Origin of the sequence: Hymenobacter lutimineralis (genome assembly GCF_008271285.1) — a bacterium.
GTDB classification, from domain to species: Bacteria; Bacteroidota; Bacteroidia; order Cytophagales; family Hymenobacteraceae; genus Hymenobacter; species Hymenobacter lutimineralis.
In genome coordinates this window covers 115,344-173,014 of record NZ_VTHL01000009.1, presented here as the reverse complement: position 1 = coordinate 173,014, position 57,671 = coordinate 115,344, and the positions used below count along the sequence as shown (strand labels likewise).

50 protein-coding genes (1 of these 50 only partly in view) are annotated in these 57,671 nt (G+C 59.3%); 26 read left to right on the top strand and 24 right to left on the bottom strand.

Translation table 11 applies throughout. The annotated features are described in order from the left end of the window. Positions 1-177 precede the first annotated feature (177 nt). Positions 178-1,686: a Do family serine endopeptidase gene (locus FY528_RS10590; RefSeq protein ID WP_232066426.1), complete on the top strand. Its 1,509-nt coding sequence runs from the start codon at positions 178-180 to the stop codon at positions 1,684-1,686. Between the two features lie 148 nt (positions 1,687-1,834). Beyond that, positions 1,835-3,433: an L-piperidine-6-carboxylate dehydrogenase gene (amaB, locus tag FY528_RS10585; RefSeq protein WP_149070972.1), complete on the top strand. Its 1,599-nt coding sequence runs from the start codon at positions 1,835-1,837 to the stop codon at positions 3,431-3,433. Between the two features lie 122 nt (positions 3,434-3,555). On the opposite strand, the gene FY528_RS10580 is transcribed toward amaB, so the two are convergent. Continuing rightward, positions 3,556-5,004 carry a S41 family peptidase gene (locus FY528_RS10580; protein ID WP_149070971.1) on the bottom strand — a complete coding sequence of 483 codons (1,449 nt, stop codon included), beginning with the start codon at positions 5,002-5,004 and terminating at the stop codon, positions 3,556-3,558. A gap of 39 nt (positions 5,005-5,043) precedes the next feature. Beyond that, on the bottom strand, positions 5,044-5,562 hold the full coding sequence (locus tag FY528_RS10575; protein WP_149070970.1) for a hypothetical protein: 519 nt from the start codon (positions 5,560-5,562) through the stop codon (positions 5,044-5,046). Between the two features lie 200 nt (positions 5,563-5,762). Here FY528_RS10575 and FY528_RS10570 point away from each other — a divergent pair, with 200 nt between their 5' ends. The 9 genes from FY528_RS10570 to FY528_RS10530 all read left to right on the top strand — a co-directional run bounded on the left by FY528_RS10570 (position 5,763) and on the right by FY528_RS10530 (position 18,274). Further along, on the top strand, positions 5,763-6,326 hold the full coding sequence (locus FY528_RS10570) for an RNA polymerase sigma factor (protein ID WP_149070969.1): 564 nt from the start codon (positions 5,763-5,765) through the stop codon (positions 6,324-6,326). 76 nt (positions 6,327-6,402) lie between these two features. After that, positions 6,403-7,152 carry a hypothetical protein gene (locus FY528_RS10565; protein ID WP_149070968.1) on the top strand — a complete coding sequence of 250 codons (750 nt, stop codon included), beginning with the start codon at positions 6,403-6,405 and terminating at the stop codon, positions 7,150-7,152. Next, positions 7,149-8,372 carry a DUF4097 family beta strand repeat-containing protein gene (locus tag FY528_RS10560; RefSeq protein WP_149070967.1) on the top strand — a complete coding sequence of 408 codons (1,224 nt, stop codon included), beginning with the start codon at positions 7,149-7,151 and terminating at the stop codon, positions 8,370-8,372. The genes FY528_RS10565 and FY528_RS10560 overlap by 4 nt, the downstream gene beginning before the upstream one ends. 92 nt (positions 8,373-8,464) lie before the next feature. Continuing rightward, positions 8,465-9,013: a PPC domain-containing DNA-binding protein gene (locus FY528_RS10555; protein WP_149070966.1), complete on the top strand. Its 549-nt coding sequence runs from the start codon at positions 8,465-8,467 to the stop codon at positions 9,011-9,013. Positions 9,014-9,119: 106 nt separating this feature from the next. Then, positions 9,120-12,440 carry a toxin-antitoxin system YwqK family antitoxin gene (locus FY528_RS10550; protein WP_149070965.1) on the top strand — a complete coding sequence of 1,107 codons (3,321 nt, stop codon included), beginning with the start codon at positions 9,120-9,122 and terminating at the stop codon, positions 12,438-12,440. After that, entirely contained in the window at positions 12,421-14,382 is a 1,962-nt protein-coding gene (locus FY528_RS10545; protein ID WP_149070964.1) for a DUF3857 domain-containing protein, read from the top strand. The genes FY528_RS10550 and FY528_RS10545 overlap by 20 nt, the downstream gene beginning before the upstream one ends. 57 nt (positions 14,383-14,439) lie before the next feature. Further along, positions 14,440-16,431 (top strand): DUF3857 domain-containing protein, encoded by a 1,992-nt coding sequence (locus tag FY528_RS10540; protein ID WP_149070963.1) that lies wholly within the window; start codon positions 14,440-14,442, stop codon positions 16,429-16,431. A gap of 105 nt (positions 16,432-16,536) precedes the next feature. Then, entirely contained in the window at positions 16,537-17,022 is a 486-nt protein-coding gene (locus FY528_RS10535; RefSeq protein WP_262383969.1) for a PaaI family thioesterase, read from the top strand. Between the two features lie 166 nt (positions 17,023-17,188). Then, a complete protein-coding gene (locus FY528_RS10530; protein ID WP_149070962.1) occupies positions 17,189-18,274 on the top strand; it encodes a 3-oxoacyl-ACP synthase III family protein in 1,086 nt (361 codons plus the stop codon). Between the two features lie 21 nt (positions 18,275-18,295). On the opposite strand, the gene FY528_RS10525 is transcribed toward FY528_RS10530, so the two are convergent. Both FY528_RS10525 and FY528_RS10520 read right to left on the bottom strand, forming a co-directional pair. After that, positions 18,296-19,852, bottom strand: a complete 1,557-nt coding sequence (locus tag FY528_RS10525; RefSeq protein WP_149070961.1) for a DNA integrity scanning protein DisA nucleotide-binding domain protein — start codon at positions 19,850-19,852, stop codon at positions 18,296-18,298. 24 nt (positions 19,853-19,876) lie between these two features. After that, positions 19,877-20,698 (bottom strand): energy transducer TonB, encoded by an 822-nt coding sequence (locus FY528_RS10520; protein ID WP_149070960.1) that lies wholly within the window; start codon positions 20,696-20,698, stop codon positions 19,877-19,879. Positions 20,699-20,812: 114 nt separating this feature from the next. On the opposite strand from FY528_RS10520, the gene FY528_RS10515 reads away from it, so the two are divergent. From FY528_RS10515 to FY528_RS10495, 5 genes are all read left to right on the top strand, one after another. Further along, positions 20,813-21,247, top strand: coding sequence for a RidA family protein (locus FY528_RS10515; protein WP_149070959.1), 435 nt, complete (start codon positions 20,813-20,815; stop codon positions 21,245-21,247). 78 nt (positions 21,248-21,325) lie between these two features. Next, on the top strand, positions 21,326-23,155 hold the full coding sequence (locus FY528_RS10510; RefSeq protein ID WP_262383968.1) for a MutS-related protein: 1,830 nt from the start codon (positions 21,326-21,328) through the stop codon (positions 23,153-23,155). Positions 23,156-23,249: 94 nt separating this feature from the next. Beyond that, positions 23,250-24,218 (top strand): bestrophin family protein, encoded by a 969-nt coding sequence (locus FY528_RS10505; RefSeq protein WP_149070958.1) that lies wholly within the window; start codon positions 23,250-23,252, stop codon positions 24,216-24,218. Between the two features lie 309 nt (positions 24,219-24,527). Continuing rightward, positions 24,528-24,893, top strand: coding sequence for a hypothetical protein (locus FY528_RS10500; protein ID WP_149070957.1), 366 nt, complete (start codon positions 24,528-24,530; stop codon positions 24,891-24,893). 86 nt (positions 24,894-24,979) lie between these two features. Beyond that, positions 24,980-27,112, top strand: a complete 2,133-nt coding sequence (locus tag FY528_RS10495) for an FUSC family membrane protein (RefSeq protein WP_149070956.1) — start codon at positions 24,980-24,982, stop codon at positions 27,110-27,112. A gap of 79 nt (positions 27,113-27,191) precedes the next feature. On the opposite strand, the gene FY528_RS10490 is transcribed toward FY528_RS10495, so the two are convergent. The 3 genes from FY528_RS10490 to FY528_RS10480 all read right to left on the bottom strand — a co-directional run bounded on the left by FY528_RS10490 (position 27,192) and on the right by FY528_RS10480 (position 32,713). Further along, the gene (locus tag FY528_RS10490) at positions 27,192-29,747 is read right to left on the bottom strand and encodes an alpha-amylase family glycosyl hydrolase (RefSeq protein WP_149070955.1); all 2,556 of its coding nucleotides are present in this window, start codon (positions 29,745-29,747) and stop codon (positions 27,192-27,194) included. A gap of 167 nt (positions 29,748-29,914) precedes the next feature. Then, the gene (locus FY528_RS10485; RefSeq protein ID WP_149070954.1) at positions 29,915-30,469 is read right to left on the bottom strand and encodes a DUF3575 domain-containing protein; all 555 of its coding nucleotides are present in this window, start codon (positions 30,467-30,469) and stop codon (positions 29,915-29,917) included. A 189-nt stretch (positions 30,470-30,658) separates the two neighbouring features. Then, positions 30,659-32,713: a S9 family peptidase gene (locus FY528_RS10480; protein WP_149070953.1), complete on the bottom strand. Its 2,055-nt coding sequence runs from the start codon at positions 32,711-32,713 to the stop codon at positions 30,659-30,661. 109 nt (positions 32,714-32,822) lie between these two features. Between FY528_RS10480 and FY528_RS10475 the strand changes: the two genes are divergently transcribed. Both FY528_RS10475 and FY528_RS10470 read left to right on the top strand, forming a co-directional pair. Beyond that, positions 32,823-33,737 carry a LysR substrate-binding domain-containing protein gene (locus FY528_RS10475; RefSeq protein ID WP_149070952.1) on the top strand — a complete coding sequence of 305 codons (915 nt, stop codon included), beginning with the start codon at positions 32,823-32,825 and terminating at the stop codon, positions 33,735-33,737. A gap of 93 nt (positions 33,738-33,830) precedes the next feature. Next, positions 33,831-34,853: a YeiH family protein gene (locus tag FY528_RS10470; RefSeq protein ID WP_262383967.1), complete on the top strand. Its 1,023-nt coding sequence runs from the start codon at positions 33,831-33,833 to the stop codon at positions 34,851-34,853. A gap of 84 nt (positions 34,854-34,937) precedes the next feature. On the opposite strand, the gene FY528_RS21240 is transcribed toward FY528_RS10470, so the two are convergent. After that, positions 34,938-35,114 (bottom strand): hypothetical protein, encoded by a 177-nt coding sequence (locus tag FY528_RS21240; protein ID WP_168681432.1) that lies wholly within the window; start codon positions 35,112-35,114, stop codon positions 34,938-34,940. Between the two features lie 142 nt (positions 35,115-35,256). Here FY528_RS21240 and FY528_RS10465 point away from each other — a divergent pair, with 142 nt between their 5' ends. The 5 genes from FY528_RS10465 to FY528_RS10445 are packed head-to-tail and all read left to right on the top strand — an operon-like array spanning position 35,257 to position 38,702. Continuing rightward, complete coding sequence (locus FY528_RS10465; protein WP_149070951.1) at positions 35,257-35,502, top strand: hypothetical protein; 246 nt, start codon at positions 35,257-35,259, stop codon at positions 35,500-35,502. 52 nt (positions 35,503-35,554) lie between these two features. Next, positions 35,555-36,280, top strand: coding sequence for a hypothetical protein (locus tag FY528_RS10460; RefSeq protein ID WP_149070950.1), 726 nt, complete (start codon positions 35,555-35,557; stop codon positions 36,278-36,280). A 14-nt stretch (positions 36,281-36,294) separates the two neighbouring features. After that, the gene (locus FY528_RS10455; RefSeq protein WP_149070949.1) at positions 36,295-37,404 is read left to right on the top strand and encodes an SHOCT domain-containing protein; all 1,110 of its coding nucleotides are present in this window, start codon (positions 36,295-36,297) and stop codon (positions 37,402-37,404) included. Beyond that, positions 37,397-38,434 (top strand): DUF3089 domain-containing protein, encoded by a 1,038-nt coding sequence (locus FY528_RS10450; protein WP_222931809.1) that lies wholly within the window; start codon positions 37,397-37,399, stop codon positions 38,432-38,434. Before FY528_RS10455 ends, FY528_RS10450 begins: the two co-directional genes overlap by 8 nt. A 7-nt stretch (positions 38,435-38,441) precedes the next feature. Then, a complete protein-coding gene (locus FY528_RS10445) occupies positions 38,442-38,702 on the top strand; it encodes a hypothetical protein (protein WP_149070947.1) in 261 nt (86 codons plus the stop codon). A 56-nt stretch (positions 38,703-38,758) separates the two neighbouring features. Here FY528_RS10445 and FY528_RS10440 read toward each other — a convergent pair whose 3' ends face one another. The 5 genes from FY528_RS10440 to rplM all read right to left on the bottom strand — a co-directional run bounded on the left by FY528_RS10440 (position 38,759) and on the right by rplM (position 41,796). Continuing rightward, entirely contained in the window at positions 38,759-39,070 is a 312-nt protein-coding gene (locus tag FY528_RS10440) for a hypothetical protein (RefSeq protein WP_149070946.1), read from the bottom strand. Between the two features lie 69 nt (positions 39,071-39,139). Further along, on the bottom strand, positions 39,140-39,976 hold the full coding sequence (gene tsf / locus FY528_RS10435) for a translation elongation factor Ts (protein ID WP_149070945.1): 837 nt from the start codon (positions 39,974-39,976) through the stop codon (positions 39,140-39,142). A gap of 158 nt (positions 39,977-40,134) precedes the next feature. Continuing rightward, on the bottom strand, positions 40,135-40,902 hold the full coding sequence (rpsB, locus tag FY528_RS10430; protein ID WP_149070944.1) for a 30S ribosomal protein S2: 768 nt from the start codon (positions 40,900-40,902) through the stop codon (positions 40,135-40,137). A 21-nt stretch (positions 40,903-40,923) separates the two neighbouring features. Then, on the bottom strand, positions 40,924-41,310 hold the full coding sequence (gene rpsI / locus FY528_RS10425) for a 30S ribosomal protein S9 (RefSeq protein ID WP_149070943.1): 387 nt from the start codon (positions 41,308-41,310) through the stop codon (positions 40,924-40,926). A gap of 33 nt (positions 41,311-41,343) precedes the next feature. Further along, positions 41,344-41,796: a 50S ribosomal protein L13 gene (gene rplM, locus FY528_RS10420; protein ID WP_149070942.1), complete on the bottom strand. Its 453-nt coding sequence runs from the start codon at positions 41,794-41,796 to the stop codon at positions 41,344-41,346. 196 nt (positions 41,797-41,992) lie between these two features. Between rplM and FY528_RS10415 the strand changes: the two genes are divergently transcribed. Next, entirely contained in the window at positions 41,993-43,435 is a 1,443-nt protein-coding gene (locus FY528_RS10415; protein WP_149070941.1) for a hypothetical protein, read from the top strand. Between the two features lie 11 nt (positions 43,436-43,446). Here FY528_RS10415 and FY528_RS10410 read toward each other — a convergent pair whose 3' ends face one another. The 5 genes from FY528_RS10410 to recA form a co-directional block, all read right to left on the bottom strand. Beyond that, positions 43,447-44,160, bottom strand: coding sequence for an RluA family pseudouridine synthase (locus FY528_RS10410; protein ID WP_149070940.1), 714 nt, complete (start codon positions 44,158-44,160; stop codon positions 43,447-43,449). Between the two features lie 37 nt (positions 44,161-44,197). Continuing rightward, positions 44,198-45,292: a sensor histidine kinase gene (locus FY528_RS10405; RefSeq protein ID WP_149070939.1), complete on the bottom strand. Its 1,095-nt coding sequence runs from the start codon at positions 45,290-45,292 to the stop codon at positions 44,198-44,200. A 99-nt stretch (positions 45,293-45,391) separates the two neighbouring features. Further along, a complete protein-coding gene (locus FY528_RS10400) occupies positions 45,392-46,093 on the bottom strand; it encodes a response regulator transcription factor (protein WP_149070938.1) in 702 nt (233 codons plus the stop codon). A gap of 139 nt (positions 46,094-46,232) precedes the next feature. Beyond that, complete coding sequence (locus FY528_RS10395) at positions 46,233-47,057, bottom strand: DUF3108 domain-containing protein (RefSeq protein ID WP_149070937.1); 825 nt, start codon at positions 47,055-47,057, stop codon at positions 46,233-46,235. A gap of 273 nt (positions 47,058-47,330) precedes the next feature. Continuing rightward, a complete protein-coding gene (gene recA / locus FY528_RS10390; protein ID WP_149070936.1) occupies positions 47,331-48,422 on the bottom strand; it encodes a recombinase RecA in 1,092 nt (363 codons plus the stop codon). A gap of 279 nt (positions 48,423-48,701) precedes the next feature. On the opposite strand from recA, the gene FY528_RS10385 reads away from it, so the two are divergent. Then, positions 48,702-49,802, top strand: coding sequence for a lipid A deacylase (locus FY528_RS10385; RefSeq protein ID WP_222931808.1), 1,101 nt, complete (start codon positions 48,702-48,704; stop codon positions 49,800-49,802). On the opposite strand, the gene FY528_RS10380 is transcribed toward FY528_RS10385, so the two are convergent. Then, on the bottom strand, positions 49,799-50,395 hold the full coding sequence (locus tag FY528_RS10380) for a GNAT family N-acetyltransferase (RefSeq protein WP_149070934.1): 597 nt from the start codon (positions 50,393-50,395) through the stop codon (positions 49,799-49,801). The two genes, FY528_RS10385 and FY528_RS10380, sit on opposite strands and share 4 nt — an antisense overlap. A gap of 168 nt (positions 50,396-50,563) precedes the next feature. Here FY528_RS10380 and FY528_RS10375 point away from each other — a divergent pair, with 168 nt between their 5' ends. Next, on the top strand, positions 50,564-51,457 hold the full coding sequence (locus tag FY528_RS10375; RefSeq protein ID WP_149070933.1) for an SDR family NAD(P)-dependent oxidoreductase: 894 nt from the start codon (positions 50,564-50,566) through the stop codon (positions 51,455-51,457). 95 nt (positions 51,458-51,552) lie between these two features. Here the strand turns inward: FY528_RS10375 and FY528_RS10370 are convergent, their stop codons facing one another. From FY528_RS10370 to FY528_RS10350, 5 genes are all read right to left on the bottom strand, one after another. Further along, a complete protein-coding gene (locus FY528_RS10370) occupies positions 51,553-51,993 on the bottom strand; it encodes a hypothetical protein (protein WP_149070932.1) in 441 nt (146 codons plus the stop codon). A 65-nt stretch (positions 51,994-52,058) separates the two neighbouring features. Continuing rightward, a complete protein-coding gene (locus tag FY528_RS10365) occupies positions 52,059-53,024 on the bottom strand; it encodes an AAA family ATPase (protein ID WP_149070931.1) in 966 nt (321 codons plus the stop codon). 120 nt (positions 53,025-53,144) lie between these two features. Beyond that, a complete protein-coding gene (locus FY528_RS10360; RefSeq protein ID WP_149070930.1) occupies positions 53,145-54,533 on the bottom strand; it encodes a peptidylprolyl isomerase in 1,389 nt (462 codons plus the stop codon). Positions 54,534-54,826: 293 nt separating this feature from the next. Then, complete coding sequence (locus tag FY528_RS10355) at positions 54,827-57,118, bottom strand: peptidylprolyl isomerase (protein ID WP_149070929.1); 2,292 nt, start codon at positions 57,116-57,118, stop codon at positions 54,827-54,829. Positions 57,119-57,277: 159 nt separating this feature from the next. Next, a protein-coding gene (locus tag FY528_RS10350; protein ID WP_149070928.1) for an ATP-binding protein crosses the window boundary here: on the bottom strand, positions 57,278-57,671 show its 3' portion. Its footprint extends 17 nt past the window's final position; only the last 394 of its 411 coding nucleotides appear in the window; the start codon falls outside the window, past its right edge — the gene reads right to left on this strand; the stop codon is at positions 57,278-57,280.

Below are 57,671 nucleotides of genomic sequence, written 5' to 3'. Positions count from 1 at the left end.
AAAGGCACTACTGGTTGGTGCCTTTTTTGCTAAATACGGGTTATAGGTAGGCAACCTTATACCAGGTAGCCGGCCTCTTACGTTACAAAGCCGCGGCAGCTGTTCATGTAGCATTCATGCGGGAATGTGTATCTTAGACCTCCTTTTCTTCCATAAAACAAACTCAGTTTTCAACCCATGCAAGCCAAACAAATGATGCTCGGCCTCATGGCTTCCGCCGTTCTGGGCGGGTCGGTGGCCGTGGGCGGGTATAAGCTCCTGGAGCCCGAACGGACGAACTCCCCCCAGGCCCTGGCAGCCGATCCGAACGTGCGCTACACCAGCGAGCTGCGCAGCTCCGAGTACGTGGTACCCGAGGGGCTGAACTTTGTGGCGGCGGCTACCAGCGTAACCCCCGCCGTGGTGCACGTGATGACGGAATACGCCCCCAAAGTGAGCCAGAACGACCAGATCCGCATGGACCCGTTCCTGCGGCAGTTCTTCGGCGACGACCTGGACCAGTACCAGGGGCGCGGCCGTTCCCAGGGCCCGCAGATGGGCTCTGGCTCCGGGGTTATCATCGCCGCCAATGGCTATATCGTCACGAATAATCACGTGATTGATAAGGCCGACAAGATTGAGGTAGTGCTGGACGACAAGCGCAAGTACCAGGCGGAGCTGGTAGGTGCCGACCCAACCACCGACCTTGCCTTGCTCAAAGTGAAGGCCGATAACCTGCCTTTCGTGCGCTATGGCAACTCCGACGACGTGAAAGTAGGGGAGTGGGTACTGGCCGTGGGCAACCCGTTCAACCTAAACTCAACCGTTACGGCGGGCATCATCTCCGCTAAGGGCCGCAACATTAACATCCTGCAGCGTGAGGACCGTATGGGCGTGGAGTCGTTCCTGCAGACCGATGCCGTCGTAAACCCCGGCAACTCGGGTGGGGCCCTGGTCAACCTGAAAGGTGACCTGATTGGTATCAACTCCGCCATTGCTTCGCGGTCTGGCTCGTTTGAAGGGTATTCGTTTGCCGTGCCAAGCTCCATTGTGAGCAAGGTGGTAGACGACCTACTGAAGTACAAAGTAGTACAGCGGGCCCTGTTGGGGGTAAACATCCGTGAGGTAGATGCTACGCTGGCTTCGGAGAAAAAGCTCAGCACCCTGAATGGGGTATACATTATGGGCCTGAACAAAAGCAGCGCCGCTGCCGATGCTGGCCTGAAAGAAGGCGACATCATCACTGAAATCAACGGCGTGAAGGTGAACACGTCTTCCCAACTGCAGGAGCAAGTGGCTCGTTTCCGCCCCGGCGACAAAATCAAAGTGACTTACCTGCGGGATGAGAAAGAGCGTACGGCTTCCGCCACCCTGCGCAACGCTACCGGCACCACCGATGTGGTGCGGGAAGAAACCTCTGCTTCCATCGAGTACGAAGGGGCCAAGTTTATGCCTCTTAGCCGCCAGGAAATGAACAAGCTTGACTTGGAAGGCGGCGCTAAAATCTCGGGAGTGCGCGGCTCTAACTTCCGCGAAACCGGTATTGGCGACGGGTTCATCATCACCCGCATCGACAAGAACAAGGTAAGCAAGCCCCAGGATGTGAAACGCTACCTCGAAGAGGCCAAAAACAACCAGGGTGCTTTGGTAGAAGGCATCTACCCCGACGGGCGGAAAGCCTATTATCCCATCGGCCAGGCCGAGTAATCGGGCGCAAGATGATTTTCAAAGCCTCCGCCTGTCCGGCGGGGGCTTTTTTGTAGCTTTGCCCACCTAAGCCCGGCTGCACAATCACCCGATTTCTTTGTAATCCCCGCTCAGCCGGCCTGCAACACTCCTATCTCTTTCCCACCCCATGAAACAAGCCCTCGAAGAAGCTGCCGCCACCGGCACCGACGTGCAGGACCACGACCACCACGGCATTCGGCAGGTACTGCGCGAGCTGGGCATTGAAGCCCACAACGCTGCCTGGAGCACCGGCCTGAGCTGGGGCGGCGCCGCAAACGGCCGCACCCGCACCATCACCTCCACCGCCGATGGCCGCACCATCGGGACCGTAGCCCTGGCCACAACCGACGACTACGAGCAGGTAGTGCTAAAAGCCCAGGAAGCCTTTAAAACCTGGCGGCTGGTGCCGGCTCCCAAGCGCGGCGAAATTGTGCGCCAGATTGGCAACAAGCTGCGCGAGTACAAAGACTCGCTGGGCAAGCTGGTGAGCTACGAAATGGGCAAAATCCTGCAGGAAGGCCTCGGCGAAGTGCAGGAAATGATTGACATCTGCGACTTCGCGGTGGGCCTCTCGCGCCAGCTCCACGGCTTTACTATGCACTCCGAGCGGCCTGCGCACCGCATGTACGAGCAGTACCACCCGCTGGGCGTAGTAGGCATCATCTCGGCCTTTAACTTCCCGGTGGCTGTGTGGAGCTGGAACGCCATGCTGGCCGCCGTGTGCGGCGACACCTGCATCTGGAAGCCCTCCGAAAAAACGCCGCTTACGGCCGTAGCCGTGCAGCACATCCTGCGCGACGTACTCCGTGAAAACGAGCTGCCGGAAGGCATCTTCAACCTCATCATCGGCGACGCCGAAATCGGGGCCAAAATGGCGGCTGACACGCGCGTGCCGCTGGTATCGGCCACGGGCAGCACCCGCATGGGCAAGAAGGTAGGCGAAGTGGTGGGTGCCCGTCTGGGTCGCGCGCTGCTGGAGCTGGGTGGCAACAACGCCATCATCCTCACCGAGCACGCCGATCTGGGCATTGCCATTCCGGGCATCGTGTTTGGGGCCGTGGGCACGGCCGGGCAACGCTGCACCACCACCCGCCGTCTCATCATTCACGAGTCGATTTTTGAGGACGTGAAGGCTCGTCTGCTCAAAATATACCCCAACCTGCCCATCGGCCACCCGCTGCAGGAAGGTACGCTGGTAGGGCCGCTCATCGACCAGGACGCCGTACAGAGCTTCCGGAAAGCACTGGAAGAAGTGCAGGCCGAAGGCGGCCAGCTGCTCATCGGCGGCGAAGTGCTGACGGGCCCCGGCTACGAAACCGGTACCTATGTGAAGCCCGCTATTGTGGAAGCCCGCAACGAATACCACACCGTGCAGGAAGAAACCTTCGCCCCCATTCTGTACCTGATTAAGTACAGCGGCGGAGTAGAAAACGCCATCGACACGCAGAATGGTGTGCGCCAGGGCCTGTCGTCGAGCATTTTCACGGTGAATATGCGCGAAGCCGAGGCCTTCCTCAGCCACGCCGGCTCCGACTGCGGCATTGCTAACGTGAACATCGGCACCAGCGGGGCTGAAATCGGCGGAGCCTTTGGTGGTGAGAAGGAAACCGGCGGCGGCCGCGAATCCGGCTCCGATGCCTGGCGCGTGTACATGCGCCGCCAGACCAACACCATCAACTACAGCACCCAGCTGCCGCTGGCCCAGGGTATTAAATTCGACGTGTAGCCGGGGCCATGTAGGGCGCCATTGTTGGTCGGAGTACATGAAAAGCGCCGTTTGGGTGGCGCACAAAAAAGCCCGCGGCCAGCCGCGGGCTTTTTTGTGCGCCACCCAAACGGCGCTTTGGCTCAGCGTTTAGGAGCCCGTGGGCGCGCGCCCGGCATGTTGTGACAGTACCGGCGCACGAAGCCCTGCCAGTCCCGCTCCGTGGCGGGAATGCGCACGTCGGGGGCTATGCCCGCGCCGTCGTAGCGCACCGAATCAAGATAGTTACTGCGCCTAACGGGAATGGATACTTCCAGTCCGTCGCAGGACAGGGCGTGGCGGGTGCCGTCGCCATAGTCCACCACGCCACCCGAATTTTCCCCGAACAAGGTCACTTTCCGGCTTTGGCGGGCATCGAGCAGCAGAATTTCGGCCGAGCTGAACGTTTGCCGGTTGGCGAGGATGGCCACGCGCCTGGGATTGGGCTGAACCGTGGCAAACCGGAGCGTGTCACCGGGCTCTTCGGCCCAGGTATCGGGCTGGGCCTTTCCCTGGGCAACCATGCGGGCGAAGAACGCCTTGACGGGTGGGGGCAGGGGTAGGGCAAGCAGGCCTTCGTAGTTGCGCACGTTGTCGGGGGAGAGACGGTAGCGGCTGCCGCTGCGCACGATGGGGCCCGTGGCCAGGTAAGGGAGTAGCCCCGCGTATGTGCTGGTGCCCCCACCGGCGTTGTGGCGCACGTCAATAATCCAGTTGGGCCGCGCCCGCAGGGCTGCCTGGTGGTGGGTGAGCAGGCTATCCACAAGGGTTTTGTTGGCAACGTCGAAGCTCTGCAGCATTAGCACTGCCGTACTGTCATCGGGAAACCGGAATTCCACGGCTGATTGGGGGAAGGGCGACACGTAGCGGACAGCAGCAGATGGGGGCGGGGCCGTCGGGTAGGTTTTCTGCAGCTGCCCGACGCGGAAAACGTCGAGCACGTTGGCCTGTAGCACAGCCTGGGTAGAGTCGGTGCTAAAGTCGCCGGCCGTGTAGCGCAGGTCGTAGTAGCCACCCCCCGCGGGGCGGAGTGTCAGCTTCACCATGCCGGGTTTCCAGGCCGGGTTCTTTGCCTCCATCACCACGCCCACAAACGTGTTGCGCGGTTTAGTCGGGCGGCGCACAATGGCCAGCTGGTAGGCATCATCGATGGTCCAGAAGCCTTCCACGGGATGGAGTCTGGTTTGGTTGGCTTCAAAATAGGCTTGAGCTCGGGGCTTGTCGAGCGGATAAACGGCCGGCGGCGCGGCACCGGGCGCGGCCGCCGCGCCCGTGAGGTAGAGGTGGTCGTCGGCCCAGAAGCGCAGGTACTTTTTCAGCACCGCTACGCAGGCCGCTTCCCCGGTTGCCCGGGCGGCCTGGGCCTGCAGCTGTTCGAAGAGCTGCTGGTGTGCGGCTGCGGTGCGGGGCGTGAGCTTGTCGGCGTAGCCGGCATAGTTGCGCTTGAGCAGCTCGCTCAGGCGCGTCAGGCTCTGGGGACAGGCGCAGGACTGGCCCCGGACCGCCGGGGCTGCCAGTAGGAGACAAAGCAGGAACCAGCAAGCGTGCTTCATACGGGTAAGAGAGAAGTTGGGGCTAGGAAAAGCGGCGTGTTACATACCAATTTGAATGTCCCCGTGGCCTTTATAATAAAGCGCGGAGCCGTTGCGGAACACATAGTAGAGGCGGTAGCGCTGGCCTTGCCGGAACGCGCTGCCGCTGATATCCAACTGAGTGGAAAGACTGCAGCTGGGCGTTGTAAAATCCTGGCGCGGTGCTACCACGGCGTACTTTTCATCTACCACCACAAAGCTGCAGGTAACGGCCACTGGCGTGCCGTAATGAAAGGTAGTCTGCGTAGTAGCAGGGTTGGGGTAAGCACTCATATAGGGGACGGTGCCGGTAGCGGTAGCGTTCAGGTCAATGCCCAGATCGTGGAAAAGGCTGCGCTCCTGCGCATTCCACCGGCCGTCCAGCGTCCAGTCGGTGGGGTCTGGGGTCGACATGGAAGAATTATTCACGTCGCGCATGGAGATGCCGCCATACGGGCCGAAGTCAATGGTCGGAGATGAATCGTTGGACTTGCAGGCCGAAAGGACCAAAGCACAAAGGCAAAACAGTCGAAACTTCATGGCGCCGAAAATACTTAAGGAATCGGGGATGAAGGCAGCCCAACAAAGCTAGCAAGGCCCCGCCAAGCTGTACTAGCACGGTGCAACCCTAGGGCTAGTGCCTTGTCTTTGCCCTGCTTGCCTGCCCGCGCTGGGAGCTTCGCCCGAAAAGTCGGATATTTACCTTTTACCCGTTTCCACTTCCGCCAACCCGATACCGCATGGAAGCAGTAGCCTATACCGACATCAACGCGCCGCTCGTGGAGCGGTGCCGGCTGGGTGACCGGCGCGCGCAGGCCGAAATATACAAGCGCTATTCCCGCGCCATGTTTAATGCCTCCCTGCGCATTACCGGCGACTATGCCGAGGCCGAAGATGTGCTGCAGGAGGCCTTTCTGAGCGCCTTCCGGGAGTTGCACACGTACAAGGGCGACTCGTCCTTCGGCTCCTGGCTGAAGCGCATTGTCATCAACAAAAGCATCAACTGCCTGCGCAACCGGCGCCTGCAGCTGGTGCCCCTGGCCGAGCAGCACGATGGCATCGGCACGGAAGAAGCCACCATAGGTTTGGATGCCGACACCACCGGCTGGCGGGCCGACATCGTCCGGCGTTGCGTGCAGGAGCTGCCCGACGGCTACCGGGTAGTGCTGACCCTATACCTGCTGGAAGGCTACGACCACGCCGAAATTGCTGGTATTCTCAATATCACCGAGTCTACCTCGAAATCGCAGTACAGCCGGGCACGTAAGAAGCTGCTGGAGCTGGCCCGGCAACACGGAATGTAATTCACCGGGCGTTGTGCGGCCTGCCCCGGCCGGCCGTATAACGGCCCCAAGTTGGAATGTGCGAATAACCACCTGTATGCAAAAGAAACCAACCGGACTCGAAGACTTTGTTGACCGCCACCGGGGCGAGTTCGACGCCTTTGAGCCTAGCTCCGACCTCTGGGCCAGCATTGAGCAAAAGCTAGCTGGCCCGGCAGTTACGGAGGACGAAGAACCTGTTTTGCGCCTGCTGCCCGAACTGGAGGTGCCCCAACTGGCCGTAGCCCCCGGGCGTCAGTTGCCCGTGGCCCGCTACGGCATGGCGGCGGCGGTGGCCCTGCTGTTGTTGTTGGGCCTGGGGTATTTGTGGCCCGCCGCTACGCCCTCGGCGCCCGCCTGGAAGAAGGCCACGCTGGCTCCCTGGGCCGTGCAAACTGAAACGACAACGCCCAACGATGCGCTGAGCTTTTATACCGGCGGGCAGCCTACAGCCATAGCCACGGCCGCCGTCGACTCCCCCCGCCTGGAAATTGCCCGCGCCGTGCAGCGGATGGAAGCTTACTATGCCGCCCAGATCCTGGAGCGCCAGGCCGAGCTGCACCAGTTGGAGCAGGAAGCCAGCGTAGCCAACAGCCCCGCCGACTGGAGCCGGGAGCTGGCCAGCCTCGACTCAACCTACCACGAGCTCAAAGGCGAACTGGCCCGGAACCCCGACCCCAACATGGTGCTGGATGCCATGAACCGGAATCTGCAGATTCGCCTGGATATCCTCAATCAGCAGCTGCGCACCCGCGAACGGATAAACGACTCGCAGGAAACCCCCACCCTCTACGCCGATAACCGATGAACCTCGCCGCTATCTGGCTGCACCGCGGGCCGCTGGCACTGGCACTGGCTGGGCTGCTGGGCTTTAGTGCCCCGGGCTATGCTCAAGGTCAGGGAACCATCGGCTCGGTGCTGCCCGCCCCGGCTGCCGACTTCTACCGGCAGCCCCCTACGGAGCAGGAGCCTACCCAAACCACCACCCAGGGCCCGCAGGCGGAGCCCGGCGCACCGACCATTGAAAAAAGCCGCAAGCTGAGCCGCTCCTTTCGGGCCCCGCTCACGCACCCCTATCTGCTGAACACCCGCTACGGCCGGGTGCAGGTGAACGTGTGGACGCGCAAAGAAATCCGCACGGATGTAGACATCATCACGCGGGCCGACAGCGAAGAAAAAGCGCAGCAGCTCCAGGAAATGATTCAGGTGACGCTCCTGGAAAACGACCCGGCCACGAACGGCGGCATCAGCGTGCGGTCGAAGTTTGGGGCTATACCCGGCGGTTGCGCCAGCCGGCAGCGGCTGTTTGAGGTGAACTACACCGTGTGGGTGCCCAAAAACCAGGCGCTGGCCATTGCCAATACCTTCGGCGACGTAAGCATCACCGGCGACCTGACCGCCCCCGTGGACCTGAGCATGGAATACGGGACGCTGCGGGCCGGCCGCCTGGAGGGTAGCAGCACTGCCGTGCACGTCAAGAATGGCTCGGCCACGCTGGAATACGTGCGCCGCGCCATCCTCGATGCCAGCTACGCCAAGCTACGCCTCGACGCCGGCGACGTGGTGGAGCTGCGCAACAACTACTCGGATATTGATATTGGCACGGTGCAGGACCTCACGGTACACAGCAAGTACGGCGACGTGGCCCTGGGCACCGTGCGCAACCTGAGTGGCACTTCTGGCTTTGGGCGCTTTAGCGTAGACAAGGTGAGTGAGCGGCTGGATATGAAGGTGCAGCACTGCCCGGCCTTTGAGGTGCGTAATACTAGCCCCAACTTCCGGCAGATTAACCTGGATGGAGGCTACAGCACTATCCTGCTCAATTTCCCCGATGGCACCGGCTTCAACTTCGATGTAAATACTCAGTTTGGGAAGCTGCTGGTAGACAAGCGCTTAGTAACGGTGCGGTCTGAGGAGTCCAGCTCAGCATCTAGTGATTTGCAAGGCCAGTACGGCCGGACTACGCCCCGGCAGGCGGGCAGCGTCAATATCAAAGCCCGCTACACCAACGTGAGCTTCAACAAGTAGCCTGTATCTTTCTTTTGACTATGAAAGCCGGCCTGCAAAGCCGGCTTTTTGTTGGTAGCTTATGCCCCAGCCCCGCCGTTATCTTTGTGCATATGCCTCATTATTTTCGCAAGCCAGCAGCCTGGCTGCTGAGTGGGCTACTGCTGGGTAGCACCGGGGTACTTGCCCAAACGCCTGCCCCAGTAGCTATGCCTGCTCCCGCTTCCTCCCTGCGCACCTATGCCCTGCGCCTGCACCCCGGCGACGATTTACGCCTTGCGCTTCAGCGTTTTGTGGAGCAGCACCAGCTGCGGGCCGCGGCGGTGCTGACCTGCGTAGGCAGCCTGACCACCGTAAGCCTGCGCCTCGCTAACCAAACGGGGGCCAGTACCCGGCAGGGCCATTTTGAAATCGTTTCACTGGTGGGCACGCTGGCGGTAAGCGGTAGCCACCTGCACCTGGCCGTAGCCGACTCTACGGGGCAGATGACCGGGGGGCATCTGCTGGAAGGAAACAAAGTGTATACCACGGTAGAGCTGGTTATCGGGGAGCTGCCGGAGTTGGAGTTCCGCCGCGAAACCGACCCCGTATCTACCTACCAGGAGCTCACCATTTATCCGCGGCGGGCACCAAAAACCGGCAAACGGAAAAATACCGAGTAGCCGCTCCAAAGCGGCGCGGGCCTTTGCGGGCAAGTTGGTACTATTGTAAAGCTGCCCGGCCGCTGGTTTGGCGGGCTATTATTCGTTTTTTGCTACCCCTACTATCATGCGTCGGATTACTGTTGGTGGAGTGCTGCTCGGGGCATTGCTGAGCACCAGTCATGTTGGGTTAGGCCAGGCCACCGGGCCGGCCCCGCTGGTCAGCTCCACCCAAGCCCTGAAACAGGGTGTTGCTCTGCATGATGAAGGCAAGTATGCCACCGCCATCAGTAGCTACCTGGCCGTGCCATCCAGCGACACGAGCTACGCCCTGGTGCAGGCCGAGCTGGCGCTTTCTTACTACGCCAACAAGCAGTACAAGGAAGCCATTGCCGCCAGTGAACGGGCCATCCTGCTGGGGCATCAGGAACCCCAGACTTTCAACACCCTAGCTTCGGCGCAGGAGGAGGAGCTGGGCCGTGATGTTGCCTTGAAAACCTACCAGCGCGGTTTGCAGCAGTACCCGTTCAGCCAGCTGCTGTGGTACAATCAGGCCATTACGCAAAACGCCGCCAACCAGCCCGAAGCGGCCTTCGCCAGCCTGCAGCGCAGCCTCACGCTCCGGCCCATGCACGCGGGCAGCCACCTGCTGCTGGGGCAGCTGGCCGCCCGCCAGCAGCAAACGGCCCACGCTATGCTTAGCCTGGCTACCTACCTGGCCATTGAGCCGGGTGGGGCCCAGAGCAACCAGGTGCTGGTGCTGCTGGAGCAGTTGGCTTCCCATACTACGCAATACGAAGAAAAGGAAAAGCTGCCGGCTACCTTCCCCAACGCCGACTTTGAGGAGCTGGATCAGCTGCTGGACGCTAAAATTGCCCTGCGTAAGGACTATACCACGCCCGTCAAGTTTGATGCTAACGTGGTAAAGCAGCTACAGCTGCTGGTGGAAAAGTACCCGGCGGCTTCCGCCACGCCCGCTGACTTTTGGTTGCGCATGTATTCCCCCATGGTGGAGACCTTGCGCAACCCCGAAACGCGCACGGCTTTCACTTATCTGATTCTGTCATCGGCCGGCGACGCGGGCGGGCGCAAGTGGGTGAAGTCCAACAAAAGTAAGGTGGACAAGATGATTGCAGCGGTGCAGCCGGCCTTGCTTAAGCTCCGGGAGCAGCAGCCGGTGAGCCGCCAGGGTTACCCGGCGCAAATGCCCGGTTGGTTCACCAACGAGGGCGTGCTATTCGGTCTGGGACCCGGTAGCGTGGTCGACCGAGCCATGAAGCCCACCGGCGCCTGGCTGCTGGTGGGCGAGAGGGGCGCCGTTTCCGCAGAAGGAAGCTTTAATGCCAGCCACGAGAAAAACGGCCCCTGGCGCTTTTATTACGCCGATGGGACGCTCGAAAAAGCCGTTAACTACGATGCCCAGGGCCTGTTCACGGGCGAATACCGCGACTACCACGAGAATGGAGCCCTATCGGTGAGTGGGTCTTACTTGGCTGGTAAACCCGAAGGTCCGGCCAAGGTGCACTACTACTGCGGAGCCGTGCGGGAAGCCCGCCTCTACAAGGATGGTCAGCTGAATGGCCCCCTGGAGTCGTTTTACCCCGACGGCAAAGTGGAGTCCCGCAGCAGCTTCCGCAACGACCAGAAGCACGGGGTGGAAACCGGCTATTACCCCGATGGTACGACGGAATACGAATATACCTTCGTCGATGGTCGCCGGCAGGGGCCGTTTACCGTGTATTACGCCGATAAGAAGCCAGAGAAAAAGGGCAGCTACGACTTCAACGAGCTCCACGGCGAATACACCGAGTACCACGACAACGGCAAGGTAGCGCAAACCGGAACCTACGAGCACGGCAAGCAGACCGGCACCTGGAAAATCTATTTCCGCAACGGCCAGCTGAGCGAAGTAGAAAACTACGACGCCGAAGGCCAGCTACACGGCCAGTACCAGGATTACGAAGACGATGGCAAGCTGGCCGCCGAATTTCAGTACGACCACGGCCAGGTGACTAGCCTAACGTACTTCGACAAAGCCGGCAAGGAGCTAAGCCGGACCGTGCTCCGGAAAGGCGCCGGCACCGTACGCGGCCTCTACCCCAACGGGAGCGTGGCTTATACTGGCACCTACCTGAACGGCAAGCGCAGCGGCGAGTGGCGCTGGCTGCGCCGCGACGGCAGCGTCCGGCTGGTTCGGCAGTATCAGGAGGGCAAAGCGCACGGCCGCTCCGAGGGGTTCTACCGCAATGGCCAGCTGGAGTCGAGTCAGGAATACGTTGAAGGCACTCTGGAGGGCCCATCCAAGGAGTTCTACCTCGACGGCGTGACCAAGAGCACCGGCTACTACCGCAACGGCCAGCAGGAAGGCCAGTGGCAGGATTTCTACGCCGATGGCACACTCAGCGAGGAATACAATCTGCACGAGGGTACCTCCCAGGGGTTCGACCATAGCTATTCACCCACGGGCAAGCTCACGGAAGAGCGTCATAACCTGAATGGCCGACTGCAGTCGATGGTGGCTTTCGACTCTACCGGCCAGGTGCTGGACCGCATTGCCCTGCGCCCCGATTCCAAGGGCTACGCGTTACATTACCCAGGGGGCAAAACCCGCCTGAACGTACAGCTCACCTGCTACGAGCGGCAGGGCACCAACACCTGGTTCAGCCCCGATGGCAAGACCTCCGCCACCACCGGCTACCAGCGCAACAGCCCCGCGGGTATTTCCCGCACCTATCATCCCAACGGCAAAGTGGCCAGCGAGGGGCGCTTTGTAAACGGGCGCCGCGAGGGCGAATGGGTGGCTTATTACGCCACCGGGCAACTCCGCTTCAAGGGCACCTACCACCAGGGCGACGAAGAAGGGGAGTGGGCCTACTATGCCGATAACGGCCAACCTGATGTGCTGTACACCTACCAGGGCGGCGAGCTGCATGGCTCCGTCCGTCAGTATAACCTGCTAGGTGAGCTGGTGCTGGAACGCGTATATGAGCACGGGGAACTAGTGCAGTTTCGAGCCCAGGTAGGGGGAGAAGGTAAGCCCGAGGGTGCTGTGCAGCCCGTGCCCGCCGGGCCGGAGTTTGCCTTGCGCAGTCAGTTCGCCAACGGCCGCCCGGCCGCCGAGGAAGTGTACCGCGCCGGCATGCTGGATGGAACGCGCACCCTATACTACAGCTCCGGGCAGGTGTATCGGCGCTCTTTCACGCGCCAGGGCAGCCTTGCCGGCCTGCTGACTACGTACTACCCCGATGGCAAAAAGCTGGAGGAAGAGTACTACCTCCACAACGAACTGCACGGCCGCTGCAAATATTATCGGCCCAATGGCACGCTGGAGCGGGAAGAGACCTACCGCGCTGGCGAAAAAGCCGGACCTACTGTATATTATGATGTCAATGGGAAACCATTGAAGACCGAATTCTATTGGAACACCTATGTATACGGCACGAAATAACCGCCCGTGGGTAGCTTGCCTGCTCGGCTTATTTACCCTGGCGCTGGCTTTGCCGGCGTCGGCCCAGCAGGCGGCTCAGCAGCTTGCCCAGGCCCAGCAGCAGTACCCCGGTGAAAAAGCCGTGTACCTCGACTACCGCCAGGACCTGACGGTGGAAATTGTGGGCGACTCGGTGCAGGTGCTGGCCCGCCACCACTACGATATGCTGCACCTGCAGCCCCAGTCGGCTATGTACGCCGATGACCGAGTGTACAGCTCCCACTTCAACCGCCTGCAAAAGGTGGAAGCCCGCACCCTCGTGCCCAATGGCCGCGACTACAAAGCGGTGAAAGTGACGGACTTCAAATCGAAGTTTGAAGTTCAGTCCGGCATTTTCTACGATGACAGCCGCGTTACTACGTTCAGCTTCCCGCAGGTGGCGCCCGGCGTGCGTACCGTGTCGGACTACACCGTGCGCCACCCCGACTCGCGTTTTCTGCAGCCCTTCTTCTTCGGCTCCTACGTGCCCGTGCGCCACGCCGAGCTGACGATAACGGCACCCAAGGGCGTGAAGATTGATGCCAAGCCCTTCCATACCGAGCAGGCCAACGTGCAGTTCACGAAGCAGGAAAAGGGCGGCACGGTGGTGTACCGCTGGGTAGCCGAAAACCTGCCCACGCCCCCCCGCGACGATGATGCGCCCGAAGGCGGCTACTACCGCCCTCACCTGATGTACTATATCGAAGAAGCCCCCGTGGCCGGGCAGCCGCGCAAGCTGCTCTCGGGCGTGCCGGAGCTGTTTTCCCTGTACTCCAGCTTTGTGAGTCGCATGGATAAGCTCGAAACCCCGGCCCTGAAAAAAACGGTGGACTCGCTGGTGGTGGGAGCCAAAACCGAGGAGGAGCGGGTGCGCCGGGTGTTCTACTGGGTGCAGGACAATGTGCGCTACATTGCCTTCGAGAACGGCCTGCGCGGGTTTGTGCCCCACGCCGCCGGGCTGGTGTACGGCCGCCGCTACGGCGACTGTAAAGACATGGCCAACCTCACCCACGAGATGCTGAAGCTGGCTGGGGTGAAGTCCTACCTCACTTGGATTGGCACCCGCGACCTGCCCTACCGCTACTCCGAGGTAGCCACGCCCGGCGTCGACAACCACATGATTGCCACCTACGAGGCCAAGCTAGGCCAGTACATTTTTCTGGACGCCACCGGGCAGCACACGCCGTTTGGCCTGCCTTCGTCCATGATTCAGGGCAAAGAAGCCCTGCTGGCCCTGGATGGCAAGAACTACAAAGTGGTGAACGTGCCCGTCATCGAAAAAGAGCTGAACCACGTGGCCGACGTATCGACGGTGACATTGGACGGCACCGGGCTGCGCGGCAAAGGCCAGCTTTCCATGGCGGGCTACCCCAAAATCCGGCAGTCGTATGCCCTGGATGGCCTCGACCAAACCACCGAGCCCAAGTACCTGAAACGGCTGCTGGAGCGCGGCAACAACAAGTTCTTCGTGGATAAGTACGCCGTGCACAACCGTGAGGAGCGCGACCAGCCTCTTACCATCGACTACGAGTACCACGTGCAGGACTACGTGCAGAAGCTCGACGACGAAATCTACGTGAACCTGAACCTGGAGCAGCCCTACGCCAACGACCGGATAGACCCCGCCAAGCGCCGTTTGCCCCGCTACAACGAATACAACCACACCGACCACACCCGCACCGAATTCGAAATTCCGGCCGGCTACGACGTGGAGTACTTGCCTGCCAATGCCGAGAGCAAAGACCCGGTCCTGGGCTTCAACATCCGGTACGAACGGCAGGGCAACAAAATCGTGCAGAGCAAGGACGTGTACGTGAACTACCTGTTGCTCCAGCCCAACCAGTTTGGGCAGTGGAATGCCGTGGTGGAAAAGCTCACGGCTGCCTACCGCGACGTGGTTATTCTAAAGCGCAAAAAGGCGTAAGGGCTTCTGCTCTTCTCTTGTGCATTACTTGCTTTCTTCTTTACCTACCTATTGCAAATGAAGTCGATTTTTGTGGCGCGGCATTTGGCTGCGTTGGCTATCTGCCTGCTCCTGGCTCCTGCGGTCCTGGCGCAAAACACCCCCGCTAACTTGCGCCACGCGGCTTATTCCTGGCAGGCCAAGCGGGCCCGCCTGCCCATTTCCGCCGCCGATGCCCAACTGCCCGCCGTGGTGGTGCGCGATTTTACGGCCCACGAGTACCTGTTTGATGAGGGCGAGAAGAACCTGCAGGTGTACAGCACCGAGCACCGCATTGTGCGGGTAAACTCCGCCGATGCCATTGAGCGGTTCAACAAAATCTACATTCCCGTGCAGGATGGCGGGCAGCTGCTCTCGATTAAGGCCCGCACCATCAGCCCCAGCGGCGAGATTGTGGAAGTCAACCAAAGCAACATTAAGGAGCTAAAGGACGACGACGGGGACCGGCGCTACAAGATTTTTGCGGTGGAAGGCGTGGAGAAAGGCAGCGAAATCGAATACCTCTATACCCGCTCCCGCCCCCTGCGTCTCTACGGCCGCGACTACCTGCAGAGTGAAACGCCCGCGCGGGATGTAACCTTCGAGCTGATCAGCCCTGAGGCCCTGCGCTTCGACGTGCGCATCTACCACGGCCCCAAAGCCGACCGCGACACCGTGGTGCAGGGCAAGCGCATTACGCGGCTGCACCTGGCGCAGGTGGCCCCCGCCCGCGAAGAAGCCTTTGCCAACGTTACGGCCGAGCAGATGCGCGTGGAGTATAAGCTGGCCTACAACCAGGCCCGGGGCAACACCCGCCTCTTCACCTGGACGGATGCCAGCCAGTACCTGCACCAGAACATTTACACGCTGTCGAAGGACGAGAATAAGGCCGTAGATAAGCTGCTGAAGCAAATCAATGTGTCCGCGGGCGCCACGCCCGAAGCCAAGGTGCAGGCGGCGGAGCACTACGTGAAAAGCAACTTCAACCTCGACCCGGGCGCCGACACCAACCTGACGCAGGCTATTTCCACCCGCAATGCCTCCGAAAGTGTCTTCACCAAGCTGTTTGCGGCCTTATTCAACCGGCTGGGCGTAGAGCACGAGCTGGGCTTTACCACCGGCCGCGACCAGGCCGTGTTTGATGAAACCTTCGACACCTGGAACTACCTCGACAACGCGGTTTTCTACTTTCCCGCCACCAAGCAGTGGCTGGCACCCGGCCGCCCCGACTACCGCTACGGCATGATTCCGGCCGAGTGGACGGCCAACCAGGGACTGTTTATCCGCACCGTGAAGCTAGGCAGTACCGAGTCAGCGGTGGGCAAGGTGCGGCCCATTCCCACGCTTACCGCCGCGCAAACCAGCAACGACCTGGACGTGAAAGTGCAGTTTTCGCCGGCTCTGGACAAAACCACGGTAGATATTCGGCAGGTGTTTGGCGGGTACAATGCCCAGGCCATTCAGCCCTATTACTCCTTTATTCCCGAGGACAAGCGTACCGAGGCCATGCAGGAGCTGGTGAAGGCCAACGTGAAGGATGCCACCTTTAAGGCGCTGAAAGTAACCAACGGTGAAGCCGGGCTGAGCCCCCTCACCAAGCCGTTTATCGTGGATGCCACCGTCGAGTCGGGGGCGCTGCTGAACCGGGCAGGTCCGCGCTACCTGTTCCATATCGGGGAGCTGATCGGGCCGCAGTCGGAGCTTTACCAAACCGAGGAGCGGCAATTTGACGTGGAAAACGAGTTTAACCGCAGCTACCACCGCGTGATCAGCTTTGAGCTGCCGGCGGGCTACCAGGTGCGCAACCTGCAGGATCTGACTGCCAACGTGCAGGCTGGCCCCGATGCCAAAGCGCCCGTGTATTACTTCCGCTCCGGCTACCAGCAGCAGGGCCAGAAGATAACCGTCACCATCGACGAAGTGTACGACCAGATCCGCTGGCCCAAGAAGGACTTTGAAGCCTACCGCAGCGTCATCAACGCGGCCGCCAACTTCAACAAAGTGGTGTTGGTACTGGAGAAAAAAAGCTAAAACCTCGTTTTAAGACAACAAAAGCGCGCCCTGGGTTACCCTGGGGCGCGTTGTCTTTCGGGAGAATATACTCGGCATGCCGAACTTTTTGTACTTTGCTGCTCTATGGATAAAGCCGCTGCCTTCCGCCAGAACATTCTGAACCCCACCAAGCTGCGCCTCTTCATGCTGCGCAGTCTGCCCATGGCCTATTTGGCCGGCCTGCGCGTAACCAGCCTCACGGCCGAAGAAGCCACGGTGACCGTCCCATTTAAATACCTCACCAAAAATCCATTTCGCAGCATTTATTTTGCTTGCCTGAGCATGGCGGCCGAAATGGCCAGCGGCGTGCTGGCCATGCAGCACATTCAGGCCGCTGCCGGGCCGGTATCGATGCTGGTGGTGGGGTTGGAGGCCGGGTTCAGCAAGAAAGCAGTGGGCCTTATTTCGTTTCGCAGCCCCGATGGCGCCCGCATTGCCGAGGCCATTGCCGAGAGCCGCGAAACGGGGGAAGGGCGCACGGTGGTATGCACCAGCACGGGCACCGACGAAGCCGGGGATGTGGTAGCCACCTTTCGCATCACGTGGTCGTTCCGGGCAAAAAAAGCCTGAGGCCCCAAATTCTTGTTGAGCTAGTGGTTTATTTCACGACCTTGCGCCGCTACGGTAGCAGCCCCATGCAGCAGGCGGGGCTAACTGAACCCGGATTATTAGCCCAAATAGAATAGCGGCTCCTGAGTTTGCTACCTCTGAAGAACCACGTCACAGCGCACGCGCAATGAGCACGAAACTGTATTCCGTTATCACGGCCACGGGGAGTTATCTGCCCACCCGCATCGTTAGCAACGCGCACTTTGTCGCTACCGAATTCTTTGATGCCAGCGGGAGCCGCTTAAATAAGCCAGGCCCGGAAATCACCGAGAAGTTTGAGCAGATAACCGAGATACGGGAGCGGCGGTACGTAACGGCCGATCAAACCGCCTCGGATATTGGGTTCCTGGCCGCGCAGGCCACCCTGGCCAATTCCGGTATTGATGGGGAAACGCTCGATTACATCATCGTGGCGCACAACTTTGGGGACGTCGCCGAGGGTAACAAGCGCACGGATATGGTGCCTACCCTGGCCGCCCGCATCAAGGCCAAACTGGGTATTAAAAACCCGTATACTGTGGCCTACGACCTGCCTTTCGGGTGCCCGGGCTGGCTGCAGGGCGTCATTCAGGCCGATTACTACCTGCGCTCCGGCGACGCCCGCCGGATTATGGTTATCGGCACCGAAACCCTGTCGCGGGTGTGCGACCCCCACGACCGGGACAGCATGCTCTACGCCGATGGGGCCGGGGCCATCATCCTGGAAGCGCGTGAAAGCGCCGAGCCCGTCGGTATTCTGGCGCACGGCACCCGCTCCGATACCGACCAGTTTGCACACCTGCTGCGCATGGGTAGCTCCTGCAATCCCGACTACCCCGCCGCCGACCTGTTCCTGAAAATGGATGGCCGCAAGCTCTACGAGTACGCGCTGAAGACGGTGCCACAGGCTATTAAAGCGTGTCTGGAAAAAGCCGGCGTGCCCCTCACCGAGGTGAGCAAGGTGCTCATCCATCAGGCCAATGGCAAGATGGACGACGCCATCCTGAAGCGTTTGTATAGCCTCTACAATCTAAGCGAAATTCCGGCTGGCGTGATGCCCATGACCATTTCCTGGCTGGGCAACTCTTCGGTAGCCACGCTGCCCACGCTGATGGACCTGCTGCTGCGTGGCGAGCTTCCCGAGCAGACGATTACGCCCGGCTCGCTCATCGTCTTTGCCTCCGTGGGAGCGGGCATGAACATCAATGCCGTGGTGTACCGGGTGGAGCAGTAGACCACGCCGCCCGGTTAGTTCCTAATCCCCGAGACTCTCCTTGGTAATGACATCTACCAGGCCATCTTCGCTGACCACTACGGCCAGGCAAGGGTAAGGGGAGCTTTCTACGTAGCGAATGGCGGAGTTGTAGCGGGCCCCACGAGTGCTGGTCCCGCGACCAGTGGCTTTACCATCGAGAATGACGCCGATAGAGTAGCAGTAGCCGTCGGGGTCGAGGAGTACGGCCCCGTCGATGGCGGTGATGAGGCGGGTGATGAGGGGCGTAAGCGGCACGGGCTCAATCAGTGTGCACTGCAGCTTGAGGCGGTCGGCTTCGGCCAGGGCTTCGGTGGTAATGACGAGTAGGGTACCATGCTTCTGGCGGCTGGCTTCCAGCACCACATCCCAGAGGCGCTCTACTTTGGTGCTGTCGGTGAGGTTAAAGGTGCGGCGCAGGTCGCGGCGGAAGTGGGTGCGGTTCAGGCGGGTGCGCGGCAGGCTGGGCTGGCCATAGTTGGCGCGCATAAGCACCTGCCCGTCGTGCTGAAACTCCCAGATGTAGTGCTTCACGAAGTTGATGATAAACAAGTCTTCGCGGGCGGCATCGTAATGGCCCACGATGCGGCCCAGGGCATACACATTCTCCCCGTCGGCCAGCAGGCTCACGTCGGGCGTGGTCATTTCCAGGAGCTTGCGCACGGCACGGTAGTCGGTGAGCGGGGTAGGGCAGGTGAGGGCAAATACCTCTTCCAGGTTGGGATGGTGGCGGCGGGCCAACAGCAGCTTGCCTACGCCCTCGGCGCCTTCGTAGCGCAGGGAGGAAATGGTGGTGCAGGTGGCAAACAGCTTGGCGTCGGTCGGGTCAAGACCCAGGTCCTGAGCGGGCGTATCCATAAACAGCCGCCCGGCCGCCCGGATAACCTCCTCCGTGTCGCGCGGCCGCATGAAGAGGCTCAGACCCGGCTCCGTTTCGTTCAGGGCCTTCCAGCATTCCTCGTGAAAGCGCATCACCACTGACTGCAGCAGCGAGGTAGCCAAGGGGCGGCCATCGGTGTAAAAGCGCAGGGGCTCCAGGGAAGCGTAGCGACGCAGTACCTTGGTGTTGAGCTGTAGCACTGTGAGCACGAAGTGGTTGTGCACCAGCACCGGCAGGCCCACGAAGCTTACCCGCTTGGCCGCGGAGGTATCGGCGTCGAATACCTCCTGCACGGCCCGGCGCAGGGCCACGGCCTCCTGCCGCCACTGCTCAAACCACTCGGATACCACCTCGTAGCCCTGAAAAGGCCAGGGCTCCTGTTGCTGCAAGGCCCGGCCCCGCTCGCGCACGGCCATAAACCGCTCACTGTGCAGCAGGGCCCCGTCGGGCTCCAGGCGAATGAGGGGGCCACCTGCGCCCTCGGGCGTGGCCGGAATGCCCAGCAGCAACACCGTGGGGTTGAGCTCATCGTCGAGGGCATCGAAAATGCTTTGCGCGCTTTGCTGGGCTGCCTGCCGGAAGCGGGCCTGGTGGGGCCACATGGCCAGGGGGCCTACCGCCGGCTCGGGCAAAAGGGGTTGAACGGGCGGGGCACTAAGTAAGGGGAGAGGAGCCAGCATGCAGCAGGAAACGAGGCAGAGAAACTACAATTGAAATACAACCGGCAGCACCATCTTTTGCTTTATCGGTTGTCCCTGATAAGTGGCCGGCAGCCATTTCGGGGCCGACTGAATCAGACGTACGGCTTCTTCGTCGCAGCCGGAACCCAGGCGCTTCACCGGCTTGATATCGGTCAGGGAGCCGTCTTTTTGAATGATGAACTCCACAATAACCCGACCTTCTACCTTTCGCTGCTTGGCCTGGGCCGGATATTTCAGGTTTTGCTGAATCCAGGCAAAAAAAGCGTCGGTGCCCCCTGCCGGGCGGGCGGGCTGGTCGGGCTTGATGACGGTGGGCGTAGTGGTAGCGGCCGGAGTTGGGGGTAAGGCCGGAGCCGCTGACACGGCCGTTGTGGCTGGGGAAGCGGGAGAAGCCGCCTGGTCGGCTGGAATCTGGAAGGTGATGGGAATGTTCATGCGCATCCGCACTTTCTCGCCCCGGTTCAGGGCGGGCGTCCACTTCGGGCCTTCCTTGATAACGCGCACGGCTTCCTGGTCGAGGTCGGGGTCGAGGGGCTGCTGGGGCTCCACGTGGGAAACCGCCCCTGACTTTTCAATGACAAACGTAACCACCACCGTGCCCTGGGTGCCGCGCTGCAAAGCCGCCGTAGGGTAGTTCTGCTTGTCGGCCAGGTATTGCGCAAACGCCTCCATCCCCCCTACGGGCGTGGCGGGCTGGGCCGCGGCTTCGTAGATTTTATCTTCGTCGGGTTTGGGATATTTCAACTTCTTCTGCGCCTGAACCGAAGTTGTTCCGGCACCTAGCAGGCTCATCAGTAAGGTGAAGAATACAAGCAACTGTTTCATAACGAGAACGATAAAGCTGAAAAAGGCGTGGGCAATGTTGCTTTCTCAACGGCGCAACCCCGGCCTTGGGTTCAGGCGCTACGCAAAGAGTCGAATTTCGATAGATTTGACCTTATGAAAACTGAGGAAACTTCCACGGCTCACCACTCCGGCCGGGCCCCCGAGCCGGTTGGTTTGTACCCGCATGCCCGCCGGGTGGGCAACCTGCTTTTTCTGTCGGGGGTGGGGCCGCGCCAGCGCGGCCAGCAGGCCGTACCCGGCGTGGAGCTGGATGAGCAGGGCCGAATTCTGCGCTACGACTTCGAAAGCCAGTGCCACGCCGTGTTCCAGAATGTGCACTACATCCTCGAAGAAGCCGGGGCGCGCTGGGAAGACCTGGTAGACGTGACCGTGTTTCTGACCAACATGCGCGACGACTTCGCCACGTACAACCGCCTCTACGCCGAGTACTTCGCCAGCAGCCAGCCCTGCCGTACCACCGTGGAGGTAAACTGTCTGCCCACCCCCATTGCCATTGAGCTCAAATGCATAGCCGCCGTGGCTGGCTAGCCCTGGCCCCACGACAATGGTAAGGAAGGCCGGAAGCAAACGGCGCGTACCTTCGCCCTTTCCCCGAACTCTGCTGCCGTGCCCCTCGAAACCTCCGCCTTTCGTTCCCTGTCTGTAAGCCCCGCCGAGCTGTTTGCGGCGAATTTACCGGAGCATGCCCGCCAGGAGCAGCATTATGCCAGTCGGCACCAAGCCGTAGCCTGGCTGCGGGTAGCGGTTTTCGTGGTCGGGGCGTTGGGGACCTATGTGCTCCTCAAAGATTATCAGTGGCTGGCCGGGTTTGGGGTGCTGCTGGCGGCCTACCTGGTGTTTGTGCTGGTGCTGCGCTGGCACAGCCGCCTGGGCTACCAGCGGACCCACTACCAGCTGTTGGGGCGGATAAACCAAGAAGAGCTGGACCGCCTGGCCGGCAAGCTCACCCAGTTTGAGGGTGGGCAGCGCTACGCCGACCCGGGCCACCCCTACACGGCTGATCTGGACGTATTTGGTCCACAGTCGGTTTTTCAGCTGTTGAGTAGAGCTACCTCACGCCTGGGCCAGGACCGGTTGGCCAACTGGCTGCAGCAGGCTGCTGCTCCGGCCACTATAATAGCCCGGCAGCAGGCCGCCGCCGAACTGGCCCCCGATGCTGCCTGGCAACACGAGTGGCAGGCCCGGGCCCGGCATTTCCCCTACCAAGCCGAAAACCCACACCGCTTTACCGCTTGGCTGCTGGAGGTGGATTTTTTTGCCGACAAGGTTTGGCTGAAAGCATTGCTGTTTGTGCTGACGCCCCTGGCGCTGGCCAGCGTGGGCCTGTGGCTGAGCGGGCAGCCGTTCCTGGTAGTAGCGCCGTTTCTGCTGCTGATGGGTGCCATCAACCACCGCTACCGTGGTGCGCGTGATGCCTATTTCGACCACAGTGAGCAAATGCACGATGTGCTGCGTGCCTACCGTGACCAGCTGGTACTCCTCGAAACCCGGGACGTAAGCTCACCCCGCCTGCAGGAGCTGCGCCAGGTGCTGCTGGCCGATGCCGGGCAGCCCGCTTCCCGGCAGGTTGGGCAGCTCGCCACCATTGTGGAGTATTTTTCCATGCGGCAGAGCACCTTAGCCGCGTTTTTTGCCAACAACCTGCTCTTCTGGGACTTTTTCTGGATGTGGCGCCTGGAGGGCTGGAAACGCCGCTTGGGCAGCCGGCTGGGAGCAGTGCTCGATGCAGTAGCCGAAACCGAAGCCTTGGTAAGCCTGGCAGCCTTTCAGTTGGCAAACCCAACCTACGTAGTGCCGGAAATAAGCTCCGAGGCCCTGGAGTTTACGGCGGAGGACCTGGGGCATCCGCTGATTTTCGCGCAGCAGCGCATTACCAACACATTCAGCACGGTGGGAGCGGGCCGTACGGGCGTGGTGACGGGCTCGAATATGTCGGGGAAAACCACGTTTCTGCGCACGGTAGGGCTGAACATGGTGCTGGCCCTGGCCGGAGCAGCTGCCTGCGCCCGCCAGCTGCGCGTAAGCCCGGCTCAGGTGTACACGGCCATGCGCACCCAGGATAACCTGGCCGAAAGTACTTCCTCCTTCTACGCTGAGCTGAAACGACTGCGGCTGCTGCTGGAGCTGACGCAGGACGGCCAGCCCGTGTTCTTCCTGCTCGACGAAATCCTGAAGGGCACCAACTCGCGGGACCGGCACCGCGGGGCCCGGGCCCTCATCCACCAGCTGCACCGCCTGCCGGCCAGCGGCCTCATCAGCACCCACGACCTGGAGCTAGGCGCCCTGGCCGACGAATTACCCGGGTTTGTGACCAACTACAGCTTCAACAGCACTTTTGAGGCTGAGCAGCTGCTGTTCGACTACCGGCTCACGCCCGGTGTGTGCGCCTCCTTCAACGCCAGCCAGCTGATGCGCCTGATGGGCATCGAGGTGTAGGTACAGGCAGGAAGCTGAACAGTGGTTAAGCGTACGCGGCTAACCACTGTTCAGCTGCGTACGTACAGCCTCCGCACTCATTCATTTCTTTTCTGTGTATATCCGCAATAACCTGCGCTGGCGCCTTATCTGGAAGGGGGCCTGGCAAACGCTGTTGATCTTTACGGCCTACTCCCTGCTGGTATGCATCATCTACGGGCCGTTGAACTTCCACTCGCTGGCTATTCCGTGGCAGCCCGTTGCCACCCTGGGCATTGCCGTATCCTTCTACATCGGCTTTAAAAACAACGGCTCCTACGACCGATTCTGGGAAGGGCGGCAGATCTGGGGCGGCATCGTGAATGCCAGCCGCACCTGGGCCATTCAGGCGCTGGAATTTGTGACCTCCGTGGTGGATGCGCCCAACGTGGACGCCCCGGCAGCCAGTGCCGCCGAGCTCACCGACCGCCACCGCTGTCTGGTGTACCGCCACCTGGCCTGGTGCAATGCCCTGCGCCTGCAGCTGCGCCGCCAGCCCGAGCTCTGGGATGAGCAGGTAGCACCCTTCCTGCAGCCGGAGGAGTCGGAGCGGATTCGCCGCTTCCAGAACCCGTCGGCTCACCTGCTGCGCGCGCAGGCCGCCGATTTGCGCATTCTGCGGGAAAAGCGCGGCTTGCTCAACGACTTCCAGCATGTGGCCATGATGGATACCCTGGAACAGCTTTACACCTTGCAAGGCGGCTGTGAGCGAATCAAGAACACGCCCTTTCCCCGCCAGTATGCGTTTTTCAGCTACGTATTTGTCTGGCTGTTTTCCGCGCTGCTGCCCCTGGGGCTAATCGGGGAATTTGCCCGCATGGGCCCCGACCATATCTGGCTGACGGTGCCCTTCGCCGTACTGGTTTCCTGGGTGTTCAATACCATTGAGGTGGTAGGCCATACCAGTGAAAATCCGTTTGAAAACCAGATGAACGACGTGCCTATGACAGCCCTGTGCCGCAGTATTGAAATAGACCTGCGCGAAATGCTGGGCGAAACTACCATTCCCGCCAAGCTGGAGCCCATAAACGACATCCTGTACTAAGCACAGCGGGGAGCAGGCAATGCTTCCCTTGGGGAATAGGGTTAAGACCGTGAGGTAGGATAAAAAGTATATCAACCCTGTCACCATCTCAGGCAGGCTTTCGTATAAGCGCGCACCGCTTCTGCTTGTTCTGGGCGTTAGTTGCTTGGCTTGTACGCAAGAACAAGAATACCAGAAGGGTAGGAGCTGCGGGTTTGCCTGCCTGCGCCGCCTTTCAACTATGCCGTTTCGACGGAGAACTACCTGCCGCTCTATGGTGCTGCTGCCCCCGCTGCGCGCCGTCCCTGCCTCCTCTCATATCCCACCCACATGGAAGTTTACCGCGAAATTCTCCCGGAAAGCTATTTGCTGATTCTCGCCGATGAAGTGCCAGCTGCCCCCCACGATGGCGCGCTGGACTGGGCGCTACGCCGGGCCGCCCGCAGCGGCAAGTCCAGTGTTTGGATAGACTGCGGCCACCTCACCCACCTGCCGCCGGATGCAGCCGAGCTGCTCACCTTTTACTACCATAAGCTGCAAAAGCATGGTATGAGCCTGGTGCTATGCCACCTGTGCCCGGAAGTGCGGCTGGAGCTGGAGGCATTGGTCCCGGTGCTGCACCCACCCATCGTCGATACGCTGCTGGATGCCGAGCACTACTGCCAGCAGCAGGCGGTGCAGCGGCAGGCCTCGTAGTAGTTGTTCGTTGTTCGTTGTTAGTTGTTCGTTGTTAAGGAACCAACGACTAACAACTGACAACGAAGAACTGACCACCACCTTCTATGCTTGCTTCTACCCGCTCGGTTCGTTACTTTTTTTCCAGTCAGGACTTTTCCGATGGTCTGCGCACCACCCTTTCGGTGCTGGTGCCGGGGCTCTGGATGGGCTGGTGGGGGCAGTTGGAGGCAGGGCTGACGCTCTCGTTGGGCGCCTTGTGCATCAGCATTATTGATAGCCCCGGCCCGGTGGTGCATAAGCGTAATGGCATGCTGGTGGGCTTGGGCTTGCTGCCCCTGGTTGCCCTGCTCACCGGCCTGGCCGCGCCCCATCTGTGGCTGCTGGGCCTGGAGGTAGGGGTGCTGAGCTTCGTTTTTACGCTGTTTCTGGTGTATGGCAACCGCGCTGCCTCGGTAGGTACGGCCGGACTGCTGCTGCTTATTCTGATGATGGACCGGCAGCTTGCCCTGCCCCAGCTGCTGGAATATGCTGGCTTGGTCACGCTGGGCGGGGCCTGGTACCTGGTCGTAAGCCTGCTCACGTACACCGTTCGGCCCTACCGACCCGCCCAGCAGGCCTTAGGGGAATGCATCAGGGCCGTGGCCGATTTTCTGCGGCTGAAAGCGGAATTCTACCGCACGGGTACCAGCCTGGACCAGGACTACCGCCGCCTCGTAGCTCAGCAGGTGACGGTAAATGAAAAGCAGGATGCCGTGCGTGAGCTGCTGTTCAAAACCCGCCAGATGATGAAAGAGTCGACGGGGACGGGGCGCCGGCTGGTGCTCACGTTCGTGGATGTGGTGGACCTCTATGAGCACATCACGGCCACGTACTACGACTATGCCGCCCTGCACCAACGGTTTGAAGCGACGGGCGTGCTGGATACTATTGCCGGCATAGTGGAGCAGTTGGCCGCCGAGCTGGAAAGCATCGGGTTTGCTATCCAGGCCAACCACGGCTATACCGCCAAAGCTCCGCTCACCCCGGCCTTGGAGCAGCTCAAAAGCCGCATTGATGCGCTGGAGGCCGCCGGACAGGTGGGCAATACCCTGGTGCTGAAGAAGATTCTGGTGAACCTGCGCAACCTTACCCAGCGCCTGCAGGATATTCTGGCCTATTTCGATGCCAACGCGCCGGCTCCGGCCCGGCGCGAGCTGGAGTTCGGCCGCTTCGTGGCGCACCAGAGCTTCGACCTGGAGCAGCTCCGCGACCAGCTTACGCTCAACTCCGGAGTATTTCGCCACGCTATCCGCATGATGCTGGCCTGCCTGGTGGGCTTTGTGGTAGCCAAGCTGGTTCTCCCCGGTCATCATAGCTACTGGATTCTGATGACCATTACCTACATGCTCAAGCCCGCCTTTAGCCTCACCAAGCAGCGCAACGTGCAGCGCGTGCTGGGCACGCTCGTGGGCGGCGTTTTTGGCGCCCTACTGCTGTGGCTGATATCCGATAAGCTCGTGCTGATTGCCCTGCTGGCAGGCTGTATGCTGGTGGCTTTCAGCTTCACGCGCAGCAACTACATTGTGGCCGTCACCTTCATGACGCCCCTGGTGCTGATTCTTTTCAGCTTTGTGGGGCTGCCTTACCTGCAGGTAGTAGAAGAGCGTGTGCTGGATACAGTCGTCGGCTGCCTGATTGCTTTTTTGGCCAGCTACCTGCTTTTCCCTCGCTGGGAGTCAGACCAGTTGCACGACTACATGAAATCCGTTCTGCGGGCCAATGGGCATTACCTGCATACTCTGGCCGAGAGTTTGGTGGGCGCGCCCGTAGCCATTGTTGAGTATAAACTGGCCCGAAAGGAAGTGTACGTCAGCTCGGCCAACCTCGCCGCCGCCTTTCAGCGCATGATGTCGGAGCCGAACGGCAAGCAGCACCGGCCTACGGAAGTGCATGAGTTTGTGGTGCTGAACCACATTCTGTCGTCCAACGTGGCGTCCATCACCTCAGCCATTCTTACCGGCGAAACGCGGCCACTGCTCTCCGCTGCTAGTTTGCGCTCCGTGCGCCAGGCGCAGCAGGCCGTGCACCGCAGCCTGCGCCGCCTCGACCCCACCGAGCCTGACCGTACCCCGGCCGAACCCGCCCCGCTGCCTGGGGCCACTACCACCAGCCCCGACAGTCAGTTGCAGGAGCAGCTGGAGTTCATCCGGAAGGTGAGCAGTGATATTGGCAAGGTGACGGAAGCTGTTTTGGCTTAAGTGGCCTAACGAAAAAAATAAGCGCTACTCCCGCATGGGAAGTAGCGCTTGTTCGGCTCAAAGAACGTTGGCCTGGCGTTTAGTGGGCTACCACCAGTCGCTGCACAGCTACTTGTTTGCCAGAGGTTACCCGCAAAAAATAGGTGCCATTACTCCAGGCGCGGGTGTCGAGGACATGTTGCCGACCCGTAAAGGTGGTAGTGAGCACATGGCGGCCGCTGAGGTCATACACCTGCAACTGATGCTGCGTACCGGCAGCAACTTCCAGCTGCACCGTGGCGGCGGCCGGGTTTGGGTACAGGTGCAGGGCTACTGACTTGCTTTGCCTTTTCGTGCCCGTCGTAGTTTGGGCGGCAATACGCAGAATCCAGGTTTGATTGGCGCCCAACGAAGCTAAGCTGGCTGACCAATCCGCAAAACCACCCTGGGCATCGAGCGTGACGCTGCCGGCAGCCTGCCCGGAGTACAGGTCGGTAACGGCATAGGTGCCCGCGGGCAGGGAGGAAACCGCCATGGAAACCTTGGGCTTAGCTAAGGCGGTGCTGCCAAGGTTGGCCAGCACCAGCACTGCTTCCTGCTCATACACCCGCACGTAGCCCAGCAGGCTGGTAGCGGAGGTGGTTGTGGGCAGAATGTAGCCTTTGCGCAGCGTTTCGTGCGTGTTGCGCAAGCCAATAAGTTGCTTGTAGTGGCTGAGCAGGGAGGTGGCATCAGCCTGCATGGTGGCTACGTTGTACTGGGCGTAGTTGCTGTTCAGGCCGCGCCAGGGGCTGCCCGTGGTAAAACCGCCGTTGCTGCCCGCCGTCCATTGCATGGGCTTGCGCTTGTTTTCATCGACCCCGGTGCCCAGCATGCCTACCTCTTCGCCGTAGTACAGAAAGGGTACGCCCGGCATGGTGAGGTAAAGGGCTGCGGCCTGCTTCATGCGGGGCATATCCCCGCGCAGCGTTTCAAGCACCCGTTCCTGGTCGTGGTTGGAAAGGAAGGTGGCGTACTGCAGCTTGGGGTAGCTTTGGTCGATGAGCTGCAGCTGGGTTTTCAGCGTTGCGGCGCTGCCCGTGTTCAGGCCATTGAGGATGGCCGAGGACAAGTCAAACTCAAAGCAGGCGTCCAGCCGGTCGTTTACCACATACGGGACCACCGCCCGGGTGCTCGACCATGCTTCGCCCACCGTAAAGGCGTCGGGGTTGGCTTCTTTGACCACATCATGAAATTCCTCGAGCAGGCCAAACGTTTCGGGCGTGTCTTCCATCTGCTGGCCATCTTCGTCGAGGTACTTCACAGCATCAAGGCGGTAGCCATCCACGCCTTTGTTGAGCCAGAAGCGTGACGCATCCCACATGGCCGTTTTCAGTTCTGCGTTGCTCCAGTTCAGATCGGGCATGCCGTCCCAGAATAAGCCGTAGTAGTAGGCGCTGTTGCGGGGGTGCCACACCGTCTGGCCCCACGGGCCCTGGTAGCCGGGGTTAGTGGCCGACCACCGGTACCAGTCGCGGTAGGGGCTGGTGGCGCTGGCGGCGGCCTGCGTAAACCACGGATGCTCCCGGGAGGAGTGGTTCAGCACCAGGTCGATGATAACCTTGATGCCGCGGGCGTGGGCGGCGGCCAGGAACTCCTCAAACTCGGCCATGGTCCCGTAGTCGGGCTCGGTGGCTTTGTAGTTGGTCACATCATAGCCGTGGTAGCTCGGCGACTCCATCATGGGCATCAGCCAGATGCCCGTAATGCCCAGGTCGGAAGTGGTGTTGGGGTTGCCGTCGTTGAGGTAGTCGAGTTTGGCGGTAAGGCCTTTGAAGTCGCCCTTGCCGTCGCCGTTGCTGTCGTAGAAGCTGCGCACAAAGACTTCGTAGAACACGGCATCATTCCACCAATGCGTGGTGTACTGCGTGGGCGTGCTGCCGCAGGCTTCGCAGGAGCTAAAGCACAGCGTGCCCGTGGTATTCACCTCAGCCGTTGCGTCGACGGTGCGGTTCAGGTCGGAGCCAGTGCCACAGGCCGCGGGTACGGCCTCCACTCCGGTCCAGCTGGTGCCATTGATGAACTTGTACTCAAACCGACCAGAAGCCGGCAGGGCCACGGTTACCTCGTAGATTCCGTCTCCGTTATCATCCTGCAGCGCCGTGGTAGCCGGGTCCCAATCGGCGCCGTATCCGGCCAGCGCCTGAAAGTTACCGGCCACGTGCACGCCCCCGGGCGCCACGGTCTGGCCCTTCATGTTTACGGAAAAGCTCAGCAGGGTAGCGCAACCGTTAAAGGCAATGGCCGGCAAACGCAGGGCGGAGGTACCGATGGTAACCTGGCGGTTGAGGTTGCCGCCGCCATCATCCTGGCCGCAGCTGGCGGGCACGGGCTCGGCCCCATCCCAGCCGGCGCCATTGATAAACTTGTACCGGTAAGTTCCGGCGGGCACTTCCACTGTCACTTCGTACACCTTATCCCCATCGGGGTCGGTGAGGGCGGTGGTACCCGGGTTCCAGTCGGCACCGTACCCGGCCTTCGACTGGAAGGTGCCAGCCACGTGCACGCCGGCGGCCGCTACGGTTTGCTGGCTCATATCCACCCGGAAGGTGAGCTGAGCAGCCTGGGTCGACAGGGCAGTTCCGGCCAGGGCCAGGAGGAGTAACAGGTGTTTCATAAGCAGGTAAGAAGGCAAAGGGACAAACAAGATACGACAGCCGGGCGTGCCGGCTGTTACAGCGCCTGAAAAGAACCGGATAGGGAATGACTCAAGCTGAACCAGTGAAGACGCAAAAAAGCCCCGCTGAAATCCCAGCGGGGCTTTTTCACGAAAGTAGTTGATGGCTAGAAAGCCACGCCCAAGGTAAGACCCACGCGCAGACCAAAGCCGTCGAAGGCGCTGTTCACGTCGAAGTCATCCTCCTCGCCCGATTCTACATCCAGTGAGCCGGCGTTGTAGCCCAAACCCAGGAAGGGGTCCAGGGTGATACGCTTTTTGAAGGCCCACTGACGGCCTACGGCAATACCGCCGCCAAACGTGCTCAGGGTTGCTTTGTCTTCTTCCTTATTACCCGTGTTATCCTCGTAGGTGTTGGTGAGCGAGAAGCTCTGGTAGCGCAGGTACGGCCCTACGTAGAAGCCATCCAGGGCCTCGCCCGACAGGTAGAAACGATACTCCGGCGTCAAGCCAAAGCCCGAGAATTTGGTGTCGCCGGGCGAATAGGAAGTAAAGAAGAAGCCGAGCTGGGCCGACTGCGTGTCACTTACTTTGCGCTCGTAGAAGAACGAGCCAGTTTTGACGAGGGGGCTGAACAGATTGACTTTAATTGCATTGCTCTGAGCCGATGCCGCAGAGGCTGCGCCCAGCAACACGGCCAGGCTCAGTAGTACTTTCTTCATGGAATACAAGAATACAGATAGGGTAGAAAAAAAACTTTAAACCTTTTTGTCGGTACAACGTTATGCACAGTTTTTGTCTGTCCCAAGGCTTATCACATGAATATGTTACGGGTACTAGCTAACTTTTTTCGGTTAGCAAGCTCAGTAGCAAGCTATAACAGGGGGAGGATAGTACAGCTACGGATTAGCTTACTTCGCCGCCGGTACATCGGGCCGGAGCGTGCGGGCTAGCCACTCGAAAAACACGCGGTTCCAAAGCACGGAGTTCTGGGGCTTGCTGATCCAGTGACCTTCGTTAGGGAAATACAGGAAGCGGCTGGGAATACCGCGCAGCTGCGCCGTACCAAAGGCTTCCATGCCTTGCCCCTCGGGCACCCGAAAGTCCTTACCGCCGTGGATGACTAATAGGGGCGTGTCCCAGTTTTTGGCAAACTGTTGTGGGTTAAAGTCCGTGTAGCTTTTGTGGAGGGGCGTTTCCCAAGGTGCGGCCCCAATGTCCTGCTTGGCGAAAAACATTTCTTCCGTGGAGGGGTACCAGCTGGTGAGGTTGTAGAGGCCGCAATGCGCAATAAAGGTCTTGAAGCGGCCTTCGTGCTTACCTGCCAGGAAATACACGGAGTAGCCCCCGTAGCTGGCACCTACGCAGCCCAGCCGCGCCTTATCCACGTAGGGCTCGGCACTCACGGCATCAATGGCGGAAAGGTAGTCGCGGATGGGCTGCCCGCCCCAGTCCCCCGAGATGCTGTTGTTCCACTCCGTGCCGAAGCCCGGCAAACCACGGCGGTTGGGCGCCACCACAATATATCCGTTGGCTGCCATCAGCTGGAAGTTCCAGCGGTAGGAGAAGCTTTGCGTGATGGGGCTCTGGGGGCCGCCCTGGCAGTACAGCAGCGTCGGGTATTTTTTCGCGGGGTCGAAATCGGGTGGGTAGATGATGTAGACCTGCATCTGCTTGCCGTCGGTGGTTTTCACCCAGCGGGCTTCCGTTTTACCGGTTTTTACGCCCGCCAGCTCCTGCTCGTTGATGTGGGTAAGAGCCGTTTCGCGCCCGGTTTTGAGGTCGATGCGCACCAGGTCGGCGGGCTGGGCCTGAGTGGTTTTATTAGCAATGGCCACGGCGTTGCCGGCCAGCTCAAAGGCGTTGTAGTTCTGGGCGCCCTTGGTGAGCTGCTTCACCTTGCCGCCCTTGCTGGCCACGGCAAATAGCTGCTCGGTACCTTCCAGCACACTCACAAAGTACAGTGTTTTGCCATCGGGGCTCCAGCGCACGTTGGCCGCCGACAGCTCCGAGCCCACTGTAATATCCTCGTGCTTCTTGGTCTTGAAGTCGTAGATCCGGATGCCGTTGCGGTCGGCCTCGAAGCCCGGCGTTGCCATGCTCAGCCACGCCAGCCGGGAGCCATCCGGGGAGAAGACGGGTTCGGTGTCGTAGCCGCCTAGGCCCGCACTCAGATTCTGGGTTTGGCCTGTGCGGATATCGTAGAGGTAGATATCGGAATTGGTGCTTTCGGCCTCAGCCTTGCCCGTGAGTTTACGCGAGGTGTAGGCCAGGCGGTAACCGTCGGGGGAGAACGTGAGCTGCTCGGCTCCGCCCAGGGGTTGAAGGGGGGAGTCGAATTTCTCGCCGGCCATGACGTCCTTGCCGTAGCCGGTGGGTTTGCCGTCGTCTCCTACGGGCTGAAAGAATACGTGGGAGGCTTTCTGGTCATCCCATACGTTCCAGTGGCGGTAATTTAAGTCATCAATGAGCTTAGCATCGGCCTTGGGCAGATCCGGGAACAGCTCCTGCACCGTTTGGCCGGTTTTCACATCCTGGGTATACAGAATGAATTTGCCGGTGGGCGCGTACTTCAGGTTGCTGACGCCTTCATTCCCAAACTGGCTGAGGAGCCGTTTGCCGGAGCCATCGGCATTCATTACGTATAGCTGGTCGGTGCCGCTTTCGGAGGAAAGGAACGTGAGCTTGCCGTCGGGGCGCCAGTTGAGCGTGCTTTCCGAGGTAGGCGTGGCCGTCAGCTGCCGGGCTGCGCCCCCGACCACCGGCACCACCCAGATATCGGTGTTGCCTTTGTTGTCGGCCAGGGAGTAGCGCGTCACGGTATAGGCTACTGTTTTGTTGTCGGGCGACACCTGCATTTCGCCCAGGCGGCCCAGCTTCCAGAGAAGTTCGGGGGTGTAAAGAGTGGATTGAGCAACGCTGGTAAGTGGCAAGGCCGCCAGCGCCGCCAGAAAAAGCTTATTCATGGAGAGGGGTGGAAAGGATGGGTCGGAAAGGTAGAAAAAGAATGCACGCGCTGCCCTCAGCCCGGCTTTGGGCGGCGCAACATAGCCAGCCGGCGCTTACCTTGCAGCCATGCCCGATTTCCGTTTGCGCGTTTTTCAGACCGTTGCTCGGTCGCTCAATTTTACCAAGGCTGCGCAAGAGTTGTACATCAGCCAGCCTGCCGTTACCAAGCACATCCGGGAGCTGGAGCGCAGCTACGGGCAGCGCCTGTTTGAGCGGCGGGCTGGGCGCGTCACCCTCACCGAAGCTGGCCGCATCCTGCTGCGCCACGCCGATGAGGTAGAAGCCCTGCACCAGCAGCTCACCGACCAGCTCTACACCCTGCACGATGAAGCCGCCGGCCGGTTGCGCCTGGGCGCCAGCACCACGCTGGCCCAGTACGTGCTGCCGCCCATTCTGCCGGGCTTCCAGCGCCGCTACCCGCACGTGCAACTCACCTTGCTCAACGGCAACTCCGAGCAGATTGCCGAAGCCCTCCTGCATGGCCATATCGACTTAGCCTTCGTGGAAGGACAGACGCACACCCGGGACCTGCACTACGAGCTGCTGCTGGAAGATGAGCTGCTGCCCGTGCGCCGCGCCACCCCAGCCGGCCCACCCAGCCGGCCCGTAGCCCTCACCGATCTGCTGACTCACCCGTTGGTGCTACGGGAGCGGGGCTCAGGCACGCTGGAAGTATTGGAGTTTGCCCTGCGCGAACAGGGAATAAAGCTCACCGACTTTACCGTGGCGTTCTACCTGGACAACACCGAAGCCATTAAGTCCTACCTGGAAGCCGCCCCTGAATGCCTGGGGTTTGTATCGCAGCGGGCGTTGAGTAAGGAGTTTCGGGCTGGCCTGCTGGAGGTAGTGCCTATTGCTGGGGTGCGCCTCACCCGGCGGTTTGAGTCGGTGTGGGTGCAGGGGCAGCCGCTGTCCACGCAGGCACAGCGCTTTCTGCGCTATGCTACTACTATACTGACGGTGCCAGTCGAGGAGGGGTAGTGTTATAACTTCAGGTAATTGGTGATAATCATTTTTGATTATCGTGGCGCGGCGGGTTGCCGTAGGTTTGTGGGAACAAAGCGTCCCCTGTGTATGCCCGCCAAAGCCCATCTATCTTCCCGTCATCTGCTCTCGGCTCTGCTTAGCCAGCTGCATGTCAGCATGGCGCGGCCACTGTGGGAGGCGCGGATTACGGTTACGGGGCGTCAACTAGTGTTTGGCTCGGCTGTGGGTGTATGCTTGTCGCCCTGGGGCTCCCCGCCACTGGCGCTGGCGCTAGGGCTGCTGGTAGCCTTGCTGGTCGGAAACCCCTTCGCAGCCCAGAGCAAACGGTTTACAGCGCCATTGTTGCAATGGTCGGTTATCGGGCTGGGCTTTGGGCTCAATGCCCAACAGGCTATGCAAGCCGGGCGCGAAGGATTCATTTTTTCGGCGGCATCCATCTTCGGCACCTTGCTGCTGGGGTGGCTGGTAGGCCGGTGGCTGGGTATCGACCGGCGCACGGCCCACCTCATTGCCAGCGGCACTGCTATCTGCGGGGGTAGTGCTATTGCCGCAGTAGGCCCCGTAATGCGGGCTGAGGAAGGGCAGATGTCGGTGGCGCTGGGCACGGTGTTTATGCTGAATGCGCTGGCCCTGTTTCTTTTTCCGGTCGTTGGGCATGCCCTCGGCCTCAGCCAGCACCAGTTCGGCCTGTGGGCCGCCATTGCCATTCACGACACCAGTTCAGTGGTAGGCGCCGCCAGCCAGTACGGCGACGAAGCCCTGCGCATTGCCACTACCGTAAAGTTGGCCCGCGCCCTCTGGATAATTCCTGTGGCGCTGGGTACCGCCCTACTGTTTAAAACCCCCGGCGCGCAGGTAAAGCTGCCTTGGTTTATTCTGGGCTTTGTTGGGGCCATGCTGCTCAATACCTACGTGCCAGTGCTGCAAGGGCTGGCGCCGGTGGCCGTGCTGGTTGCCAAACTGGGCCTCACGCTCACGCTGTTCCTGATCGGGGCTGGCTTGTCGGCCGGGGTACTGCGCTCCGTGGGGGTGCGGCCTTTGGTGCAAGGGGTATTGCTTTGGGTGGTCGTTTCCGGCGTTTCCCTCTGGGTGATTCTGCACTCAGTTTAGCCGGTTATTGCCTTCAAGTAAAGCACAAAGAAGGGCCCTACGAATAAAGTAGGGCCCTTACGTATGTATACAGGAAGGAGGAGCTTAGTTTTTCCGCCCCGATCCACTCTTCTTGCCGCCACCGTCTTGCTTATTGACGGTAGCCCAGGCGCGCTTTTCGGCTTCTTCTTCCGAAACGCCGCGCTTTTCGTAGCTTTCTTCAATGTGTTCGGCCTGCCGCTTCTGCTTGTCGGTGTACGCCGATTTATCTCCTTGTGGCATGTGCGTAGTAGTTACGTGAACAATAGTCCCCGCAGGGATAGAAACTTGTACGCAGCTAAAGGAGCGGTGTTATAGTGGAGGTAGCCGCGGTTGCGCCGGGGTGGTTATCTTCGCACCTCGTAGTTCGCCTAGATTTCAGCCCATGCGCCAGCTTGCCGATATTCCGCATCCCAACGTCAAAATCACGCTATTCTCCTGGAATGGGAAATACCTGATTAAGCTGGAAAAAGGGGCGCTGGAGCAAACCTACAAGGTGAGTGAGCTAGACATAACCAGTGAGGCCGATGTGTACGCCCTGCTCGACGACGAATTTATTGAGGCCGCCGTCCAGCGGTTTGCCCTTATGCGCGAAGACTTGCAGGCTGCTTTCGACCGGCAAGGACTTTGATAGCAGCCTGCTCAACTTGCCTTCTTCCGGTTATTTTCCTTCGACTTGTTCTATGAAACACCTTGGTTTTCTGTGTTTGCTGCTCCTAAGCCTAAGCTGGAGCCGCACTGCTTCCGCGCAGCTGTATGAGGTGCGCCCTGGCACCGTCAAGTTTGAGAAAAAGGAGCGGGAAGCCGTGAAAGTACAAGTAGATGGTACCGCGCAGTGGACGCGGGACTTCTGGCAGAGCTGGCTGAAGGATACCTATAACATCAAGCTAAAAGGCGGCGGTGTGCTGGGCGTGGGCAAAAAAGACGTAATGGAAGCCAAGCAAACCCAAGTGTCGAGCGTATCGGGCAAGCTGCTGGACCTTTATTCCAACGTCACGTCCCCAACGGATTCTACCACCGAACTGTCGGTGTGGGCGGCGCTGGGGCCGGATACTTTCCTGCACCCCGATAACACAGCCTCCGAGTACGCGGCCTTGCGCAACATGGTGCAGTCGTTTGCTACGGCTGCCCGCCTTAAAGCCTATAAGGAGCAGATTGAGCAAGCCGAAAAGCACCTCAAGGACAGCGAAAAGGAAAAAGAAGACCTGAATAAGGACATCAAAAACATGCAGGCCAACACCGCCAGCAACCTGGCCCGCATCGAAGCCCTAAAAAAGCAGAACGTTGAAAACACGCTGAAAGCCCGGCAGGACTCGGTGAAGCTCATCGAAAACGCCCGCCTGCTGGAAGTGCGCAAAGCCCTGTTGCAGCGCCGTAAAGACCGTCTTTCCGCCCTCGACCGTAAATAACCGCGCCCCGCTTTATGCCCCAGGACTCTTCGCCGCTCGATACCCTGCGCCAGCTCAAGGAATGGCTGGATGCGGGCACTATCACCCCCCAGGAATTCGACACGCTAAAGCGCAAGCTGCTGTTCAGCGAAGCGCAAACCACCCCCCCAGCGGCGGCACCGCATGAGGAGCACGTCGTGCCCGGCCCCATTGAAGACCCCGGCTTGCCCACTTATGTGGAAAGCCCGCCCACTCCAGTCCCACCCGTGGCCGAAGTGCCGCCCGTGCGCGCCACACCGGCCGAGTTTTTCACCCACCCCACGGAAATTGGCCGGCCCGACGAGTCGCCTTCCCGGCAGCCTGACTTCCTGGCCAGCCCTCCGCCTCCCGAACCAGCCGAAGCAGTGTACGAAGAACCCGCGCCCGCCCCGCGCAATCCACTCATGCTGATCTTGATTATCGGCGGCATCGTGGCGTTGCTGGGACTGATAGCCTATCTGGCCATTGGCAACCGGGACTCCGAGCGGCTGAGCAGCACCACCATGACGGCCGCTGATTCCCTGGCTGTACAGCCCGAAGAAGGTCCGCAGACCGAGCAGATCGTATTGGACCCTGCTGCCGCGCCGGAAACCGTGCGCGTAGCCCCAGTACTGCCTCCGGCTGCTCCCGTCGATTCAGCCGCCTCCGCACCTGCTCCCGCCGCTACTGAAACGACACCCACCGCCGCTCCCGCCTCAGCCGACGACAACGCCGTGCGGAGTCAGGTGCAGAGTGCTCTAACGGCTTACTACGAAGACCTGAAAGCCGCCCCCTTCGACGCGGCTACCCACTTTGCCCCGCAGGTTGAGCGGTTCTACACCCAACAGAACACCACGCCCGCCGCTATCAACGAAGAGCTGGCGAAGTCGCACTTCCCCGAATTCACGGAGGCCGAAACTACCATCGAGCCCGGTAGCCTGCAGGTAGGGCCCGTAACGGAGGATGGCTCTCGCATGATTACTTACCGCGAGAAAAGCCGGGCTTTCCGGCAGTCCAAGCAGCAGCACCAGCAAACCACGGCGCAGGTGCGCGTGCGCCTCGATAAGAACTTCAAGATTACTTACCTGCGTCAGGAGCGGCTGTTGGAAAATGTATTCAGTGAGTAAGAGGGGAGCGGGGCTGAGCTTACTGCTGGCAGCAGTGCTGGCCGGATGCAGCATCAACGTTATCCGGCCCAAGCAAACCTTCACGGCTACCGTGCCCGCCGCACCCGACTACAGCCGGCCCGGAAGCTGGGCCGCCCTGCCCACCATGCGCGACTCGGCCGACGCTCACCCGGCCCACACCGCTTTCCGCGACCAGCAGGCCACGGCCCCGGCCGACGTGTTTTTTCTGCACCTCACCACGCTTATCCAACCTAAAAGCTGGAACGGCGACCTGGCCGATAAGGTCCTCAATAAGTTTACCGACCAGTTCAGCATCCGCACCCAGGCTAGTGTGTTCAATGCGGCCGGCCGCATCTACGCGCCCCGGTACCGGCAGGCGGCCCTGTTCTCGTTTTTCGACAGTACGGCCAACGCCCGCAACGCCCAGGAGCTGGCGTACCAGGACGTAAAAAAAGCTTTTCAGTACTATCTGGCAAACTACAACCAGGGACGTCCCATCATCCTGGCGGGCCATAGCCAGGGCAGTTTCCACGCCCGGCGCCTGCTGAAAGAGTTTTTCGATAACGACCCCAAACTGCGCCGTCAGCTGGTAGCGGCTTACCTGGTGGGATTCTCTGTGAACCCCAAGGAATACCAGACCCTGCAGCCCTGCCCCGATTCGTTGGCTACTGGCTGCTACGTGAGCTGGAATGCCGCTTCCTGGGGCAAGGAGTACCCGCCCTACGTGGGTTCGGCCGTCGTCAACCCGCTTACCTGGACTACGGATACCGCTGCTGCTCCTGCTTCCCTCAACCGGGGCAGCGTGCCCTACGGCTTCGACCGCCTCGATACGGCCGCTGTAGATGCTAAAATCCACGATGGTATTCTGTGGGTACATCCGCCCAAGCCCGGCGGCTACGTGCGCTTTCTGCTCCCTGGCCACGCCGAGCTGCGCCACTCCTTCCACATCGTCGACTACGGCATGTTCTACCAGAGTGTGCGCCGCAATGCCGTAGCACGGGTGCAAGCGTGGGAGCAGCGGCAAAAGTGAAGCCCCTATGATTTTTGCAATAAATGGACAGGAGTATGAAATCGTGGTAGCAAGTGACTTTTCGACTCGCTTTGGCATTGGCTGTGAACTGTGGGAAATACCAAGCCAGACACACGTAGCCGAAATCTTTCGGGACGATAAGCTTAGGCAGATTTCAATGGCTGTCTTTATTTCATCAGATATTCCACTCCAAGTTCTTGAAGCGCTTATTCAAGCTTTTGATGAACAGGTAGGACGCGAGTTCTGCACCGACGATATCGTAGAGTAAAATCATGATAGAGCCTCGCCATAGCGAGAGTGCGGGCGTGAGAAGCAGTAATAGCTTTATTGCTTGGCTAAAAGTTCTTCTACTGTTTGATTAAACATAGCTGGATACTTCTCCGAAGGATATTTGCGCTGAAACTGCCTGTAGTCGAGCCAGAATCGTTCTTCATCGAACCGCTCAAAATCAAGTGCTGAAAACAACGCTAGGTTGTGTAACCATTGGGCTACTTCATACACAAACCTCATGCGCTGACGGCGTTGCCTGATTTTCCAAGGATTCAGTGACAATCCTTGCGACGCGGTAGCCAGCTTGATGTCAGCCATTCCCCAGTACAGCAGTTCGCGAAATAAAATCTTGCGGCTTTCATCCATCCATTAAAAATAGAAAAAGCCCCGCTAGCACAATGCCGGCGGGGCTTTTCTTAGGAATAAACCAAAAGCTTAGGCACCAATAGCCACGCGCTTGAAGTCCGACACCGTCATGCCTTTCGACGTTTTGTCGAGCAGCTGAGCAATGGTTAGGGAGTTATCTTTCACGAACTCCTGGTTCAGCAAGGTATTTTCCTTGTAGAACTTGTTGAGCTTGCCCTGGGCAATTTTCTCCAGCATCGCCTCAGGCTTGCCTTCGGCACGCGCCTGCTCTTTGCCGATTTCAATTTCGCGCTCCGTGATGGAAGCATCTACTCCATCTTTGTCAACGGCTACGGGCTTCATAGCTACGATCTGCATCGCCACGTCGCGGCCAACGGCGGCGGTGTCGGCACCACCTACGTTCTTCAGGCCTACGAGTACGCCTTTCTTGCTATCGGAGTGAATGTAGGAAGCTACTTTCTCAGCCGTCAGGGTAGCGTAGGTCAGGTCCAGCTTCTCGCCAATTTTGCCCATCAGGTCGGTGATGTGCTCCTGCAGGCTCAGGCCGTCATCTTGCTTAGCAGCCAGCAACTCTTCCTTGGTCGCGGCGTTGGTGCGCACAGCAGTGTCCAGAGCGCGCTGCACCAGGTTGCGGAAATCGGCCACTTTCGCAACCGACTCCGTTTCGCAGGCCAGAGCCACCAGCTTGCCGTTGGTGCCATCTTCGCTTACGCTCACGGCTACAAAGCCTTCGGAGGTTTCGTTCTCGGCGCGCTTGTCGGCAATTTTCTGGCCCTGCTTACGCAGGATGTCGCGAGCAGCTTCGAAGTCACCATTGGCTTCGGTCAGGGCTTTTTTGCAATCCATCATGCCCGCGCCGGTCATCGTGCGGAGCTTGTTTACGTCTGCGGCGGTAATTGCTGCCATTGTATTGTTAGAACTTAGAGTTGAGAGCTTAGAACTTAAAGGAAAAAGCAAACAGGCTATTAAAAGCAAGAAGAAGCTAGAGGCAGAGTCTGAAAAGTGAATTAACTCCCCGAAACTCTAACCTCTAACTTCTCAATTCTTGCTTCTACGAAAAGAGCTTATTCGTCGGCAGCCTGTTTTTCCTGGATGCCTTCTTCTTCGGCCTGCTTCTTGTCGGCATCTTCCTTGTCGACTTTGCGCTCCGACAGACCTTCTTCGATAGCCTTACCCATCACGCTCACGATGAGCTGGATAGACTTCGAGGCGTCGTCGTTGGCCGGAATCGGGAACTGTACTTGCTCGGGGTTCGAGTTCGTGTCGCAGATAGCAAACACCGGGATACCCAGCTTTTGGGCTTCTTTCACGGCAATGTGCTCACGCTTCACGTCTACCACGAACAGGGCAGCGGGCAGGCGGCTCAGGTCGGCAATGCCACCGAGTACGCGCTCCAGCTTCTCCCGCTCGCGGCTCATCATCAGCTTCTCGCGCTTGGCAAGGGCTGCATAGGCCGTGTTTTCCTTCACCATCTTGTCGATGGTGCTCATTTTCTTCAGCGACTTGCGTACGGTAGCAAAGTTGGTGAGCATGCCACCCAGCCAACGGTCCGTAACGAAAGGCATTTTCAGGCGCTTAGCCTCGTCCGAAACAATCTCCTGCGCCTGCTTCTTGGTGGCGACAAACATTACCTTCCGACCGCTCTTGGCGATGTTGCGGATAGCGTTGGCGGCCTGCTCGAGCGAAACGAGGGTTTTGTTCAGGTCAATGATGTGGATGCCGTTCTTCTCCATGAAGATGTACGGCGCCATTTTTGGGTCCCACTTACGCGTCAGGTGACCAAAGTGGGCACCGGCGTCCAGCAGTTCTTTATACGTGGTGGTCTGAGCCATGATAGGGGTTCCTCTGGAAGATTAGCGTTTCGAGAACTGGAACGAACGACGAGCCTTGCGCTTGCCGAATTTCTTGCGTTCCACCATGCGCGGGTCGCGGGTCAGGAAGCCTTCTTTCTTCAAAGCAGGGCGAGCCTCTGCGTTGTCGCCTACGAGGGCTTTCGAGATGGCCAGACGGATGGCTTCGGCCTGAGCCGAGATGCCACCACCGCGCACGTTCACCTTAATGTCGTACTGGTTGAGCTGCTCAACCGTCGCCAAAGGCTGGTTCACGATGTTTTCCAGGAGTTCATTGCCAAAGTAGGCTTTCATTTCCCGGCCGTTGATAGTGATATTCCCTTGCCCGGCCTGCATGTAGATGCGGGCCACCGAGGTTTTTCTTCTACCAGAGGTGTTGGAGATTTCCATTAAGTGAAGAATTAAAGAGACGCCGAATTCGGCTTAGAGGTTAGTGAGTTCAACAGCCTGGGGCTGCTGGGCCTGGTGGGGGTGCTCAGCACCTTTGTACACGTACAGGTTGCGGAACTGGGCAGCGCCCAGCTTGTTACCCTGCAGCATGCCTTTCACGGCGTGCTCAATCACGCTGGCCGAGTTCTTGGCTTTCTTGTCGCGCAGGTTGATGCGCTTCTGTCCGCCGGGGTAGCCCGAGTGCGTGATGTAGATTTTGTCGGTCAACTTCTTGCCCGTAACGCGCAGCTTGTCGGCGTTAATAACAATGACGTTGTCGCCGCAATCCGAGTTGGGCGTGAAGGAAGGCTTGTGCTTGCCACGCAGCATGTTGGCAATCTGGCTAGCCAGACGGCCCAGCGGCGCAACACTGGCATCAACCACCACCCAGGCCTTATCGGCGTTGGCTTTGTTGACGGATACCGTCTTGAAGCTCAGATGATCCATTGGGAAGGAAGGTAAGCGTTTGGAAATGAGATAGAACCCGCCATGGGTTCGGGAAAAACGGACACAAAGTTACCGCCTTTCGCCTTAAATCCAAACCAATACCCACTATTTATGCCTGAAAGTGTTGCGGTTAGCTGCCGCGGTAGGAAAGCGCCCGGTGGCCGTAGTACTTTCGCTCCCGTAAATTCTGCTTTCTATGTTTTCTGATTCTGTGCGGGTAGCGGCCGAAAACCGGCGGCCTTTCTGGCTGCTGCTGGGGCTGTTGGTACTTTCCTTGGTTGTGGCAAGCCTCACCCAAGGTACCTACGACTCAGGTGATAGTATCAATCATTACCTCTACGCCCGCTATGCCTTTGAAACTCCGCACAACTTTCTGGACTCCTGGTCGAAGCCGCTGGTCGTGCAGCTGATGGCCGTGCCGGCGCAGCTGGGGCTGCGCGGCGTGATGGCGCTGCAATGCCTGCTGGTGGCTGCCGCGGCGTGGCTGGCTTACCTAGCCGCCCGGCGGCTGGCGCTGCCCTGGCCCTGGCTGGCTATTCTCTTCTGCTACGCTTCTCCCGATTATTTCCGCATTCAGTTTTCCGGCCTTACGGAGCCCTTGTTCAGCACCATTCTGATGGCGGCCGTAGCGCTGGCTATTCTGGGCCGGGCCAGCTGGGGCGCCGTGGTGCTGTCCTTTCTACCGTTTGCGCGCTCCGAGGGCTACCTGCTGATTGGCGTGTATGGGCTGTATCTGCTGCTGAGCCAGCAGTGGCGGGCCTTGCCGTGGTTGGCGTTGGGGTTTGTGGTGTATGGCATTGCCGGCATCTTCGAGTACCACGATTTTTTCTGGGCCTTTACCCACAACGCGTATCCGCTGCGCAACCCTAACTACGGCAGCGGCACACCCTGGCATTTCATTATCAGCCTGCCAAATACCATAGGTTGGGTACTCTACGTCCTCTTCTGGCTGGGGGGCCTACGCATGATCTGGGAGTGGATGCAGCCACGCCTGCGGCAGCGGGAGGGGTTCCTGGCCGAGCTGCTGCTGGTATATGGCAGCATTGTCGTCTTTATTGGGGCGCACACGCTATTCTGGGCGCTGGGAATCTTTGCTTCCTTCGGACTTACGCGGGTGCTGTGCGGTGTAGTGCCACTGGTAGCGCTGGTAGCCCTGCGCGGTCTGCTGCTGGTGAGCCAGCTAAGCCAGAGCGAAGTGGTCCGCTGCCGCATCCGCGTGGGCGTAGCTGTGGCCGTGGTAGGATTTCTGTTTTGCGGAGCCCGCGCCGCGTTTCGGTGGCAGCGCGACTTTGCCCGCGCCTCCGACCAGATCTTGGCCGATGAGGCTGTGCGCTGGGCCGCCACCCAAGCACCCGCTCCCCACTATGCCTCGGCCCATCCTTACTTTGCCATTCCGCTAAATATCAACCCTTTCGGGGCAAAGCATAGCTACATCCAAGCCATCCGGGACCATCAGCCGCTGCCGGCGGGCACCCTCATCTTTTGGGATGAATGGTACGCAGTGGTAGAAATGGGTGTCCCGCTGGACTCGCTACGCGGCAACCCGGCCTACCAGCAACTCTGGTACGGTTCCATGCCGCGGATCCGCCATAAGCCCAGTACAGACTCGGTGCGGATGGCTGTTTTCCGCAAGCTTTAAGGTTGCTTGCCTTAGCTGTACTGGCGCAGGTTATCCACCAGCACCCGGAAATCCTTGGGGTAGGGGGCTTCAATGGTAATGGTTTCCCCATTGAGCCGCGCAAAGGTGAGGTTGGCGGCGTGCAGGGCGAAGCGCTTAATGAAGGGTTGCTCTTCCTCGCCCTGCTTCACGTTAAACTTTTTCTTCAAAGACGACAGATAAAAATCGTCGCCGCCGTACATACCGTCACCCACAATGGGGGCCTGCAGGTAGGCCAGGTGCAGCCGGATCTGGTGCATGCGGCCCGTAATAGGCTGGCACTCCAGCAGCGTGTGCCGGGCAAAGGCTTCCAGGGTGCGCACCAGCGTTACAGCTGGCTTGCCTTTGTAGGCCAGCCGCGCTTTGCCTTTGGTGGTCGTTTCGATGCTGCGCTCTACGCGTAGGCCGTCGTAGTCGTGCACGCCCCAGGCTACGGCGTGGTATACTTTCTTCACCTCGCGGTTTTCAAACTGCATGGCGAGGTGGCGGTAGGCCTCCGGGTTTTTGGCCAGGGCCAGAGCTCCGCTGGTTTCCTTATCCAGCCGGTGGCAGGCCTGGATGTCGTCGTACTGCTCGCGGGCCAGGCGCAGGATGTTGGGCGCGCCGCCAAACCGCTCATCGAGGGTGGCTAGAAAAGGAGGTTTGTTGATGACGACGTAATCTTCGTCTTCGAACAGAATCAGGTCGGAGAAAGTAGGTAGCTTCATACAGGAAGTACAAAGGTACGGCAACCGGCCTAAAGCATTACCCTGGAAGGGGCACCGCGGCTGCTGGCGCCTCAACTGCTACATCTTGTTTGGGTTTGGGCAGCTTGAACTCGAGGGTAGTGCCCTGCCCGCTTTCGCTGCGCACCTTAATGGTGGACTTATGGGCTTCCACGATGTGCTTGCTGATGGCCAGCCCCAGGCCGGAACCACCCGAGTCGCGCGAGCGGCTTTTATCGATGCGGTAGAAGCGTTCAAAAATGCGGCTCTGGTGCTCTTTCGCAATGCCGCTGCCGTCGTCGTGCACCTCAATCCGGACATTCTTAGGTGCCTGGTGCAGGGTAACTGTCACGTGGCCATCTTCGCGCCCATACTTAATAGCGTTATCAATCAAATTAATAAGTACCTGCCGGATGCGGTTGCGGTCGGCCAGCACCCACATACCGTTAGCGGGTAGCGTAGCGGGCTCTAAATGGAGATGCACGCGGCGCTGCTTGGCCTTCAATTCTAGTTGCTCAAATATGTCCTGGATGAGTTGGGCCACGTCGAAGCGCTGCCGCCGCATGCGCACCACGCCCTTTTCCAGCTGCGAAATCGTGACCAAGTCCTGAACCAGGGCATCCAGGGCATCGAGGCTGTCGGCAGCTTTGCGCAGGAATTTCCGGCGGGTAAGCTCGTCCATCTCATCGTCGTCGAGGATGGTGTGGACAAAGCCCTGGGCGGCAAAAATGGGCGTTTTGAGCTCGTGTGACACATCGGCCAGGAACTCACGGCGCAATACCTGCAGACGTTTAAGCTCGTCAATTTCCTCCTGCTTACGCACGGCCATGTCCAGGATTTCGTCGCGGATGCGCTTGAGCGGCTCCGGCCGGAACAGGAACTTGTTGGACAAGCGCCGGAATTCCTTGCGCTTCACGTGCTCCAGCCCGGCGTAGATGTTGTTGACTTCCCGAAAAATCAGCGCCTCAAACGACAGATACACCAGCAGAAAGCAAGCAGCCACCGTGATGCCTGCGCCCAGGCAGGCCTCGCGAAATGACAAAGTAGGTCCAATCCAGGCAAAGGTGGTCAATACGCTGGCTACCAGTAGGGCCAGCAGGATGGCAATGGCGCGGGAAGACAAGGTAAAACTCATAGGGCAGCGAAGAGAAGCGGGCAAGCGAAAATGGCTGGCTGCTCCGCCAGAATCTGACAGCCCAACCAGCCATTTTCGCTTTTGCAGGCAGCAAATTAATTAGTCCACGTTGAACTTATAGCCCACGCCTTTGATGGTTTGAATGTGGTGCTCACCTACTTTCTCACGCACTTTCCGCACGTGCACATCCACAGTTCGGGCCAGTACAAATACGTCATTACCCCAGATGTTTTGTAGTAGCTCGTCGCGGCCAAATACCTTGTAGGGCGTGGCTGCCAGGAAGGCAAGCAACTCAAATTCCTTTTTAGGCAAGGAAATCTTACGTCCTTCCTGATACACGGCAAAGCCAGTCCGGTCAATGGTTAGGCCATTTATTTCGATGGTTTCGGATTGCTGCTGCTGCGGGTCTTTGTCGCGGCGCACAAAGGCGGCAAGTCGGCTGAGCAAAGCCCGGGGCTTAATGGGCTTGGCAATAAAATCGTCGGCGCCAGCTTCGAATGCCGCTACCTCAGAAAACTCCTCGGCCCGAGCGGTCAGGAAAATGATGTACGTGTCCTTGAACTTGGGTAGCTCCCGCAGCTGACGGCAGGCTGCAATGCCATCCAGGTGGGGCATCATCACGTCCAGCAGAATAATGTCGGGGTTGAACTGCGGCGCTACTTCCAGGGCCTTGCGGCCGTCCAGGGCGCTGGCTACCTCGTAGCCTTCTTTGCGAAGGTTGTATTCCAAGAGCTCTACGATATCTGCATCGTCATCAACAACCAGAATCCGGTAGGCATTGGTAGGGGCAGCAGCTTGCACAGGGTGGGCAGTTTTAAGTAAAACAGAATACGCAAAGACAAAAGTACCGAAGCCAAGCCCGTGGCCTGTGTTACCTTTTCGTTACCTGACGCTGACGAGTACAAAAAAAGCGGCTCCTTGTTCAGGAGCCGCTATGGCGTTAGTTCTTGGCAACGAGGCTTAGCTTGTTTTTCAGCCCCTGGTATTTGTACATATCCACCTTCACGGCACCTACAAACAGCTCGGCCTGCATGAGAACCGGAATCTTATTCCGGTCATCGGAAAGGTACACGGTTACCGCATTCTCGCCGCTGAATAGCTTATTCTTGGGCATTTTGGGCACCAGCTTAATGGCCCGAATGCTACCTGCCTTGGTGGATACCGTTTCGCGGCCCCGGTAAGTCACGTCCATGTCAAAAACCTCATCGTCGAAAAAGCCTTTAACGCGGATGACTTCGCCTATGCGGCGCTGGTCGTAGTTGATGGTGCGCAGAAAGTAAAAGCCGCTGACCAGGTCCTGGATGTTGTCGGGCACTTTGTAAGTGCCGTGCTTGGGTTCCCGGTCTCTTTTGCGCGACTCTACAATGGCCATATCCCGCTCGTGGTCGAAATCCACGGTTTCTTTTTTACGGTAGTTGCCTTCCTCAATGTTGCGGAAAAACTTCTGCGGCAGAATGCTGGTCGTATCGATGTAGGACCGCCACGTGTCGCGGATGCGCAGGAAAAAGTCGAACGAGCCCGTGGTACGGCCTGTGACGGTAGCCTTATAGCAAGGCCGCTCGTTTACGCGGTGTAAATCGTCAGATAGCTCAATGGTCGCTTCAGCGGCATTCACGAGGCCATAATGAACCTTATAGTACATCGTCTCGCCCTTGGCGAAGCTGGTATTGGCTATAGCACGGGGGGTAGCCTGCGGCCGGGCACTAAGCAAGGCAAAGGCAAGCAGGGCAACGAAGGGAGTAAAGTAAAACCAGCGGCGGTGCATAAGGAAAACGTGTTGGCAATGGCTGGCGCTATTCAAATGCAGTGCCAGCAAAATAGATGGGACCAGCCGAGGCGGAATTAACCGCTCCAACCATCGAACGAAAAACCAGTTGTGGGGTTTGACTTTCCTCTTTGGGCCATCAGGTACGAAATTGCATTAAGGGTAGATGGTGGCTTGTTCCAAATTACGCAATCTGCGGCTCAAAAGCCAATAATAAAAAAACCTCGTCGGCTTAGCCAACGAGGTTTTTACTTAGCGCATAGCCGCTAAAGGTTATGCTTCGTCATCGTCTTCGTCCACGGTGCGGTCTTCGGGAATGGCTGCCAACGCAGCTTCCGGTTCGCCTTTCACCATAGCGCGAATCTGAGCTTCAATTTTATCGGCCAGCTCCGGGTTGTCGAGCAGAATGGTTTTCACGCCTTCACGGCCCTGCCCCAGACGGTTGCCCTCGTAAGAGAACCAGGAGCCCGACTTGGCGATGATGCCCATATCTACGCCCAGGTCCAGGATTTCTCCTACTTTGGAAATGCCCTGGCCGTACAGAATATCAAACTCAATAACCTTGAAAGGTGGGGCTACCTTGTTCTTCACCACTTTCACTTTGGTGCGGTTGCCGGTTACGTTGTCCTTGTCTTCCTTGATCTGGCCAATCCGACGAATGTCGAGACGAACCGAAGCGTAGAATTTCAGGGCGTTACCACCGGTCGTGGTTTCGGGCGAGCCGAACATAACGCCGATTTTTTCGCGCAGCTGGTTGATGAAAATGCAGCAGCAGCCGGTTTTGTTGATGGTACCGGTAAGCTTCCGCAGGGCCTGGCTCATCAAGCGGGCGTGTAGGCCCACTTTCGAGTCGCCCATGTCGCCTTCCAGTTCGCCTTTTGGCACCAGCGCGGCTACGGAGTCAATAACAATAATATCGATGGCACCCGAGGAAATCAGCTGGTCGGCAATTTCCAGGGCCTGCTCGCCATTATCGGGCTGGGAGATGAGGAGGTTTTCGGTGTCGATGCCGAGCTTCTGGGCGTAAGCCGGGTCAAAAGCGTGTTCGGCGTCGATGAAGGCTGCGATGCCGCCCTTTTTCTGGGCTTCGGCAATGCAGTGCATCGTAAGAGTGGTTTTACCCGAAGATTCGGGGCCATAGATTTCCACGACGCGGCCTTTGGGCAGGCCACCCACGCCGAGGGCAATATCGAGGCCAAGCGAGCCAGTGCTGATGACTTCGACGTCCATCACTTTATTGTCGCTCAGCTTCATAACCGTGCCTTTGCCGTAGGCTTTGTCCAGCTTGTCCATCGTAAGCTGGAGGGCTTTCAGCTTTTCAGCCTGCGGGTTCTGGGCGACGGCTTTGTCAGTAGTTGCAGCCATTGGGAATGGGTTAAAGGGAAATGCTTAGGTTTGGTGAATGTAGGCGTTTTGGGCCGGTCCTGCAACCGCTAAGCGGGTTTTAAGCCGAGGCTAGCAGGGGCGTTTCGGGCCGGCTATTGGTAACGTCAGCGGACTATATTTTGTGCCCGCAATGCTAAAAAAATTCGTTGAGTCTGGGGTAATTTTTCAATGCTAAAATTTTTGGTAAAGTTAGCAGCTGACTGTCAGCAACAAGGCTGGCTGGGGCGCCTGAGCTTCGTGCTGGCATCATTGTTTTTTTTGTCTCTGCCCGCCGCTGCTCAGCTGGATAACCGTGCCTTTCAATACCGCTTACCCCTGGGCGCGGCCTACGAACGACAGGTACGGCTGGACGTGCAAGGGTTTTTACTTAACAAGGACAACGAGTATTTCAACAAGATTGATCCGGGCCTGACATATTTCGGTGCCCAACTGGCCCCGCGCTTTGTGTACTTCCCTACGGCTAATCTGCGCCTGGAAGCGGGAATATTTCTGTGGAAGGACTATGGCACACCCCGGTTCAAGCAAGTACGACCACTCTTTACGCTTAAGTACCGGCAGGGTCCGCATACGCTTCTCTTCGGCAACCTGGAAGGACACCTGCACCACGGCTATATTGAGCCCCTGTTCGACTTTGAGCGCGTTATCACCAACCGACTGGAAGAAGGCCTGCAGTACCAGCTGCAGACCCCGCGCAGCAGCGTGGACGCTTGGGTGAACTGGCAGCGCCAGCAGTACCGGTTCAGCAATTTTCAGGAAGAAGTGGCCGGTGGGCTTTCTACGGAACATCGAGTGGCGGGCGACTCTGCTGGCTGGCTGGTGAAGCTGCCGTTCCAGTTTACGGCTACCCACCGGGGAGGGCAGATTGATACCATTGATAAACCCCTGCAGACGCTATTCAACGTAGCCTCCGGCTTGCGAGTCCGTCGCGCCCTGGCATCTGATTTTGTTTCCGCGGTGCATTTCGATGGGTACCTAACGTATTTCAACGACTACTCCTTCACAGAGGAACTGCCTTTCCGTGACGGCACGGGCCTGTATCTGAATGCCGGCGTTGATACCCGGCTCAACAATGTGCAGCTGGCGTACTGGCACGGCCGCGGCTACGTGTCGCCCTTGGGCGGGCGGCTGTACCAGTCCGTGTCGTCGTCGCCGGTGGATGTGAGCTATACCGAGCGGGAGCGGCAGCTGCTCATTCTCCGGTTTCTCAAGGATTATCAACTGCCCGGGCACCTCACGCTTACCACGCGCTTCGAGCCGCTCTACGACCTGAACAACGGCCTGTTCGACTTTTCCTTCGCCCTGTACCTGAACTTCAACCAAAGCTTCCTGCTCACCACGCTCAAACATGCCGCTGATTAAAGGGCTGCTTGCCGGTCTTCCCGCTTCAGGGTGAAGTAAAGAATTTCCTCCGGGTGCAAGGCGCGTAGAGGCCACGGCCGGGGGCGGGCGGGAAGCTGTTTGAAGCCGGCGGCTTGCGCTACGGCGCAGCTGCGTGGGTTGTCGGCGCGGCACCGGATAAGCAGGCGTGCTACTTCCTCGCTCAGGCTAAACCCAAACTGCACGGCCGCTTGCAGGGCTTCGCGGGCATAGCCGTTTCCTTCGGCTTCGGCCGCCAGGTAGTAGCCTATTTCCAGCGTAACGGGCGCCGACCAATTAGGCTTCAGGCTGATGTCGCCTAGGTAGCGCCCGGCGGCTTGCTCCCAAATACCTAATACGTACAGCCGGCGGGTGCGCCAGTCGTGGCCGAAGGTTTCCAGCACACGTTCGGCATCGGCCAGGGTGCGCACCGCCGCCACCCGGGCCGGGAAAGCCGGCTGGAGGCGCTGATGATCAGCTTCCAATACCGCAAAGAAAACTGGGGCATCGGCCAGATGGTAGGGGCGCAGCAGCAGGCGTGCCGTATGCAGCGGAACTACGGGCGAAACCGACCTGAAATGCAACTGGCTAGACATATCCTTCCTGGAATTCGGATACTACAGTACCGCGGTAGCCCAGCCAAAGTTTTGCACTCAGCCGAAAGAAACCACTACCCGCCTCAACCGTTAGCAAGGAGTGGACGGCGCTTGACGCAGCTCAGCGCCCACTTTCACGCAGCCACACTGGCTGCCAACCCTACTGATATGACAACTGGAAGACTGCAAGGCAAAGTAGCTATTGTAACGGGAGCTGGCTCGGGCATTGGCGAGGCCATTGCCAAACGATTCGCCCGCGAAGGAGCCGCCGTGGTAGTAGCCGGCTTGGCCGAAGACCCCATACGCGACGTAGTAGAGGAAATTCTGCAGGCTGGCGGAACCGCCACGGCCTTCACCGGCGATGTTTCGCATCAGGCTACGGCTGAAGCCTGCGTGCAGGAAGCGGTGCGCCGCTACGGCAAGCTGGATATCCTAGTCAACAACGCTGGCGTGTTTCCGGCCACGGCGGAGCTGGACCAGTACCCGGTGGAGGCCTTTGAGTACATGGTGAAGAACAACATCTACACCGTGTTTATGATGAGCCGAGCGGCGCTGCCGGAGCTGCAGAAAACGCGGGGCAACATTATCTCAGCCGGTTCTGAGGCAGGGCAGATGGGTTCCCCCATGATTACCCCATACGGGGGCACCAAGGCTTGGGTCATGACGTTCTCCCGCGGGCTGGCGGTAGAGCAAGCCAAGCATGGCGTGCGCGTAAACTGCGTGGGCCCCGGCCCAATTGATACGGCTTGGACGCACAAGGAAACCGGCCCCATGGACAGCAAAATGGAGAAAAATATGGTGAACGGCGTGCCCCTGGGCCGACGCGGCACGCCCGAGGAAGTTGCCAACGTGTACCTGTTCCTGGCTTCCAACGAGGCAAGCTACGTAACCGGCGCCACGTATTTTGTGGATGGGGGTGTAACATCCTCCAAGAGCCTGCCTGGCGAAGAAGTGCCCAGCGCCTTAAAAAAGGAGCCGGAATCGACGCTGAATGTGCAGCACGCCAAAGACGGGCACACCGATATTCGTCCCCAGAATGCAGGAACCATGGTTACCCGTTAGGCAGCCACCCGCTCCACCATATACTAGTTAGCATACAAAAGGCCACCCCTGCCGGGGTGGCCTTTTGTATTTGTCTGGCAGCAAATCGGCCGGTGCTATTTCTGGAACTTGGCTACACCAACTCCCGAACGATTCTGGGCCGGGCTGCCCAGTGAGCTTTGCGTCCGCATCACGTTTACCTGCCGCGCAGCTTCGTTGAAAAACTCCAGGCGGCGAATCAGCATTTCCTTGGTGAGTACGCGGCCTTCCGGGGTACGCATCATGGCCTTTTTATCTTCCAGCAGGCGGCGCATAATGGCCTCTGTAGCCGATTCTTGTTGCTGGTACTGCTGCTGAAACTCCGCTACCCGGGCCAGGCCATCGGTGCTGAGCCGGAACTGACCGCCGCCCTGGTTGAGCACTTCGCAAAGCACGTAGATTTCCAGCGGTAGCGAAACTTCTAGTGCCGTAGTGCGCAGGTCCAGGCCCGCTTGCAGCGCATCCAGAATGATGTCGAGGTTGCGCTGAAACTGCGCGTAGTAAGCAGAAGCTTCCATAAGGAGAGTTGATGGGAGAATAGTTGGGCCGAGGTAAGACGCGTCGACACAAGATGAGCGCAAAGCTACAGCAGCTCCTGCACGATTTGCTCCACGGTGATGCCCTCGGCTTCGGCCTTAAAGTTACGAACCAACCGGTGCCGGAGAATAGGCAGGGCTACGGCCCGCACATCCTCAATATCGGGCGAGTACTTGCCATTGAGCAGGGCATTGCATTTGGCGCCCACAATGAGGTGCTGCGAGGCGCGCGGCCCAGCACCCCATTCCAGCAGCTGCGAGGCTCGGCCCCCCGCCCGCGCCGTACCCGGACGCGTTTTATGAACCAAGCCCACGGCGTACTCCACCACATTGTCGGCGACGGGCACGCGGCGTACCAGCTGCTGATAGGCCTGGATTTCGGAGGCGTGCAGAATTTTGCTTACGGTAGCTTTTCTATCGGACGTCGTGTTCTTCACAATTTGCAGCTCCGCCTCATAGCTGGGGTAGCCCAGCTCGATGTTGAACATGAAGCGGTCCAGCTGGGCTTCCGGCAGCGGGTAGGTGCCTTCCTGCTCGATGGGGTTTTGCGTCGCCAGCACGAAGAAAGGCCGCTCCAGCGGATAGCGCTGCCCCGCCACCGTAACGGCGTATTCCTGCATGCTTTCCAATAGGGCTGCCTGGGTTTTGGGCGGCGTCCGATTGATTTCGTCGGCTAGCACGATGTTGGCAAAAACCGGCCCTTTTACAAAGTGAAAGTCCCGTTGCTGGTTCATCGTTTCCGAGCCCACAATGTCGGATGGCATCAAATCCGGGGTAAACTGGATTCGGTTGAAGGAGAGGTCCAGTGAGTCGGCAATGGTTTGGATGAGCAGGGTTTTAGCCAAGCCCGGCACACCTACCAGCAGGCAGTGGCCCTGCGAAAACACCGCCGTGAGCACCAGCCGCACCACATCATCCTGCCCGATAATGACCTTGCCGATTTCCTGGCGAAGCGTGCGGTAGGAGTCGGCCAGGGCGTCGGCGGCTTCTTTATCGGAGGCAAAAGTGCGCATGCAAATAGAGTTAAGGATGAGGTGCCGGTAAGATGGCCTTCAAGGACGCAGAACGTCGGGCATTAGTTGTCCGCCATGCGCCTGCACAGCTCCCAACTAACGCCCGACGAACGAAGAATGCTAGTTTACGGCGTCCAGCAGTTTGCAGCCGGTATACTCCGGGTCTACTTCAATGAATACGGAGCCCCGGTTTCTAAGAAACCAGTCGTCCAGCGCCTTGTTTTTCTTTTCGTTGAGGGCGGCCTGGGCAATTTTCTGGTAGTCGTCCTTGAGGTTGGCCTGGTGAGGCGGCGTGTTGGACTTCAGCCAGATGATGCGCACGGCGTCCTTGCCGTCGTCGGTGCGATAGGGCAGGGGCGGCGTAATGCTGCCCACCTTCATGGTGTCGATGGTAAAGAAGATAGCCGGGTCGAGCTTATCCAGGGGCAGGAAGGAGCCACCATCCTGGCGGTTCTGAAGCAGGCCGCCGCTGGCTCCCGTGAATTTATCATCGGAGAAGTCCTTGGCTGCCTTGGCAAAGGAAATACTGTCGCCCAGGATGCGGTTGCGCAGCTTGGCCAGCTCCTGACCAGCTTCGCTTACGTCGGCCGTGGCAGCGGCGGGCTTGAGGAGAATATGGCGGGTAGAGTAACTGTCGCCTTTGCGCTCGATGAGCTGAATAACGTGAAAGCCGAACTGCGACTCGACCACCGGCGAAATGCCGCCGGGCTCCAGCCGCAACGCCGCAGCTTCGTACTCGGGCACCAGCTCTTTCCGCTTAAAGAAGCCCAAGTAGCCTCCTTCCTTGGCTGAGCCGGGGTCTTCGGAATACTGCTTGGCCAGGGTGGCGAAGTCCTCGCCGCCCACAATGCGCGCCCGAATATCGTTCAGCTTGGCCATGGTTTCCTGCTTGGCCTTGGAGTTGGTTTTGGCCAGCTTCACAATCTGCCCAATTTCTACTTCCGTGGAGTAGTAGGGGAGAGAATCCTTGGGCATGCGGCCAAAGAACTGGCGTACCTCCCGGGGCGTCACCGTCACCTTACCCGAAATTTCGTCCTGCATTTTCTGCGTGATGAGCTGCTCCCGTACCTGAGTACGCAGCTCTTCCTTTAGTTGCCGGACGGGCTTGTTGTAGTATTCTTCCAGCTTTTTCTCGGAGCCAATCTGCTGGATGAAGTAGTTCATGCGGCGGTCAAGCTCGTCGCGGACGCGGCTGTCTTCTACCACTACCGAGTCGGTTTCGGCCTTGGCCAGCAGGAGCTTATTGAGCACTATGCCTTGCAGAATCTGGCATTTCAGGTCGGGCGGCAGGGCTTTGCCCTCGGCCCGGGCCTGTTCCTGCAGGTAGGCAAACTCCACGTCGGAGCGCAGCACTATCTGGTTGTCTACCTTCACAATGATGCCATCCACAATCTGGCGGGCTACCGGACGGCCTACGCCCAACTGGGCAAACGTGCTGCCAGCTGCACCCGCTACCAGCCCGGCGGCCAACAGTGCCACGCGAGCCGTGGTACGCAAAAAATCAGTCATGAGAATCAACTAAAGAAAAGCCGAGGACGGCAAACAGCCGGGGCCGGCTCACTGCTCTGGAAACGCCCAAAGCCGCCCGTAAATTTCGTCATAATTACGTTCTCCGGCAAAAAGCCCCAACTGGACAATGCAAAGAGGCTGCAAGCAGGCCGGAACGTTGCACCCGAAGCCAACAAAAACGCCCCAACCAAGCTGGCTGAGGCGTCTTTCTGGTTTTCATTAGGGCTTTTTCGTTTTCGTTTCTTGCCCCGTAATACTTACTTGAGGCTATCCGTGACGAAGAACGAACTCCCTTATTTCGTGATGAGCTTATCAACTTCTGTTTGGTTGATGCTCACGGGGTACTTCTGGCGCAACTCGGCAATCCACTCTTTTTCCAGGTAGTTCTGGTAGTCGGCCGTGGCCTGGCCCCGGGCGTCGGACAAGCTTTTGGGACCGGCGGGCAGCACTTCCTCGATGCGCACGAAGTAATAGCGGCCGTCCTGCTGAGTGTTATAGGTGCCTTTCTGCTGGGGCAAGGCATCCACCACTTTGCTGTCACCCTTCTGATAAGGACGTTGCTCCACCTTCACTGCCAGCGGATTTTGTTCGTTCAGGGCTTCCTCCAGACCAGTCACGGCAGAGGTAGTCACCGTAAGTAGCGCCGTGCTGGCGGCTGCTTTGGCATTGGTTGTAGTAGCAATTTGCGTGGCCGCTACCTGCTTGCTCTTCAGGTAATCGGCTACGCGGGTAGCGCGGCGCTTGGCCAGCGCGGCCGTTTCGCCGCGCTTGATCTGGCCCGTTACGCGCACCGTCAGCGCGGTGTCGTTGGCGAGGCTGGCGGCCAAGCGGTCCAGCGCATCCTGACCAGCTTTGGTGAAGTCAGCACTGTTGGCTTTGAATGCTACGCTGGCCGGAGCCAGACGCTTTACGGGGTACTGACCAGTGGCCAGCAGTTTCTGGGCTTGGGTGAGTAGCTGGGGTGAGGCCGCGCTGATAACAGTAGCCTGCACGCGCGGTGCCCATTGGTAATTAGCTTGGTTGGCCGTGAAAAACTTCTGCAGGCCGGCGGTGTCTTCCACCGCTTTCGACCATACTTTCTCGTCCATCAGCTGGAACAGTAGAATCCCGTCCCGGTATTCTTTCACCAGCATGCGGTAATCCTCGTACTTGGTTTCCAGGTTCGACTTCTCATAGTCCGTCAGCGTCTGGTTTACATACTGGTCGTAGAGCAGCTGCATGGTGTGGCGCGCATCGGCCCCGGGGCGGGCGCGCTGGTTTTGCTGCACATACGTCAGGAAGTCCTTGGTGGGGTACTCCTTGCCTTTGATGGTAAACAGGGCCGTTTCGTCAGATGCTTTGCCTTTCTGGGCCTTGGCAGGAGCGGCGGCCGCTACGTACTTGAAGCGGCCGTTGGTCAAAGACGTATCAGCCTTGCTGAAGGCATAGTCCAGGGCGGCTTTGTTTTCCGTGAACTGATTTTCGGTGCGGATGCGCTTGAGGAAGGCTTCGCGGTTTAGCTCCGAGCGGGAGTCTTTGGCCACTTTGCTTTTCAGCGTAGGCTCCATCTCCTCGAAAGTGGGCAGCTGCTGCTTGCCAATAAGCTTGATAACGTGCCAGCCGTAGGGCGTTTGCACCGGGGCCGACAGGTCGCCGGGTTTCTGAAGGCGGTAGGCAGCTTCTTCAAATGACGGAATCATGCGGCCGGTGCTGAAGGGCGGCAATTCCCCGCCATTGGCGGCCGAGCCTACATCTTCGGAAAACTGGCCCACGAGCTTTTCCCAGTTCTCCCCCTTTTTCAGGCGGCTATACAGCTCGTCTATTTTCTTCTTGGCCGTCACCGAGTCGGCGGCGGGCATGTTCGGCGTGGCGCGAATCATGAGGTGAGCCACCTTGATTTCGCCCTGGGCGGGGCGCACTTCATTTACCTTGATAATGTGGTAGCCAAAGCGCGTGCGCACCGGCTGCGAAACCTGCCCGGCCGGCGTCTTAAACGCCGCCGACTCGAACGGATACACCATTTGCATAGCCGTGAAGTAGCCCAAACGGCCGCCATTCTCCTTAGCCGAAGGGTCTTCGGAAGCTTCGGCCGCTACTTTGTAGAAATCTTCGCCGCTGGTTACGCGCTGGCGCAGGGCTTGAAGTTTCTGGTAGGCGGCCAGGGTATCTTTCGGGTCAGCGTCGGGAGCCACGCGCACTAAGATGTGCGCCGCGTTGATTTCCTTGCTCATCCGCTCATAGGCTTCCCGCACCAGCTTGTCGGTCACGCTTTTCTCGGTGAGGTAGGGCTGCGCCAGCTGCTGCTTGTAGCCTTCCAGCTCGCGCTGAAATGCCTGGGTGGTGTCGAGGCCCCGGGCTTCGGCTTCCAGCACCTTCAGGCGGAAGTTGGTGTAGAGGTCCAGGTACTCCTGTACGCTGGCGCGGGTACCCGCTTCGGGCGTTGCGGCGTTGTTCTTGCGATAAACGTAGGCAAATTCAGAAACCGGGACCTCATGGTTGCCGAGGGTTTCCAGCACGGGCTGCTTGGCGGCGGTAGTCGGTTTGGAAGTCTGGCATCCGGCTAGCAGCATGGCGGCGGCTCCGGCAAAAAGAATGCGTTTGCGCATACAGGGGGGAAGAAGGCTCATAACGTTGGCTAAAGCAGGGACTTACCCACTGCGGAGTTTGCCAACGGACGCAATTTTACGGATTTTTTTGGTCAGCAGGGCCAAAACAAGAGCACCCTGCCGGGGCAGGGTGCTTAACAGAAACCAGCCGTGCCCGGTTCAGCTCAGCTGCTTGTAGAGGCGGCAAATGTTGTAGCTCTTATGCTGTGAAAACTCCACCCGGTCCATCAGGCGGTTGACTAGAGCCATGCCCATACCACCCTTGCGGCCCTGCTGAATGTACTCCGGCATGTTAGGCTCCTGATACGAAGCCGGAGAATACGCCGCTCCCTGGTCGCGCAACTCTATTTCAAAAAGGCCATCAGCCACTTTCAGGCGCACATCCAGGTGCTTGCTGGCGTCTTCGGCGTTGGCGTGGATAACGATATTGGCCACTATTTCGTCTACAGCCAGCACAATTTGGTTGATGCGTAGCTCATTCTGGCCAAGCCCGACGAGGTAGCCGGACACGAAGTCGCGCACTACCTTCAGGTTGCTTCGTTCGCAACTGATG

Coding starts and splice junctions, on each gene's coding strand:
- FY528_RS10590 (WP_232066426.1), top strand. CDS start 178: ATGCAAGCCAAACAAATGATGCTCGGCCTCATGGCTTCCGCCGTTCTG.
- amaB (WP_149070972.1), top strand. CDS start 1,835: ATGAAACAAGCCCTCGAAGAAGCTGCCGCCACCGGCACCGACGTGCAG.
- FY528_RS10580 (WP_149070971.1), bottom strand. CDS start 5,004: ATGAAGCACGCTTGCTGGTTCCTGCTTTGTCTCCTACTGGCAGCCCCG.
- FY528_RS10575 (WP_149070970.1), bottom strand. CDS start 5,562: ATGAAGTTTCGACTGTTTTGCCTTTGTGCTTTGGTCCTTTCGGCCTGC.
- FY528_RS10570 (WP_149070969.1), top strand. CDS start 5,763: ATGGAAGCAGTAGCCTATACCGACATCAACGCGCCGCTCGTGGAGCGG.
- FY528_RS10565 (WP_149070968.1), top strand. CDS start 6,403: ATGCAAAAGAAACCAACCGGACTCGAAGACTTTGTTGACCGCCACCGG.
- FY528_RS10560 (WP_149070967.1), top strand. CDS start 7,149: ATGAACCTCGCCGCTATCTGGCTGCACCGCGGGCCGCTGGCACTGGCA.
- FY528_RS10555 (WP_149070966.1), top strand. CDS start 8,465: ATGCCTCATTATTTTCGCAAGCCAGCAGCCTGGCTGCTGAGTGGGCTA.
- FY528_RS10550 (WP_149070965.1), top strand. CDS start 9,120: ATGCGTCGGATTACTGTTGGTGGAGTGCTGCTCGGGGCATTGCTGAGC.
- FY528_RS10545 (WP_149070964.1), top strand. CDS start 12,421: ATGTATACGGCACGAAATAACCGCCCGTGGGTAGCTTGCCTGCTCGGC.
- FY528_RS10540 (WP_149070963.1), top strand. CDS start 14,440: ATGAAGTCGATTTTTGTGGCGCGGCATTTGGCTGCGTTGGCTATCTGC.
- FY528_RS10535 (WP_262383969.1), top strand. CDS start 16,537: ATGGATAAAGCCGCTGCCTTCCGCCAGAACATTCTGAACCCCACCAAG.
- FY528_RS10530 (WP_149070962.1), top strand. CDS start 17,189: ATGAGCACGAAACTGTATTCCGTTATCACGGCCACGGGGAGTTATCTG.
- FY528_RS10525 (WP_149070961.1), bottom strand. CDS start 19,852: ATGCTGGCTCCTCTCCCCTTACTTAGTGCCCCGCCCGTTCAACCCCTT.
- FY528_RS10520 (WP_149070960.1), bottom strand. CDS start 20,698: ATGAAACAGTTGCTTGTATTCTTCACCTTACTGATGAGCCTGCTAGGT.
- FY528_RS10515 (WP_149070959.1), top strand. CDS start 20,813: ATGAAAACTGAGGAAACTTCCACGGCTCACCACTCCGGCCGGGCCCCC.
- FY528_RS10500 (WP_149070957.1), top strand. CDS start 24,528: ATGGAAGTTTACCGCGAAATTCTCCCGGAAAGCTATTTGCTGATTCTC.
- FY528_RS10495 (WP_149070956.1), top strand. CDS start 24,980: ATGCTTGCTTCTACCCGCTCGGTTCGTTACTTTTTTTCCAGTCAGGAC.
- FY528_RS10490 (WP_149070955.1), bottom strand. CDS start 29,747: ATGAAACACCTGTTACTCCTCCTGGCCCTGGCCGGAACTGCCCTGTCG.
- FY528_RS10485 (WP_149070954.1), bottom strand. CDS start 30,469: ATGAAGAAAGTACTACTGAGCCTGGCCGTGTTGCTGGGCGCAGCCTCT.
- FY528_RS10480 (WP_149070953.1), bottom strand. CDS start 32,713: ATGAATAAGCTTTTTCTGGCGGCGCTGGCGGCCTTGCCACTTACCAGC.
- FY528_RS10475 (WP_149070952.1), top strand. CDS start 32,823: ATGCCCGATTTCCGTTTGCGCGTTTTTCAGACCGTTGCTCGGTCGCTC.
- FY528_RS10470 (WP_262383967.1), top strand. CDS start 33,831: ATGCCCGCCAAAGCCCATCTATCTTCCCGTCATCTGCTCTCGGCTCTG.
- FY528_RS21240 (WP_168681432.1), bottom strand. CDS start 35,114: ATGCCACAAGGAGATAAATCGGCGTACACCGACAAGCAGAAGCGGCAG.
- FY528_RS10465 (WP_149070951.1), top strand. CDS start 35,257: ATGCGCCAGCTTGCCGATATTCCGCATCCCAACGTCAAAATCACGCTA.
- FY528_RS10460 (WP_149070950.1), top strand. CDS start 35,555: ATGAAACACCTTGGTTTTCTGTGTTTGCTGCTCCTAAGCCTAAGCTGG.
- FY528_RS10455 (WP_149070949.1), top strand. CDS start 36,295: ATGCCCCAGGACTCTTCGCCGCTCGATACCCTGCGCCAGCTCAAGGAA.
- FY528_RS10445 (WP_149070947.1), top strand. CDS start 38,442: ATGATTTTTGCAATAAATGGACAGGAGTATGAAATCGTGGTAGCAAGT.
- FY528_RS10440 (WP_149070946.1), bottom strand. CDS start 39,070: ATGGATGAAAGCCGCAAGATTTTATTTCGCGAACTGCTGTACTGGGGA.
- tsf (WP_149070945.1), bottom strand. CDS start 39,976: ATGGCAGCAATTACCGCCGCAGACGTAAACAAGCTCCGCACGATGACC.
- rpsB (WP_149070944.1), bottom strand. CDS start 40,902: ATGGCTCAGACCACCACGTATAAAGAACTGCTGGACGCCGGTGCCCAC.
- rpsI (WP_149070943.1), bottom strand. CDS start 41,310: ATGGAAATCTCCAACACCTCTGGTAGAAGAAAAACCTCGGTGGCCCGC.
- rplM (WP_149070942.1), bottom strand. CDS start 41,796: ATGGATCATCTGAGCTTCAAGACGGTATCCGTCAACAAAGCCAACGCC.
- FY528_RS10415 (WP_149070941.1), top strand. CDS start 41,993: ATGTTTTCTGATTCTGTGCGGGTAGCGGCCGAAAACCGGCGGCCTTTC.
- FY528_RS10410 (WP_149070940.1), bottom strand. CDS start 44,160: ATGAAGCTACCTACTTTCTCCGACCTGATTCTGTTCGAAGACGAAGAT.
- FY528_RS10405 (WP_149070939.1), bottom strand. CDS start 45,292: ATGAGTTTTACCTTGTCTTCCCGCGCCATTGCCATCCTGCTGGCCCTA.
- FY528_RS10395 (WP_149070937.1), bottom strand. CDS start 47,057: ATGCACCGCCGCTGGTTTTACTTTACTCCCTTCGTTGCCCTGCTTGCC.
- recA (WP_149070936.1), bottom strand. CDS start 48,422: ATGGCTGCAACTACTGACAAAGCCGTCGCCCAGAACCCGCAGGCTGAA.
- FY528_RS10380 (WP_149070934.1), bottom strand. CDS start 50,395: ATGTCTAGCCAGTTGCATTTCAGGTCGGTTTCGCCCGTAGTTCCGCTG.
- FY528_RS10375 (WP_149070933.1), top strand. CDS start 50,564: ATGACAACTGGAAGACTGCAAGGCAAAGTAGCTATTGTAACGGGAGCT.
- FY528_RS10370 (WP_149070932.1), bottom strand. CDS start 51,993: ATGGAAGCTTCTGCTTACTACGCGCAGTTTCAGCGCAACCTCGACATC.
- FY528_RS10365 (WP_149070931.1), bottom strand. CDS start 53,024: ATGCGCACTTTTGCCTCCGATAAAGAAGCCGCCGACGCCCTGGCCGAC.
- FY528_RS10360 (WP_149070930.1), bottom strand. CDS start 54,533: ATGACTGATTTTTTGCGTACCACGGCTCGCGTGGCACTGTTGGCCGCC.
- FY528_RS10355 (WP_149070929.1), bottom strand. CDS start 57,118: ATGCGCAAACGCATTCTTTTTGCCGGAGCCGCCGCCATGCTGCTAGCC.